This window comes from Synechococcus sp. N32, assembly GCF_900473895.1.
In the GTDB taxonomy this organism is placed as follows: domain Bacteria; phylum Cyanobacteriota; class Cyanobacteriia; order PCC-6307; family Cyanobiaceae; genus Parasynechococcus.
This window is the reverse complement of the sequence record NZ_UCND01000015.1, coordinates 542,071-588,965: the sequence shown is the minus strand read 5'-3', so window position 1 is coordinate 588,965 and position 46,895 is coordinate 542,071. Positions and strand designations below refer to the sequence as shown.

The window sequence follows — 46,895 nt, the reverse complement described above, 5'->3', positions numbered from 1 at the left end:
CCGCTCCGAGGAAGCCGCTGAGAATGGTGACGGGGACGTTGGCGGTGGCTGGTGCAGTGGTCATTGGGTCAGAAAAATAGAGGTGATCTTTGGGATCAATGGTTGTGAAACGACGTTCTTGTGATCAGGCGAGCAACTCACTCAGCAGTTGTTGCGACAGAACATCTCGAGACGTGGCAGTCAGCCAAAGCCCCGCCCTGAAGCGTTGGAAGGTTCCCCCGCAATTCGAAATTCGATGTGATCTGTGGCGGGGTCGTAGAGGGTGTAATGCCTCCCTCCGCCAATGCCGATCACGCTTCGTTTGGGCACAGCCTGTTCGCTCTGTTGTTCACCGGCATGGTCTTTGACGTGGGATTGGATGGATCCACCGGAAAGCTCCAGTCGGAACTGACGCCGACATCGCGCCGTGAACAGTCGGTTCACATCCAGCCGAGTCAGCCGATCCAGCAGCACCAAGGCTGAAGTGTCTTCCGTCAGCCGGTCGCCGACGTCAGCGGAGCTGCCATGAATCAACGCGCAGTCGAGTTCGATGAAGCCGAACTGCAGCGATGCCAGCCAGTCGAGATGGTCGGCGTCTACCGCAGCGAGAAGTTCTCCGACCGCCGCTTCGCCTTGCTCTGCTCTGAGCCCTTCAGCCTTGCGTTCGCCGCGGTAGCCACACTCCGCCAAAAGCTGCTCTTCCCACCAGCCATAAATGCAGTCGGGCTGAAGATCAGCGCGCTTCGGCTTCCTCAGACGCTCGAGCAGTGTATTGCACTGGCGTTGTGATCCGATCAGATCACCGAGAACGAAGAGATTGGCAACACCCCGCTGTTGCTTCAGATCCTTCTGAATCTGCTCGTACAGATCCAGGTCTCCTTGGAGACCACTCACCAGGGCCCAGCGTTCCATCAGCGCTCACACACGTGGCTTGCGTCTTCAGCTCGCTCTGCGTATTCGAAGCCATGGCTGAGCCTCCAGGCAAACACCTCCGGTAAGCCCGCATCAACGATCTCTCGACAGGTTTTGGCGACGTCGTAGTCGACTTCTCGAATCGTCACCTCTCCGGTGTTGTCGTTATGGATCACGTAGGTGGCCTTGGTGCTGCCATGACGCGGTTCCCCAACGGAACCAGCGTTAACGATCCGCCGCATCGGCAGTTCCAGCTCTTGTTCTGTTGGTGCGCCTTGATCGCGTTGTTGCACCTTCACCCGAATGGACCCCTGCCGTAGTTCGCGCACATAGGGCTGGTGGGTGTGGCCGCAGAACAAGGTTTCCGCTCCTGCTGTTTCCACCCGTTCAAGGGCCGCAAAAGCGTTCATGTCAGGCAACAGATATTCGTGCTGACTGTTCGGACTGCCATGTACAAACAGCAGTTTGTCGCGCCGCAGTGTCATCGGAAGTTCAGCCAGAAAGGCCTTGTTCTCCTCCGTCAGCAGATCGGCTGTCCAGTGATGGGCGCGATGGCCTCGTCGTTCCGCCAGCTGGGAGGGATAGCTGCATTCACAGGCATTCAGACCGTCAATGATGTCCTCGTCCCAGCACCCCTGGCAGGTGGGAATCTTGCGCTGACGCACCAGTTCCACCACTTCGTTGGGCTGGGGTCCGTAGCCCACAAGGTCGCCAAGGCAGGTGATGGTTTGGATGCCCTGCGAGTCGATGTCGTCGAGCACCGCCTCCACGGCGGCAAGGTTGGCGTGCAAACAGGAGATGACGGCATGGTTCATGTCAATCAGCCTTGCGATGTGGGTTGTTGTTGCTGGGGCTGTTGTTGCTGCATGGCGAGCACGTCATCCGCGAGCAGACAGTCGTTGATGGTGGATTGAATGCCTCCAGGGTTAAGAGCCTTGCCCTGAACAACGAGCTCTGAGGTTCGACGTGGGCGACCCTGCGGCGGTGCCGTGGCGTCCAGGGGCAGGAACTGGGATGACTCCTGACTCACCATCCAATTGCAGAAAAATGCCCGCCCGTCAGGAAGATTCATCAGGCCTTTGGCGCGGTATACATCGCCGTAGGCACCGTTGACGAGTTCAAACCAAAAGCTGCTCAGGCTGTTGGGATCCCAAACACAACCCGAAAGAGAGGTGTGCCAGGCCTCGAGCTTGCTGAACTCCAGGGTGTCCTTTGCAGGCAATTCAGGGTCTCGCCCGAAGTGCAGGAGTTGGTCGGGGTGCAGCTGCAAGGCCTCCAGCTTGGAGCGAACGTCGTCTCCGAGCCCTTCAACTCCTTCCTTGCTGGGGGGATGGAACTGCTGCACTTCGATCAGGGTCAGCCCATCGTTGTCTTGCTTCAGATCCGTTGCGTTGGCTGTTGCCGGTTCCTCAAGCCTGGGCACCTGGTCCTTGAGCCAGGTCAGGTCGATTCCGCTGTCTTCCCCTTGTTCAAGCCCCGCTGCCTTCTCTCCCTCCAGCCGCAGGTAGGCGCAGGGGCCTTGATGCTGCTGAAGCCTTTGGAGCGCCCAGGTTGTTTTCCCGCACCCCGGAGGGCCTGAAATCAGGCACACCTGGCCCATCGCAACCTCCTCGAGATTCGAGAATCATTCTCATTATGAGCCGCCACCGCCGCCCTGTCCCGTTCTCTTCATGCCTTTGGTTGCTTGGTATCGCTTGCTATGGCGCTCTCTGCTTCTGTCGCTAGGGTCGTCAGAACCCGGTTTTGATCTATGCAGGCCTTGGAGTTCCTCGCCCTCGTGCTGGTGAACTTGGCTCTGATGGTTTATCTGGTTGAAAAGGCAACCAAGTTCTGGAAGGAGCAGCGCCGCCTCAAGCGCCTCGTCAATCAGCATCCTGAAATGAAGGGCGTGCATCCCGATGAGGATGGGCTGTTTGTGTTTGAGAGCGATGATTCGCTCAAGGTGCTCGTGCTGGAGAACGATCAGCCCGGTTCTGACGAACCCTTCTATGTCACAGAAGAGGATCTCGAAGAGGACTGAATCAATTGGTGCAGGAATGGAACGATGAGTTCATCACCCATGCTCAACATGAGCTCAAGGGGATAGTGGCTGATTGGAAATATGACTACGGCGTGAGTGATCGCGATTGCTCGGCCATGTTGCTGTGGATGCTGATCAAGCTCAATCCCAACGCCGAGATCGACGCTGGTCTGCTTGATCGCTGATGCGACTTTTCGCTAGGTGCAATCACCGATGCTGATTGGTTCGTTGGGATACAGAATGACCTGGTAACCCCCAGCTCAGAACAGGGGGAAACTGCGTCGAACAGGGGAGGGATTAGGGAACCCTCCCTTTTTTGTGACCACCCATGCAAAGTGTTGCCTGTTGCCCTTGGCGCTACATCTGGGGTTTTGCCACAAAAAAGCCCGCCGAGGAGGCGGGCCGGGTGATGGGGCCTCTCAATATAACGAGCTAGGCCACCATATGCAGCGTTGATGTGTGATCAAGGGGCTTTGCATAAGTAATCGTGCTCCCCCTAGATCTGGGGCTGGATGAGTATTATCGAGCCAACGCATCAAGATCTGGTGCTATGAGCCGGGTGATGGGGATTGCTCCGGCTTGATGATTCGCTCCATGGATGGGGCGATTTTTTTTGTCATCGATGTGAGTGGATGTTGTGTTCCACTTCAGGCACGTTGCGACTCAGATAAAGGGCGTTGCTGAGCCCCATCACAACGGTGCATCCGGCTGGTCCGCAGACCCGATACAGGTGATTGCCGATCGATTCCACGGTTCCATTCCCTTGAACGGAGTAGGGCAGATGCAGGGTTTCGGCCATTGGATCACGCTTGAAACTGCAGCCGTCCTACGGATTCGTGTTTAGACCGAACTGCGACAACCGATACGGATTTGGTTTTCTTTGCGTCTCTCAGCATTCCTTAAGGATTGAGCCCTTTGGTTCTTGATGGTTCAGGTGCCTGGGAAATGGCTGGCCTTGAGCCGATCGAGGTGATCGCGCACTTCCAGATCGGGCATGCGCATCACCCGTTGCATCAGGTTCTGCCGATGGGCATAAAGCCCTTTGCATCCTTTCAGCGGTTCGATCAGCAGATCGAGCAATTGAGCTTTCGAGGTTGTGTTGGTCATGGTTTTCGGTGCTCCTCGACTCGTGTTCCAACAGCATCGGCAAAACCTGAGATCCACACATCACCCACTTGAGGGGTTGTGGAGTGGTGATCCAAAACGATGTCTCCCTCATCTGAGGGGACGTCGTCTGATGACTCCCCTTAACGTGGCTTGTCTTCTGGGGGTCCGATGAAGGTTCTGCAATCCGTTCTGGCGTTGTTGCTGGTGCTGGTGCCCGTGTGTGCAACAACCTCAACGGTGTCTGCGGCAACGATTGAGGAGGCGGCCAGTGGTGATCTGATTGCCACGCTGGAAAAGGCGCGGGATGTTCGCGAGCAGGCCGACATCAAGATCCGGGAAAACCTCAAATTGATGGCGTCGAGTTGTCTGTATATGAGTGATTCGTTGAAGGACTTGATGGCTCTTGAGAATCAGTTTGAAGACCGCCAGATCGAAGACTTCACCGTGGGAATGGCAGACGCGGTTGAGCTGGAGTTGCTCGATGAGGAGTCACGCAAGATCAAAGCGCTCTACCGCAGATCCCACTGTGATGATCCGATCATCCTTCGTGAGCAACTGCGGCAGGCCGATCAAAAGCGCAAGGCCTGAATCAGTAGCAGACCCCCGGTCCCTGTGACGGAGGGGCCGGGGGTCTGTGTCTGAACGGTGCTGTTCAGGGTTGGTGTGGCCGTCCCGTTCCGGTGAACAGGCGGCCTAACTCGCTCGTTTGTGCATGACGCAATCCATCAGATGTGGCTGAAGGAAGGTCGAAGCGTCTGGCTTATGGCGCCTGGGGCCATGTTCCAAGGGGTCGGGTGATGGGAGCTCCTTAGGGCACCTGGCACGGTGCAGATGGAGTGCCGATCGGCCTGGCCTTTCGCACAAGGCCTGTCGAAGGGCGCACCCAACAAGAGGTGTGAAAACTGTTGGAGCAGGGGCCTGAAAGTCAGCTTGCTTCTGACGTCTGCTCGGTTGGACCGTCGTCTCGCATGGACGCCTCCGATCTCGATGCACACAGTCTTGGGGCTGGGCCAGGCCCTGGCAATCAGCACGAACACGCATTGCCTTTCAGGCCAGAACCGGCTGAAAGTGGGGCTGGCGTGGCTGCGATCTGATTAGCCTGAACCACCGCGCGTGGTTGATGACCATTCCCTTCGGCACGCCTGAGCCTTCGGACGGTCTGCTGAATAAGTCGGTGTCGTCCACCCGACTGCGCGCCTGGCTGAACACCCGCCTCCGCAAGCTCGCTGTGGGGCAGCGGATTCAGGATGCGCGGGCTTTGCGCAGCGAATTCCTGGTGGAGTGATCGTTCAGCGATCAACCCAGCTCGAGGCAGGCCAGGCCGTAAATGTTGCGGTCGTGCCCCCTGGGGATCACGCCCTTGTACATCCGCACCGTTGACGTCATCGGTTTGAAGCCCCTGGCGCTGAGGATGGTTTTGGCGCTCGGGTTGTGGCCGGGGGTGTCGATCAGGACGACACCGTTGTGGTGGTCCAGGGCGTTGTTCAGCAACAGCGAGGCCATGCCGGGGTCTTCGGCGAGCCAGGGGCCCACCCGCCAGCCCTCGCCGATCGGCAGCAGGCAAGGCCGAATGCGCACGTAGCCATGGCATTCGCCCTCGGCATCCCTCGCCGCGAACACATCTCCAGCTCTGTGGCGGAGCCACAGCTCAAGGAAGTGGGGCCTTGGGCTGATCTCATGGCGTTCGTCGTAGCGCTGAATCGCCTCCAGCGACACCTCGTGCAAGGGCACGACGGCAACGTCGCTGCGATGGCTGGGGCTTGGGTCCAGTGATGCCTCGCTGCGGAACAGCATCTGCCGGCGGGTGGTGATGCAGTCCTTCTGAAATCCAGCGCGTTCGTAGAAGCCCACCATCTGCACAGCGGCCTCCAGGCCGATGCACTGCACGCTGCTCAGGGTTTTCAAAGCGTGCTGCCAGAGCCGACGGCCGATCCCGTGGCCCCGATGCTCCGGCTTCACCACGAACAGCCCGATGAAGGCGTAGTCGGGGTTGTAGGTGACCGCCGCGATGCAGCCCACCGGTGTGTTGTCCTGCCAAGCGAGCCAGACCCCCTGGCGATCGGTGTTGGCGTAGATCTCGATGTCGCCGATTCCTGGAGCGAAATCCTGCTCACGGGCCAGGGCCGTGACCACGTCGAGTTCGGCGGGGGTGAAGGGTCTGATCTCCAGCATTGAGCTCGGCCCATCCCGACCCTGCTGAACTCCGTCTTACCGCCTTTGACGGCTGATCTCCATCCCTGAATCAGCCCATCCTCTGCTGGCGCAAGACTGTTCTTGCTGAACAGTTGCTCTCTAGGGTGCTCGTCACGACTCCTCTGCCTGCGGGCTATTGATCCCCATGACTGCTTCGAAGCTGTTCGATTTCCTTGGCCGGGTGCTGATGGCGGCCGTGTTTGTGAATGCCCTGCCGGCCAAGTTCACCAACTTTGCTGAAACCGCAGGCTTCATCGCCTCCAAGGGCATCCCCGAACCCCTCGCTTCTGTGTTGTTGGTGGCGGCGATTGTGGTGCTGATCGCCGGATCGATCCTGCTGGTGTTCGGCAGCAACACGGTGCTGGGGGCCTCGTTGCTGCTGCTGTTCCTGGTGCCAACCACGCTGATCTTCCACACCTTCCCGGCGGACAGCGGCTTTGCGATGAACCTGGCTCTGATCGGGGCGTTGATCCTGGCCATCACCCGTGCCTGGGGCAGTGGCGTTCCCAGCTTCACGCACCTGCGCTCTAAGGGTTGATCGCCGGTTGGCTGAATCAGGGCAGGGCCAAGGCCGTTCCTTCGCGGCGCGGATCAGCGGCCCCCTGCCAGCCAGCACCAATTTTTTGAATCAGAGCGGTGCCGCTGCCGATGCTCTGACGCCGGGAGTTTGCTTCGCTTTTGAGCTGCTGCAGCGGAAACGGCCAAGGCAGCGGCGGATCGCTTTCCAGCACCAGCGTTGTGCCCCGGCGCGAAAGATGGGGAAGGCCTACCGCCCGCGCCGGCGGTTCGTTCCAGATCAGGGATGCCAGGAGCACCCGGCTGAGCAGATGGGGAATGCTGCGGCCGCCGGGGCTGCCAAGGGCCAGCACCGGCTCACCGTTGCGGAACACCAGCGTCGGCGCCATCGACGACATCGGCCGCCGTCCGGGCAGCCGGCGGTTGGCGACCGGTTTGCCGCCAAGGCTGGGCTTGAAGGCGAAATCGGTGAGCTGATTGTTCATCACCATGCCTCCCACAAGGTGCCGACTCCCGAAGATCGTCTCCACCGAAGAGGTGTAGGAGGCAATGTTCCCGCTGGCATCCACGATGGTGATCTGGCTGGTGCCCTGTTCGATGCCCCGATCCGGCCGTCCGTAGGGATAACGATCAATGCCTGGCGGCAAGCCCGGCGTTGGCCTTGAGCCGTTGGCGCCCTGCATGGCTGTCGCCCGGCTAACGATGTAGGCCGGATCCAGCAGGGCTGCGCTGGGCACTGCTCCATCGATGGGGTCGTGCACCCAGTAGAGCCGGTCGGCATCGGCCCAGGCCTGGGCGCGGGCCAGCTGCCGCCAAAGCTGCGGCTCACCTGTGCTGGAGCTATTCAGGTTGGTGGTCTGGTTCAGCAGCGCCAGGGTTTGCAGCAACGCCAAGCCACCGCTGCTGGGGGGCGGGACCGTGCAAATCCGGTGCTGCAGCTGCTGGCTGCAGAGGGGGGTGCGCCGGACCACGGCATAGCTGCTCAGATCGGCAGAGCTCCAGCCGCGGAAGTTTGGCTCGCTGGCCTGCAGGGCGTTGACCCTGCCCAGGATCTGCTGCGCCAGAGGCCCTTGATAAAAGGCCGGGCCCCCTTCCCTGGCCAGCAGCCTCAGGCTGCGTGCCAGGGAAGGGTTGCGGAAGGGATGATCCGCTGCTGGTGGCCGGCCGCCGGGCAGGTAGAGCGCTTGAAACTCAGGGCTGTGGGCCACGCCGAAACGCTGGGCCAGGCGGATGGAGCGCAACAGCCGCGGGCTTGGCAGAAAGCCATCGCTGGCCAGGCGGATCGCCGGTTGTAGGGCTTGTGCCCAGGGCAAACGGCCGTGGTTTTGATGGGCCTCCCAGAGCAGGGCCACGGTGCCGGGAATGCCGATGGCGTTGGCTTGGCTGGTGGCCTGTCGCCAGGGGAGGGGATCCCCCGCGCCGTCGAGCAGGTCGCCCGGGCGGCTGCGTTCGGGGGCAATTTCACGGCCATCCAGCACTTCAAGCTGGCGTTGCTTGGCATCCCAGTGGAGCAGAAAACCACCACCCGCCAGGCCGGAGCTCTGGGGTTCCACCACCGCCAGCACCGCCTGGGCTGTGACCAGAGCATCGATGGCGCTGCCGCCGTTCTTCAACGCAGCCAGCGCTGCCGTGCTGGCGAGGGGATTGGCAGTGACCACAACGGCGGACCCGCGGGCGGTGGAGATGCCTCTGCTGCTGGTGTCGCTGGATTCCGGATCGTCGCGGCTGATCGGGGCTGCCGATGCTGGGAGGGTGCTCCAAAGGCTCAGCGCCAGCAGCAACGCTTTGAGCTGGGGGAGCACAGCTTTGGATCAGCTGGTTTCAGTCTTGTGGCTGGTGAGGCGGACTGCTGGCCTTCTGATCCAAAAAAAAGAGCCGGCCCCTCAGCCCGCTCTTGCTTGACGCATTGAAGGCACCACAGCCTCCACTTCAAGAGTGGATCAGCAGAGGGCCGTTCGAGGTGCGATCGGAGCGTTTCTCAGGGAATTCTCAGGAGGTGGAATAGGCATTACTGCTGAATAAGAATCTTTCCCGCATGGCCGAAGATCGTGCCGGCGTGAGCACCACTGCAAACGCTGCTGGAGGGAATAAAGCAGGTTCCCTCGCATGCTCTTCTCATCTCGGCTGTTAGCGAGAAGCGGCCATCGAATAGGAGGAGATGTATCCGCAGGCCCACCTACGGGATACATCACTCACCTAAGCAGAACTTACACAAAAAAAGGTTCCCGAAGAGCCCACTCCTCGGGAACGACTCGTGCATGCTAGGAGAACTTAATGCTGCGCAATCTCCCTTAACAATGAGCAATTGTGCTCAGTGCGAGATGGCTGGGTCTCGCCCCAATTGTCTTGGCGCCTGCGCTACTTGGTGCGTTTCAGTTGGCCAATAAGAAGCCCCTGCCTGCAGCAGGGGCTCACCAGCGCTTTGCTCTGGCTGATGGGCTTAGAGGCCTAGGAATTTGGCGGGAATTCCGTCGAGGCTGTTGTTGCCCAACATCTGGAAGATGACGTTGATCAGCATTCCTCCGATGTGGAAGGCTCCCACCAGAGCCAGGCCTCTCCAGAGTTTTTCGGCTGCTGCTGGGGGCTGATTGTTGGCCCAGGTGCCGGATCCGTTGGTCATCGATTGATCGCAACTTCGATCACGTTGGCGAAAGAGGTGTCAGGGGTCCAGCAGTCGTCACTGAGGTTCATCAGCGCACGGGAGGTGAACAGCGCCGCCAGCCTGTTTTGAGCATCGTGTTCCAGGCTTCGATGGCGTTGTGCCGCAGTATCCGTCGCCGGGTCTGGGGCACCGGTGGATTGGGTGGAATCCAGCTGTAGCTGCGTACCACCACCCACTGAGCATGGGCGGTGGATGCATCTGGCTTGAACTGCACCACCTTCTACTGCTCGGCGCTCACCAGCCAGCCCTCTCCGCTTGGCTGTTCCGGCGGTTCGTGGGTGGCGCGGTAACGGGACAAAGGGTGGGGCGACGGCAAACAGAAGACAGCTCTGCAAAGCATCTGCTGCCGAGGCGATGCCCCGGCTTCACGATGGCGAATTCGCTTATTGAACGGTGAGGCACATCGAGCAGGACGCTGGCCAGGCCTAAACGATGCTCACGAGTCCGACGGAATATCGATGGATGAGTTGTTGTCCTCGAGGAAAGGAAGCTCGTCTCAGTCAAAAAGAGGCTTGAGAGAAGCTTCTGGTGGCCTTGGCTTGCGACCACAGTCCAACCAAGGCAAGACACCTTTGCATCGGTCGATGCATCGATCGAGGTCTTGGGAAAGGATTTTGAGCAATTTTTTGTTTCTCCAAGAAAAAACATGAAGTTTCTTTGCTGATCGATAAGCAAGAATGCGAAATTCAACTTATTAGTTCAAAAAGTTATTAGGGCTTCATTCTTTTCTCGCATACATTTCGGCAAATCCAAAGAACGATGCCCTGCCGTCAGGTTGAAGATTTTTCCCAGAAAATTGCCTCAGACTTTGCCGCAGCCTGCAGGACTGATGAGGAGAGTGACGATTGTTTTGGGACGGCTTACAACTACGGTCGCGACCATGTGACCCGTCTAACGCACGAGATCATTCGACTTCAGCGGGAGAGTGGTTTGTCGCGAAAGGAGATTATTGAATCGATCAAAGATATGGCCAGTCACATGAATGCACTCTCCTATGTGTTTCTTGTGGCGGCCGATGTTGCCGAGAAAGCCTTGGATCATGATTGATCCTGAGGACGGGCCCGCACATAACGAGTCAGCTGAAGATGCTCCTTGTTATGCCCCGCGGGGTGATTTTCTGATCGGTCTTGCTCAGGAAGCGCTTTCCTTCACCAAGAGACGGAAGCTTGAGAAGGAGATCGCAGTGATCAAATCAGCGCTGAAGGGCCATGACGACAAACCCACAACCCGTCGCGCCGAGCAACTCAAAACCCGTCTCGACAAGCTCAAGGAGGAACTGAACAGCCCCTCTTAGGCGTGATTGCCACAACTCGAGGGATGTTTCCCGCCAGGTTGTTCAGACCCTGCTGTATCCGAGCTTGGTTTCGAAGATCTTGAGTGGAAGCCCAAACGACTCCATCAGCTGCCGGCAGTCATCGCCGACCGTGCCGTAGACCTCAACGCTGAAACCATCGCCAAGCTCCGCATGCTTTTGCAGATACTCCTGAACGGGAGGGTTGGACACATGGGCGCTGAACGCCTCGTCGTTGGCGTAGACCTCTGACCACACGAATGCGTGGGGATCGTCCGGGTCCTGATCAAAGGTGTGGTGAATCATGCCTGGCTCAGATGCCTGAACGGCTTCGTCGGTGATGCGAGCCAGCTCCAGGTACTGGTCAACACAACCGGGCTTGACGTGGATTCGCGCCAGCAACATGAACGGTGTGGAGTTGTCGAAGTTGGCCATGGGCTCTCAGGCGGTGCCCAAGTGTTCCATGGATTCAGGTTGTAAAACCCTGGAGGTGCACTCTCCAGGGGAACCCGTGCTTGTCTTCAAGTCTCGTTCCAATGGAGACGATCAAGCGGTTAAAGGCTGTTGCTTCAGTGATAAGCGACCACCAGCCATCGAGTTGTGAACCAGGTCTTCGGCGTAGCGGCGGCCTGCTTGTTGCGCTTCTCGAACGCTCTTGAAATTGCCGACAAAGTCGTAGTCCTTTCCGTCAACCGTTGCCGCAACCGCATAGAGCCTGTCAGCAACTTTGCTCACAGACCAGCGCAAAAAGCAGGCCGGGGAGTTCTTCTGACTGTGCATACTGTCCTCCTTGAAATAACGGAACGACTTAAGCGCTTGCTTGTTTGTTTGATTTCAAAGCTTTAAATATCGCAAATAGGTAATTATTTTTCTTTCATAATCCGCTCATTAAGGTCTCATGAAATCGAATGATGTGAGCGATGTGATCCGAGTTTTGAGCAGCTCCCTCTGCCGCGATGGCTGACCTGCAACCAAGCTGCGACTTAACGATGTGGAGCCACGGAACCGCGAGGAGAAGCGAGTCCTCCCCGAGCGATGCAGTATCCGCATAAACACGTTCGCTGCGTCACACTGATTTGTGCCTGATGCACTGAATTTCTACAGCTTTAAGACACAGAGAAGTTTCCCCGTTGATCGCTCTCAACGGGGAAACTCGTCTGCCAGCCCCAGGGTCGCTCTCCCCGTGCTGCTCAGCACCACATCTGGTGTGCGGGCGACTGAGGGCTCAATGATGAGGCCATTCAGCAGGCTTGTCTGGAAATTATTGAAGATGTGCTGATCCGCCAAAAATTCCGGTAGATCCAGGCAATGGTCGCGACTGATACGGACGACTTAAATGCTCGATAGGCCTCGGGAGAACGGCTGGATTCGCTAGACAAACGGACCCAGCAGTTGCCGCTGACATGGGTCCGCGTCCCGGGCTAGGTGCATGAGACCAGGACGCGATACACATAAGCCATTAGAGCCAGTGGATTCAGCGAAATCCGCTACTCAAATGGCTCCACATGTCAGGCGCGTGCTTTGCGGAAATTGGTTGAATAGGGAAACCGGTAGCCAAGCTCCATTTCCTCCAGCTGCTCCTCGGCGAGGTAGAGGCTGCGCGTGAAGAAGCACACATTCTCGCTGTCGCACACCAGAAATTTGCTGGTCTCGATTTTTTGGATGGATGAACCGCGTGGGGTCTGCACGATCAAATCTGCTTGAGCCATGGAGCGTGCTGGCAAATTTCCCCTGTCATGGCTTTCATCGTTGTCGTTTGGTCGTAACAACGCTCACACTTCGACAATGTCATTCCCTCAAGTTTCTTGGTAACAACAGATGCTCGGGTTAAGCGATAAAAAGAATCTTTCCCCCCAGTCCAAAAATGGGCTATTCACTGTCTCGTTTGAAAATGATGCGATGAAGTGGCTGCTCTCGAAACTCGGTTTACTCAAGCTGCACAAAAATACCCAGGATCTCCAGGACGACCTCTCGTTTTTTAAGACCTCGCTTCAGGTCAATGCCATTGCATGTCAATGGCTTCTGAGAAAGCAAACTCAGCTCTTTCTGAGGCAGAGCAAGGGGTCAGCATTAATGATCAGAATTAGGGATGCATCCGGTGATGGCACGGTTGCGAGCAAGTTGGTGGAGCTCAGCCTCAAGGCAACGCAAGCACAGATTGAAGCCCCATCGGCAAGCGGCCAGATGCTTCTTGAGCTTGGTTATCGCACGGTTGGTGGTGACTTCATCACGCTTGAGTATTCTTTCATTGACCTTGGCCCCAAAAAAATTGATCAGCCAGAGTTGACCAATTGGTTCAGTAATGAATCGGACAATATTCATCAAGACATGTATTACTTGGCGACTAAAGGAAGATCGCTTGGTGGATCTGAAGTCATGCCCCTCGGCCGGTGATCCTGGTTGCAGCAGCGTGGTGTTGACCCAAGCCAATGGATGACGAGTAGGCCGAGATAGCGCTGCTCTAACCCTTTGATCAGCGCCACAACATTGTGGTAAGTCATTTGTGCAGCCTCAACGTGTCATTGGCGCTACCTGGTCTTTTTCACCTAAGCCATGGTGGAACTGGAAGGCGCAGACGAAGGCTCCTTCTTTCCAATGGTTGTTCCGTTAACCATTGGGCGCTGGTCACTGCACTGACTCCCTTCTGGCGATGCAGGGAGTCAGACCAGCGTTTTCTTTTGGGTTATTCCTTCTGATCTGTTGCAGTGCAGTAGGTCTTAGGGGTGGTCATGGTTCTTCTTGTTGGGCCGTGAAAGGCAGTTAGAACAAAAGTAAGAACAAAATCCGCCCTCACTGCACTGGTTGCCGACAGCGCACCTATCAAGCTTCCACCCAACGAGAGAGAGGCAGCGTTGCAACCTCGTTGCTGCTCATTTGGTCACAGTCATTGCGTCATTCGAATGGGTCTGCACCCCCACCCGGGGTGAGGGTGTCTTTGGAAGTTCTGCCGTTAGGGCTTTCCGCCCAATGGTTTCTCCAATGACCATTGGGCGCTGATAGCACCACTGACTCCTCTGTCTCGAGCGCGATGCGAGGAGTCAGATCAGCGTTTCCAATTACCGAAACCTCTAAGTGACTCATTTGGTCGCCGCTGTTGCCTCATGGGAACTGCACTGAACGCCTGGTAGAGACGATGATGTCTCGGGAAGTTCAGTCGCATGGGCCTTCCCTCCAATGGTTTTTCGTTTTAACCATTGGGCGCTGTCCAGAAAAGCTGACTCCCTTTCTTGGCGGACGGGGAGTCAGTTCAGCGTGACCTGACGGGTGGTGAGCAACGACGTCATCCTGTTTTCAGCATCGTGGTCCTGGCTTCGACCGCATTGTGCCGGAGCATCCGCCGCTCGGTCATCGGCGTTGGCGGCTCCTGTGATTAGAGAGCAGTAGGCAAGCCTCTAAACATCGGCTAAACCCAGGTGGCGACGTTCTCCTCTTCTGATCGCGATGAAGGCTCTTCTCGCTAGCTGCCTGCTGCTTGCCTCCACATCTGTTCCTGCTTTGGCTCAGAAGGAGATCCCCAAGGCCGAAGGCCATGACCAGTGCCCTCTGGGTTACGTGAACACCCTTGGGACGACGTGCGTATCTCCGATCTATTACGAAGTAGCCCCAACCAACGGCAAAGCATGCCTATCTGGCTGGGTGAACATCGGTGCTGGGTACTGCAAGAAGAAGAAAGGTCCTCTGGGAATCCTCTGAACACCACAAGGCCAATAGGCATAAAAAAGCCGGGTCATCCACCCGGCCACATGCGCAGATGAACCTGTCTATCGACTGAGACCAGGAGCGCAAGAAGGCAGCAATACCCATCCCTCACCGCCCGGCTTCACCGGCGGGGGGTTGGTTGCGCGGTCCTTATTCGGCATGGGCTGGAGTCTTTATTGATCCCACCAAATGGGTTCGTAAACCCAGCCTTTTGCTTGAGCAGCCAGTTGCACTGAAAACGCACGTTTTGCAGCGGGGGATTGGTGGAGTGATACCTGGGCATAGCCGAAGTCTGGCGAGCGCGGAACCCTTAATGCGTTCGGCACCGTACCCAGCTCGTTGAATGAGCCTTCAGATTTTGTTGCTGGCCCGTTGAACAACTTCTATGCTAGTACAGCTGTACTGATACGTGGGTTATGGCGGTTGATCATGCGAGCGGCATCTCGGCATCCAAGCCGGATCCGGTCTTCCTGCGCGTCAAATCGGGAATGACCGTGATCGTCACTGATACGGATGGGGCCTGGCGCATGGCAGATGTGATTTGGGTCGATGGTGGTGCCAGGAATCCCAAGACTCCGACGTTGTTTCAGGTGGCTGATGTCGATACCGGAGTCATCAACTGGGTCAACGCCAATTTCGTCACCCACATCGTTCCAAGGGGCTGAAGCCCCTGTTGGTACGGGACGGGGAAGATCAGGTCTCGGAATGCAGACAGCAGCTCTGCCAGAGAAAAACCATCTGACAATCAACCCCAGCTTCTAATGAACGTGGCGCGATTTCTGCTCAGGGACGGGAACAAGGTTGGTGCTGAAGTCTCACCAGATGGTCTTGAGGTCTTCACCTACGAAGACCAGAAGGGGCAATTGATCCATGCGTTGGCCACGGTTAAGGCTGAAAGGGAGTTCCTCAGGCAGGTCCCCTCGAAGCTGCTTCCCTTGTATGTCCGTATGGAGCAGGCACTTGCCAGGGCCGTTGGGCGGAACTGAGGCGAGCCGCAGATCTTCTTCAGGCGAAACCATCGGTCAGGTGACCGCTCGAAGTTGGTTCCGCCGCCCCTGAGTGGTTCGGGCCGTCCCGGGGCACTCCAGTCGTAGCCCTGTCGAACCAGGCTGAGACGTGCCATCTGCTACACGCTGGTCGTGTAAGCCGTACGCATAAATACTTAGTCGCTCTGTTAGGACTGGAGTACGTCATGAGAGACGGAGGTCCCGGCATCGAACACCGGGACTTTTTCTTGGGCATCACTCACGGTTCGTCCGAAAAGCCTTGAACATGGATCAGGGCGTAGGGATACCGCCCCACCGTCTTCTGCCCCACCGTCGTCTGCCCCAACGCCTTCTGATGAGCGATCAGGCAGAGGGACAAGCCACAGGCTGTCCATAGGTTGCTTCCCCATTTCCCATCCTCTAGACACGATGAAGTTGTGAGGGAAACACCTCATGGGATGGAAACAAGGTCGCATCCCTGAGATTGTTTTGAGGCCTCTGCCTTTGGCGGAGGTCTTTTTTATTGCTGTCCAGTTGTGAGGAGAGCGGTTTGCTTGTTGTGGAGCTTCAGGTATCAGCAACTACTGCAGCCAGTGTCAGCCCTGCCATCGTTGATTAACTGCACAAAGTAAGTGACGCTTGAAGAGCAATACATTACTCTAATGGATGCGGCTGGAAGGGTTACGGATGAATGGTGTCGGGAAAAATTTATCCAGGAAGCAGACAATGTTTTACTGCACATTAATGCTCAAGTTCTGAAGAACAGGCAAGAGCTGAACGCCATGTCTGCATAAGGCGGTTGTCGTTCAAGCAGTGAGTTGTCCCCGTCGCAAGAGGGGTTGTTGACTTGTGACGATGAACTTGTCTATTGACTCGCCAGTGCTTGGAAGATCAGAGCCGCAAAAAGCGACCAAAGCACGGTGCTTGCGAAGCGGTTCTCCCAGGCCAACCGACGGGACATGCTCCTCATCAGTAGGTCCCGCGGAAAACCGTTGCGATCACTGAAGCAAGCGAGCAGGTAAACAACGCAAGCAGTGCGAACTCCATGAAGGTTGTGGTGTGGCCTGCTTCTGTCATGCCTCGGGTTGAAGCAGAGCTGTCGTAGCGGTCGGCACCAGAAAGCACCGGCAAGTGCTTCTACCCGTAGCGGCTAGGTAACCATGTCTTTTTCTTGAGTTGCTGACCACACCCATTGTTTTGTCGTGATGGCGACGACCAGTCGCTGAACCTCACGTCATCATTTGGGCGCTTCTTCGGTGAAGGGGCGATGCGTCGAACGCGGGGGTGCTTAGGGAACACCCCCCCCCTTTTTTTTTTGGCAGTTCGTAAACGATGCCCACGGCACCGCCGACTGATTGAAGAGGGTGGTGTGGCTGGGACGCCAGCACCTTCGACGGATTCGTCCCCTTGTTGATGGGCGGCATTCCCTGCCGCCTTTTTTTGCCTGTTGCCGACCAAACCATGGTCGGTGTCCACGACCTGTTTCGACGGTTCTCCCACTCCCTTGCACCAGGCATCTGGACGAAAGTGAATTGGTCGTCAAACGAGGGACACCGGCCCTTGGAGGTGAGATCTTCAGGGGCCTTTTTGTGTTCCCCTCAGCTCTGGGTGGGCAATATTCTTCCCGAGGCCCAGCCCAATCAATAGGGGCTAATTCAGTCGGGTATGTTCAATTTGTTGCACGAACTATTGGCTATGCAGCGATGTCTTGATCGATATAGTCCAGAAAATGAATCACTCTTCTTTCTTTCTTCTCTTGCAAAGCTTCCTTGGCAAGAGTCAGCAGCTGATTCTCTCGGGCTTTGATGGCGGTTCTCCACCGTTTGGGTTTGGGATTGGTCACACGGAAGGGCCCTGAGAGTGGAGAAGTCTTGAGAGGCACAAGTCTTTTCATGCCGCACGACGCTAGGGTTCACAAACGAAAACCGCCAAGATGCTTGATGGTTGTTGATGAGGGTTCGTTCAGATACCGTTTATTTGTATCAAGCTGAACTCGCAGTTTGGCTGCATCAATAAGAGAAATCGCTTCAAGCCTGAAACCATTTCTCGAAACCCCAGTGGGGAACCGCATGGGAACAGTGCTTACTGCAAAGCACTGCAGTGATTTGGTGCCCAGTTGAAACCGTAAGCGGTTTGAGCCACAACAGGTTTGTCGCAGCAACTCAGATGGGTTTCAGCACTGAGCAACCCAAAGCGGAAACCACGAGCTCCACTCGCATTGCAGCTGGACTCATCCTCGGGATGGCTTGTTTCGCTGCGGTGCTCACCGGAGGAATCTTTGTCGGACAGACCATCGGTGACGCGTTTAGCACGCTCCAGACCTTCGCCCCAGTGCAGATGGACCCGCTTCGCTGAGGTTTTGGAGCCGATCAGGCTTCAACGTCAGCCTTGTCTTCGGCGTTGTGGTGAGCCTCGACTGAGGTGGCTTCAGCTGATTTGCTGCGGGGGCAGTCACCAGCGTTGGCGGCGCCAATAAAAACAACTACTGCCATGATCGCAACGATCACGGAGCCGCCTACAAAAGCAAGGTTCGGACCTTTCACGTCAGGTGTATGCCAGTGATCAGGCGAACCTAGTGCTGGATTCAGATCTGCGGGGCGATCTGGGTGGCACGGTCAGTGTTCACCCACGTGGTCGCCTCTATTGATCCTTGTTTTCTTTGTATCTGGGCAGGTCGGTCGGCTGAGCCAGCACGTAAAAGACGGCAGCAGAGATCACCACGGTGACCACGATGAGAGCGGTGATGGCTGCTGAGTAGTCGTTCACGGAAGTCTCTCCAAAGCTAAGGTTAGGGCTGACGCTTTGCTGGCTGCGTCAATTGCCTGGAATGGCCTGGCTGTGGATCGTGGTCATCGTGTTGTGCAGTTCACCCACATCCCGAAGCCCTTCGGCACTGAACCAGGGTGCGTTCTCCCAGCTGAAGCCTTCACCAAAAGTGTTGTCGGGTGCCGTGACGTACCAGTGACAGTTCACATCCGGCGTATCAACGGAGCACTGAGACCAGTCCGGCTGCCACTGCGGCACCTGAACCCACATCACTGCTGCAAACACCAGGGAGAACAAAGCTCTGAGCATCGACCTGGGGCTGCTTATTGAAACTTTACACGAATTGGTCTCAGAATTGGAATCGTCGACGGCATCGACGATCACGCCCAGAAGGCTCAAGCGAGAAAGCGCTTCTGTAGTCGGTGACTCGATTTCAATCGGTTGAGCGGGGATACAACCGAAGTGCCGTGCTGTGCGTTCGAGGGCACACCGGTGGCGGAATCGCATCCCTCATCGCTCGACGCGATGTGATTCCGTCGTGTGCATCCAACGTTTGCACCCAACTTGTGCATTCAAATCTGATCGACGTTCAAGGCCAAAGAACAACTTTGGAGAGTGTTGGCACCAGGCTTCGCGTCATCAACTGAAGACGTGATCCCGAAGCTGGCCTGTCGATCGAGGGCAAGCGGCCGCAGTCTCATCAAGCTGCGTGTCCTCCATGCTCCAAACGATGTACTGCGTTGAGCGAAGCGATGGGCCCGACCAATGGGTTCAAGAACAGTGCTTCAAAACTGAGTTCAAGGCGTTCGTGAATGCACGCGCCAAATCGCTTGCTTTCACAAACGTCTATCGCGTCATCTATCAAAGCCCTGGGCTCTCAGGCGAAGTGGTAAGGGTTGCGAAAGGAAAGGCGCTTTTGAATTCCGATGACCGGCTGGTTGGTTGAGCCGGTCAGTCCTGCTCAGCGCAGCCAGGGCGATTGCGTCACCTCCAAGGTGTAATCCCCCGTGCGGGTGAAACGCAGCGGGATGGAGTTGATGCGGATGTAGGTCTCCCCTTGCTCGGCAGCCAGAAAGCTGAACTCATGCTCAGCACTGTTCACCATCACGTTGCCGCCGCGCTGCATGAAGTCGCAGCGGAAGGTTTCCACGCTGGTGGTGGTGCCGTCGTAGCTGAGCAGCCGGCAGGTTGAGCCAATGATCTCAGCGCTTGCCGGAATGGCGGTGGCGACGGCGAGGCCTGCCGCGGCGAGGCTGGTTCGAATCCACATCATCGGAGCACCCCGCAGTGCATTGCATTCGGTTCGTTCTCTCACTCTGCTGCCTCAATCCTTCCCAGGCCGGCGATGTTGGGCGACTCGCCAGATTCTCTTAAGCATTGCGGGGCGCGCCTGCAACTGATCTGCGCGATAGTTAACCCACGCGAAAGGGCCGCGAGACCACGACGCGAGATCTGAATAAGAGGAAACTTCAATGAGCAGGAGAGGTATCCATCCCCTCTTGATGGGTATGGACAAACCCGAGCGCAAACCCGTTGAGCCTTCAAAGGTTAACGATTTGTCCGGCAACGAATCCGCTCAACGCAAGCGGTTCATCCGATCGGAAGAAGAAGATTCAGGCAACCAGCAGGCTGCTTGATCAATTCATTAACAAGTGATCAGAGCGCGGATGAGACCGTTCATCTGCGCGATCTTTCAACCGCTATTCCTCAGGTAAGAGCGGTTTTTTGTTTGTGTAAAGGAATGGGTTAAGTACCTATTGATTCTGGAGGGGAGAGGAGTAGAGATAAGTCAGCGACAAGGAGAGAGATGGTCACGATCTGTTCAGGTTTTTTCGATCTCTGCATTCCCCTCAATGCATTTGACAAGACGCAGCAAGTGCAGGCTGACGAACCCAAGCAAGCGATGAAATCTCAGCACGATCTGTACTGGGAGGAGCGTTGCGACACCTCGCCGACTGCGCCTGGCTGCAAGATCTACGATGACTGAGCCCAGTACGTCGTCGTAGACGTCATCAAGGCAACGCAATCGATCCTCTTTGGTTCAAGCAACTACACCTGGCTGATCTGCCTGTTTTTGTTGTTGCAATCTGCTTTCTCCCTGTGTCTTAACTGCGGGGAGAAGGGGCTCTGCTGTGGTGATTTTTTAGGTCACGACCTTGATGAGTTTTTAACACCAATTGATCCATCAATGGTGAGGTTCAATGAAAGGCAAAATTGTCGTTCTCGACACGAATGTGCTGCTCCACGATCCTGAGGCGCCGCACCGCTTTGGTGATCTCAGGGTTGTGATCCCCATGCAAGTGGTTGAAGAAATCGATCGCTTTAAAAAGGATCACTCTGAAAAAGGCCGCAACGCTCGGCGGATTTCAAGGCTCCTGGATTCCTACCGAGCGCGCGGAAGCCTTGCCGATGGCGTTCCGATTGAGGGAACCAACCACGGCATGCTGCAGGTGGTGTTCTGTCAGGCTCAAGCCCTGAGCGCTTTGCCGGCAGAACTGCAGGGGGGAGGCGGCGATAACAACATCCTTGCAGTGGCCCTCGAGCAGATGCGATGCAGCGGGCTGAAACAGGCGCCCGAGGTCGTTCTGATCAGCAAAGACATCAACCTGCGGATCAAGGCGGATGCGGTGGGCCTGCAGGCCGAGGACTACGTCAACGACAACGTCTCGATCGACGATCTCTATGCAGGGTTCCGTGAACTCAGCACCAATGCGGAGACGATCAAGACCCTGCATGACGAGGAGCAGCTGCCGCTGGAGGCTGTCATTAACTCTGAGGGGCAGCATCTCCAGGCCAATGAAGGCGTGGTGCTGGTGGATCAGCGCAACGACAGCCACACCCTGCTGGCCCGGCATCAAGGCAACAGCAACACCATCAAGCCGCTGCACTGGCTGCATCGCGCCCACTTGGGGCGGATCAAAGCCAGAAACCGCGAGCAAAGCTTCGCCCTGGATCTACTGCTCGATCCTTCCGTTGCTCTGGTGACTCTGGTGGGCAAGGCCGGCACAGGCAAAACGCTGCTGGCCATCGCCGCGGGTTTGCACCAGGTGGCCGACACCCATCACTACGCCCGCCTGTTGGTGACGCGCCCACCGATCTCCCTCGGCAAAGACATTGGCTACCTGCCGGGCACGCTTGAGGAGAAACTCGGCCCTTGGATGAAGCCGATCATCGACAACATCGACTTCATCACCGGTTCAAACCCTGGCGAGAATACTGAGCAGACGAAGAAACAGCGGCACCGCGAACCACGCAACGCCTGGGCCGATTTGCAGGGCATGGGGTTGTTGGAGGTTGAGGCGATCAACACCATCCGCGGCCGATCGATCCCCAATCAGTTCCTGGTGGTGGATGAGGCGCAGAACCTCACGCCCCTGGAAGTGAAAACGATCGTGACGCGGGTTGGTGAAGGAACCAAGGTTGTCTTCACCGGTGACCCTTATCAAATCGACAATCCCTATGTGGATGCCGAAAGCAATGGGCTCACCTGGTTGGTGGAAAAGCTCAAAGGTCAGCCCCTGGTGGGACACATGACCCTCACCAAAGGGGAGCGGAGTGAACTGGCTGAACTGGCCGCCAACATTCTCTGAATCAAGACGACCTCGCCGATACCGCCGACATCACTACCACCCATGACTGTTGAACACATGACCCAATTACCTAGTACCGCTTCACCTGAGCAAGCCAACCTGGATGCAATTCTGAAGTCCCTCACCTACAGAATTGCCTATGAAGATCCCGACTTGCTGAACAGCAATGCCATGCGTGGTGTGCGCATGCTGCTTGAAATCACCAAGCCGGATCTGCATCTGGAAACAGCCGGGATCGAATCGACGATCATTGTTTTTGGTGGCGCCAGGATCGTCGACAAAGACACTGCTGTCGCCAAGCTGACGCAAGCCGAGCAAAGGCTCAGTGCAGCCCCGGGCTCACCGGTGTTGAAGCGACAAGTCGTCCATGCACAACAGCTCGTGGAGTTGTCTCGTTTTTACGACGCAGCTAGAGAGTTCGCCTCATTGGCCTCCCGGCATGGTCAGTGCAACAGGGAACAACCCAACGATTGCTCATCCCATGTGATCGTGACCGGCGGTGGTCCGGGAATCATGGAAGCCGCCAACCGGGGTGCCTTTGAGGCCGGCTGCCGCTCGATTGGGCTGAACATCACCCTGCCGTTTGAGCAACATCCCAATCCCTACATCACCCCGGATCTTTGCTTCAAGTTCAACTATTTTTCACTGCGCAAATTCCATTTTGTGATGCGCTCGATTGGCGCCATCCTTTTCCCGGGTGGTTTTGGCACGCTTGATGAACTGTTTGAGCTGCTCACCCTGCGGCAAGTGGGCACCAAAGGCAGCATGCCCATTGTTCTGTTTGGTTCAGAGTTTTGGAGGAGGCTGGTGGATTTCGACTACCTCGCCGAGACGGGCTTGATTTCAGATGACGACCTCGATCTGATTCATTTCTCAGATTCAGCGGAAGAGGCCTGGGATTTCATCTGCAACCGAACGCAGGCCGACCCCCAGTTGAGCTGAGCAGGCCCAGCTACCCGATCAAGCAGATGGCTGGTTGTGCTGGCGCAGTTTCTTGAGTTGATCTTCGATCTGAAAGCGCAGCTGCCTCAGGTTTTCAACATTGATCTGGTGTTCGCCCGAGCTCCAGTGCTGCGGGTTGGCGACACGGATCTCCAGCTCGCGAAGGCGGGAGAGATCAGATTGCATGGCGAACTCCACGGCCGGGTTAAGTCTGTTGTCGCAGCTTCTGCCTTCACATGAGTTTTTCTACTGGGTAAGGGAAAACGACCGATTTGCTTCCAAAGTGGGCTCAGATGGAGCCCGATTCGAGCAGGTGGTCCATCAAGGCCGCATAAAGCTGGGTCTTCATGTTCAACAGGCAGGCCTGTTCGTTGGCGTCACCGCCGGGCCAGTTGTCGTGAGCTTCAGCTACGACACGGTGCAGAAGACGCAAAACATCTCTCTCCAACGTAATGGTGGTGATCATTGGGTTGTCTTCCATTGGCGCTAAGAGGGAAAGGAGCTGATTTCAGAGGCCCTGGGACTGCTGGCGCACGATCCAGGCTGATGCGGCTTCCTGTTGCTTCCATGCCAACAACAGATCTTTGGCAATGCTGCGTAGGGATGCAAGGTCATCCGAGTTGTCGATCTCGCGTGAGAATTTTTCGACTTCAAATTTCTGGCCCAGAGTCAACGCGATCGGTTCCATTGGCTTGTGGCTTGGTGAGCGGAACGTACCCGAGAACTTTTGCTGCTGCAAATCAAAAACGTAGTACTTGCAACCGATTTGAGGAAAGAATGCTCATCTCAATGCATTGCTGTCATTACAGAACATTTCTGAATGCCACTGATCACTCGGATCGCAAAGGCTTATGGCCTTAGAAAGCATGTATAGGCCTAGAGCTGATGCATTTCTCCTGGGAAAAACATCTGGAATTGTCCAGGAATGTAGCTGTTGCGTCAGACAAAAATAAGGGTATTGCCCTCGCCCTGATGGGTGTTGCCCTCACCATGCTGGCCACGGATCTTCTGGCCCATGAGTTGAAGGCCTCAGCCTTGCCGTCCTCCAGGGCTTAATTCAGAGAAAGTCCATTCCAACCTTTTAGATCACCCGGATCGTCAAGGCTTAATGCCTTTAAAACATGCATCAGCTCCTAGCCGATGCATTTCTTCTGGGATCAACATCTGGAATTAACCAGCAATACAGTTTTTGCCTTGCCAAATCAGGCTATGTCACTTGTGCTGATGAATATCGCTCTCATCATGCTGGCTGTTGATCTTCTGGCCCATGAGTTGAAGACCCCATCCTTGCCTCTGTTCTGGGCTTGATTCAGAGAAAGTCCATCTCGTCTTCATTGTTGTCGTCTTCCCGGGATTGAATCCACAAGGCTGAGAGCGGAAAAATGAAGCAGCTTGCAACGAGGAATTCCATTGGCTTTGGAATTTGATGAAGCAATAATCCAGCGAATTTCAGAGACAAGCTGTATCAACCGCTGTCATTTTTTTTTTTGAATTTGGTTGCCGATCGATCCGTTTAATCGTGTTGAGTACTTGTGCTTAATCAGCCCAGGCTGATCAAGGTGACACCGGCCACAAACAGCAAAACAGACAACACCAGCAAGCCACTGTTCATCGGTTGCTGGCGCGTTTGATGGATTCCATCCCCAGGCGGGCAGCCCGGCGCCCCAGCCCCACCGCTGCCTGAGCGGTGCTTTTGATCACATCCTTGGCGGTGCTGCGAACCCGGCGGGGACTGCGTTGCATGGCATCGGGCCAGGATCCCTCCGGCCACCGCTGAACCCGGCGACCAACACGGTCACCGAGTTGAAGCAGGGATCGACGCAGCCGGCTGGCCACAGCTTTGAAGCAACAGCATCAATGTGCTGGCTCCTTACCAATGCTGTTGTGCCAAATGACACGAAGGGGGTCTGGCGCCTACTTCGTTGCTTAAATCCCTCAATTCAGGGATATGGCTACATAGATGGCTCCCTCAACTGAGGGATGTTCAATTCATTGATGTGTTGCTGAATAAGGAAGCGCGCCGCCGGTTTGCATGTCTCCTCTGTATGATTTGAATCTTCAGCGCAAGGGGTAGCTGCAGACCGAAACCGTGCAGGTGGTCGATGCCGCCCAGGCCTGGCGCTTGGGGAGTGAGCGCTTTCCCCATTGCATCCGCGGTGTTGTCCGTCGCGATGCTGGGCGTGATGGCTCTGCAGCTGAGTCATCCAATCGCCGCTAAAAGAAGGGCATCCGAACAGCCTGGGATGGAGCTGCGGCTCTAGTCGCGCGCGTTGAACGAAGCTGTGGAAGCAACGGCGCAGTTTTTCAAGACCCAGCGGGTGGTGGCTTGCTGCGGTGATCGCCTCACCCTGGCTTGCCTTTGCCTGGCGGAGCCGATCCGCCGTGCCGTGGTGGGTGCCGCCACCACTGAAGACGAAGGCTTTGAGTTGGTGCTGCGGCACAAGCCGAGCCTGCTGATCTGCAGCTCGGATCTGGAAACCGGCTACGGCATGAACCTGCTGCGGCGGGTGAAGGCGGAGCTGCCAACCTGTCAGCTGTTGATCGTGCTGGTGCGCGAAACCCAGGCCGTAGTGCAGGAGGCGATGCAGGCCTACGCCGATGCAGTGATCTTCAAATCAAGCCTCGGCACCGGCAAGGGAGATTTCGTGCAAGCCCTCCAGACCCTCTCTGAAGGCGGTGTGTATCTCCCCGAAGAGATTCGCCAGCTCGGTGCTGCCCAGGCGCCGAATCCGAACCTGCCGCGGTTGATTGAAGAGCTCACCGAGCGGGAGCTGGAGGTGGTGGCCGGCGTGGCCCGCGGCCTCACCAATCAGGGCATCGGCAGCAGCCTCGGCATCTCGGTGGAAACGGTGAAGACCCACGTGGTCAACGCCAAAGACAAGTTGGGTGCCGCTGATCGCACCCAATTGGCGGTGATGGCGTTGCTTTACGGCCTGATCGATCCCCTCGGCTGAGTCCTGGATGGGCTGTTCGGTGATCACGGTCGTGATCTCGCTTCGGTGGCCAACGCTTGATCCATAGGGTCTCGGCGTTGCTTTGTAGTGATGTCCGAGGAAACCACCAACCAGCAGTCCTGCGGCGGCAAGAAGCGGGCGATGCTCGCCTATGGCCTGGTTCAGATCTCCGCCACCGTGGTGTCGGCTGTGTCGTTGGCGGCCATTGCGGTGGGTCTCTGTGCCGTGAAGCAGGAGAGCCGCCTGTTCAACGGCTGCGTGGAAACCGTTGTGGCCGAGGGTCGCTCCCAGGCGGAAGCTGTTCGCTACTGCAACGGCGGCTGAGATTCAAGACCAACCCTTCCCGAGGGTTGTGGCCAACACCCTTGGATGAGCCTGCGTTCTGGCCGGGATCAGGCTTTCGTTTTGGCCTGAAGCAATGAATGCCTATTGCTGCTGTAACGCAGCTTTTAACTATTACTAAGTTCATCTCCATAGATGAAGCGATCGCCATATCTTTGATCTGATTTCACTGTTTTCTCGGATGCCAGCCCTGAAGTACAAGCGGGATTTCACCCACGAACAGCGGGTGTCGTTCGCCTTTGCGAACTCCGTGGATGCAGCCAAAAGTGCCAGCTCCAACAAGGGCAAGGCGGCATCTACACCTGCTGAGTACAAGCAAAACCAGTGCGCCGCCATGGGCATTGGTATGGGCCCCCGGATCCATGAGGAGTGCCCCTACTCGGCGATCAACCACTCCTATGCCTCCACGGGCAGCCAGGCTCTGGAAGCTGCCATCACCGCTGGCTACAAGCAGGTGTTCGGCAACATCGGCATCTCCGACAACCAGCGTCTTGTCTCACTTGAAGCCTTCCTCTGTGACGGCCGCATCAACGTGCAGGGCTTCATGGCAGGCCTGGTGAAATCTGAGCTGTACAAGAACAAGTTTTTCCACGCCGTGTCTCCCATGCGCGGCATCGAGCTCACCACAAAGCACCTGCTGGGGCGCCCTCCGATCAATCAGAAGGAAGTGAGTGCTGGCATTCAGCTGATCGCTGAAGAGGGTTTCGACGCTTTCGTTGACAGCCTCGTTCGTTCGGAGGAGTACCTCGAGACCTTCGGAACCGACACGGTTCCCTATCTGCGTGGTTTCAAGTCGGAAGCACGGGCTTCCTGCTCCACCTTTGTTGGCATGGCCGAAATCACTCCGGCCAATGCCAGCTCTGAAAACGCCATGTACACCGGCCCTTCCCTGGTGAAGCGTTTCAGCATGGATCTCAATTCCTTCGCTGCTGCTGCTGTCTATTCAGACGACAGCGATCGTGGTGGTTTCTCCTACACGAACGCCGTCAGCAACCCTCGCAACGCTGCTTACCGCCGCATGTATGGCGGCAAGTTCAACTACGGCCGCTTCTGATTCATTGCTGCCTGCAGCGATGAAGCGATGAGTTGAGTAATTAGGGCAGGAGGGGCAACCCTCCTGCTTTTTTCGTGGGTATTACTACTCATTGAGAATCATCCTCGTTTACGTAAAGTCCCCGAGTTCTTTGGCTTGTGGATGTATTACTTCGGGCTATTGGTGCACGAAAGCGGCCAGGTGACGCCTCTCTTTGGCACTGAAGTTCTCGAAGTGGCTGTCTCCAAATTCTTTGAGTGCTGTCTGAGAACGGGATATAAGCCGATTGATGTTCACTTGCGGCTGATCAAATCAGCGTCGCCACAGTTTCCAGCTGAGATCTGTCTGGATAAAAATCTGCTGGTATCGGCTTACAACCTTCAGGTGGAAAATTATCAATAACCTGCTGATTGCTTCAGCTGCGGCTGGCTTTCGGGGATGACATCTTGGGGATTGCCCCCGCCAAATGCCTCGTGGCCAGCCCCGCCGATGCCGACGCCAACCTCAAGCGGGCCCTTGAGCAGCTCAACGAGAACGAGGCGGCTGTTGCTGAGGCGATCAATGAGGCCCGCGCTGAGCACGCCCGAAGTGAACCGCCCCTCACCGGACAGGCCCTGCTGGAGCGGATCGATCAGCTGGCCAGCCAGAGCTCTCTCGACAGTCAGGATGCGGCGATCCTCTGCCACTGGCCCGATGCTGCTTCCATCGGCCAGGCCTGGTTCAAGCTCAAGCACCCGGGCAAGAGCGTCCCCAGTCCGATGTTGGTGCTTGATGCCTACCTCGTTGGCGCCCCACCCTTTCTGAGCAAGGCCCAGCGGGATGTGGTGGGTGATTGGTACCGCAGCAAGGTGAGTGCCAATCCCGAGTACGCAGATGCCGTCACCGGGGCGGCCAAGGCCTTCGTTCTGATCGGTGATCTCAACGCCAGTGCCGCCGGCATGGCCTGGCAGACGATCATTCCCGATCTGCTCGAGCAGGGGCACGACCTTGAGTTCAACGTCACCAAGGAACAGGTGACGGCGGCGGCAGCCCGCTGGATTGTTGCGGTGGCCGACACCTTCACGCCACCATCGCTTGATTGACGCGAGCGATCGATGGGTCTGCAGCTGGTTTCCGCCGATTACCTCCACGAGGACGGCATCACCTACCGGATCCGCCGCGACAGCCTCGAGCAGGACTTCACGATTGAGGAGAAGCGCGATGGCGCCTGGGTGGATTGCGGCCTGGATCAGGCGGTGAAGGATGTGAACTTCGCTGAGTTCAAGCGCCTCGGCCTGCTGATCAAGAAGGTGATGGATGCTGATCAATGGCTGGCCTGACGGGCCACGAATCGCAGCTGCCGGCCGGCCGCGCCAGGATGTAACGAATTCGTTACACGTTTCTCATGACCGTCGGAGAAATCTTCCTGGAGAGCCTCTCCACCGGGGTGATCACCGAGCACGAGGTGAACTGGCTTGCCTCCCATCAGACCAGCTTTGATCGGCCGGAGGAAGCCGCCGCCATACGGCTCGGACGCCTGATGGACCAAGGCCAGATCAACCTCGGCTGCCGCCTGCCGGAGCCGATGCCGCGTCACCAGGAGGTGCTGGTGGACTGGATCGAGCCCCTCGGCCGTCGCCGTCACCGTCACAGTCAGCGCGCAGTGGCCTGAACAAGCAGGCCGTCCTTGGGATTGGGGCTGGGGATCAGCTGCAGCGCCAGGTCTTGATCCGGCTGCAGCTGCAGCTCCACCGTCTGCAGCAGCCCCATCGCCATCAGGCGGATTTCCAACTCCGCCAGGGCCTTACCCAGGCAGACCCGTTCGCCGCCACCGAAGGGCAGCAGCGTCTGCTTGAACGAGCCATCCAGGTGCCGTTGCGGCCGGAATGCCGCCAGATCCTCGTCATCACCGGCCGACGTCGGGCTCAGCACCACCTGAATCACGCTGCCTTCGGGAACGGCCACCCCCGCCAGTTCGATCGGCGCCAGGCTGCGCCGGAAGAACCCTCCCACCGGCGGCGTCAGCCGCATCACCTCCAGCACTGTTGCGTCCAACCGTGCTGACGCCGCCTCATTCGCCAACCCATCGCGCAACCAGCGCTCCACCTCGGGGTTGAGCAGCAGCGCCCGGAACAGGCAGCTCAGCGATGAGGCCGTTGTCTCATAGCCGGCGAAGAGCAACAGAAGTAGCTGTTCGGCCAGGTCGTCATCGTCCAGGGGAATGCCGGCTTCATCCAATCCGCCGCTCAGCAGATCAAGCCCGCCTTGGTTGGTCCCCGCCTGGAGCACGCCCTTGATCCGCTTCAGCAGCCGTTGGCGTGCCGCCATCGCCTTGGCAAAGGGGGTGCCGGGAATGGCCAGCGGAATCGAGAACAGGGCCCGGGTCCAGATCTCGAAGTCGGCGAACAGGGCATCACGGCTGGCGCCATCCAGCCCCAGCACCGTGGTGGCGATCACGGCAAAGGCGAAGCGCCGCATCCGTGCCGCCAGCGGCAGCGCTGTGTTGGTGGTGATCAGCTCCTGGCAGAGCTCCGCCACCATCTGCTCGATCGACGGGGTGTAGCGCACCAGTGCTGCGCTGGAGAACAGTTGCCCCACCACCCGGCGCCGGGCTTTGTGCCCCGGCCCACTGCGGTTGGCCAGCGATTGGCTCCCCAGCAGTTGCCGCACGCTTTCGGGCCACCAGCCCTGCAAGGCATCCCCTTGCCCCAGCAGGTCGCCGATGGCCTGTTCGCCGCGGATGAACACCATCCGCTGGGCCAGCAGCTTGGTTTCGAACACATCGCCGTGGGTCTCAAAGCGCCGCTGGGCGAAATCCGCCTGGGTGAAGAAGGCCAGGGTTTCCCCCAGTCCGCTCACGGCGCCGGTGCTGGGGAGGGGGGTGGTGGCCATCGCAGCTCGGCGTGAGCTGCCGTTCTAGGGCTGACAGTGCTGCAGGCGCTGGCTATTTCAACTGGTGTGCTGCGCGTTCTCCGTGGAACTCAAGTCTTTGCTGTTTGTGCTGATCGCTCATCTGATCAGCGCCGGCCTCTCGAAAACCGTTGCCGCCCAGAAGGCCCGCAACAGCAACCGCTGGGCTGTTGCGGGTTTTCTGTTCGGGCCTTTGGGTCTGATTTCTGCGGTGGGCATGCCGGACCGTCATGAGATTGTTTATCTGCGCTATCTGGCTGAGCAGCAGGGCTACCAACCCCGCCACGCCTGTGGTGGTCAGAAGGGTGAGACCGACGCCTGAGTCTTTTCTTGAAACCCTTCAGCGGCAGCGCTGAAAACGAACAATGCTGCGGGTGAGCCCTTTCTCGGGCCAGTTGGGCATCACACGCCAGGGGGTGTGCACCGTGAGCACGTCGCCCTCGATCGCAAAAAAGCGAGTCTGTTCGGTGCCCACCCATTCCGGATTCCAGGCCACATCCACCTGGGTGATCCAACGGTCATCCTCGAGCCGGTAGGTGCCGGTGTAGGCGATCATGCTGCTCAGCAGGGCTGATCGCTCCTCGGCATTGCTGCCCGGTTGGCGACCTTCCCCTGAGAGCATGAAGGAGAGACGACCCTCCGCCGTGAAGATCACATAGCCGCTGGGGTTGTCCCCCATCGGTGCGAAGGTGTTTCCGTTGGCTTGTTCTTCAACGTCGTAGCTCAACAATTGCCAGGCGCCATGCACGCTGGTGGAACTGATCGCTTGGGCGGGCTGAACCGAACTGACGCTCACAACTGAATCTGTTCCTGCGCGGCAACCTATCGATCGTGATCTGGCTTTGACAGCCTGAAGCGAGACATTGCTGCGCAATTGATGCCATTGATTGCCGAACCAGTAGCGACGACAACGAAAGTGATCAGCGTGCTGGAGCGCGGCAGGGCCGCCAGCCCCGTTTCACCATCACGTTCCAGGTGTCGATCGCGTTCTGATCAAGAACGCGGCGATGGCTGAGGGGTTGCGGTGGTTTGGGTGGGTCGTAGTGATACGTCCTGATTGAGACCCAGGGCGTTGTCTCTGAATTCAGTTCCGGCTTGAAATGCACCAGCCGCTGTTGGGTTGTGTTGACCAACCATCCACGTCCACCCTGGTCAGGGTGTGATTGGGATTTTGATTGCTGCTGGGTGTTGGCCATTTGAGCGCATTCTCGAGGCCAACTGTTTGACGCCGAGGGCTTTGTCAAACCACCAACACAAGCTGCTTACACATGCTGATTTTTTGCTTTTCCAGCCAATGAACTGAATTCAATCCTTTTTTCCCCTTGTGAGCAGCACAATATTTGTTCTAATAGAGAAGTAACGACCTCACAGACCCATGCTTACCGGAGCTGAATTGCTCAACCGCGTCAAGGAACTTGGCGATTGCGCCAAAACAGATCTGGCCAGAGGTTGTGGCTATGTCGTCAAAAAGAAAGACGGCTCTGAGCAGGTGAAATTCACCGCGTTCTACGAGGCTCTGCTGGAAGCCAAGGGCCTTTCCTTCTCCACCGGTGGATCCGGTGTGGGCAAAGGTGGTCGCAAGCTGTCTTACAAAGCTGTGGTTCAGGGCAACGGCAATCTGTTGATTGGCAAGGCCTACACCGCCCTTCTGGAATTGCAGCCCGGCGATGAATATGAGATCAAGCTTGGACGCAAGCAGATCCGCTTGATTCCCGTTGGCGGTTCCGAAGAAGAGGATTGATCTCCGGTTCAGCAGCAACACCATTGTCCCCGTGGTTCCCTTAGGTTCCACGGGGATTTTTTTTGGCTCCGATGCCCTATCAACCCACCAAGGAGCATCTGGACCATCAGATTCCAGACGCGTTCAAGAGCATCAACAGCTTGATGCGTCAGTTGAAGCAGGACATCGGCATGGATGACCGCTACATCGCCCTGATGCTTGATGCTCTTTCGCGGGAGTATTCCGCCAAGCAGCCGAGCCGTGAAGGCTTCAGGTTCCGCTAAACACCAAGCTATTGCTATCAACCGGTGGAATGGCGTCTTTCTCCACCCATGAAACGACTCCTGCTCGTTCACAACCTGGTGCACGGTCAGAGCGTCGTGCATGAATTGGATGACAAGGATTTCGCCGTGGAGCTGGTGGAGGGCGATCCGGAGACCGACGATCAGGGCGAGATGGACGTGGAGAGTCGCTTTTTCATCCGCGTCGACAACGGATGAAGGTGAGTTGATTTCAATGCCGAATCACCTCCGGTGCGCAGCTCAGCACAGAGCTGATCGCTGGGGTTGGATCAGCGCTATCGGGAAGGAATCCGTGGGTGGAAGTTGATGGCAACGCGCTACGTGCTTCGGACGGGGGAGGTCATCCACTCCAACCGCAACCCCGAAGAGCTCGACGTCTACTGCTACCGAAGCGGCGCCAACGACCACACCTGTCTGCTGCTCTCCGATCAATCCGAAGCGGATTTCCTGCTTCGCTACGGATCTGACGAGTTGAACGTGGCCTATTGACGCCGCTCGGATCGTGGCCTGAATGGGTGGGCATCTAGGCAACGCCATGGACGACGTCAGGCTGCAACAGCTGCTTCAGGAGGCTGAAGAGCATCTCCGTGCCCGCAGCTGCCGCCAGCGCTATGAGCGCGCCGTGGTCCGTCTGCCCGACAGCCGCCGGGGCATCTGGTTCGGCGATGACAAGCGTGCTGCCTAAGGCGCGCCGTTGACGAGAAGAGCTGGCTCCAGGGGAGCGTGCAGCAACTCAAAAACCGAATCGATGCGCTCGGCCTCCACCTGCGAGATCGAGAGCATCAGAGCCAGCAGATCGAGCCGCCGCCGCTCTTCGGCGGAATAGGGCCCATCCGAGCGCATCAGTTCTGAAGCCATGGCGTAGGCCGTGAGCGCTTGATCGGCCGTGAGCGCCTTGGCTGCTTCCAGCATCAGCGCCTTGGTGCCCTTCTCCAGGCGCATGGCCAGCACTGCATCCATCAGCAGCACCACGTCGTTTTCACTCATCCGGCAGTAGGGCTCGCGGTAGTCGAGGGCATGCCGGAATGCCCTGGCCCCAGCCCGGCTGAGGGTGTCGTCCCACGACACCGCGGTCAGGCCAACGGCCGCAAAAGCAGTGACGACATTCATCGGGAATGGCGCAAGCGATTGCCAACTGTCGACGAATTGCCTGGATCCCTGTTGTTAAAAGCGCAACAGCTCTTTGCAGATGAGTCGTTGCACCTAGTCGGCCTCTCGCATCATTCCGGCAGGCGTTCCACGGCCACATGCATGAACCGCTTCACCATGGCAATCGGCCAGCCTTCCCGTTGCAGGTCTTCAGCGATCTGATCGATCTGAAAGCCGATCTCTTCGGCCACCAGCTCTTCCAGCAGCTGGTTCGAATGTTGCGTGGTGGTCATGGGCCGGTGCTCAAGCTCAGCAGCACTGCATCGGGCCTAACCCACCTCGGCTGTGTTTCGCCACCTTGATTTGGTCGCGTTCGGTTGCAGGCTTGCGGCGCCGTTGCCAGCTTGAAGGCATGAAACAGGCTTCCCTGCTCCGGCGCATCGGCACCTACCTGCTTGGCTTGGTGGATGAGTACTGGGCCATGCGTCGTCCCTGGCAGTACGGCGCCAAGCAGCCCCAATGCGGGCTGCAGTGCGATGGCGATCACTGCGAACCCGTCGACTGAGTCAGCCCTGCGCACAATCCGCGTTTACACGGGTTGCCGCTCCTCCATGTCCCCACAACAGTGAGGTCAGCACTGGAGATGAGATGGAGTTCAAAAGCCGCATTTTTGCCACCTCGCGAGGGTCCACCATCGACGCCATCGGCGACGGCAAGTACCTGGTGTGCAATCCGGCCTATTGCTTCATGGTGCATGGCCTGCGCCAGGCCCATGAGGCCGTGCAACGTCAGGAAAAGCCCGCCCTCTGAGCCATGGCTGAATACCGGATTCACTGCAAGCACTGCGGCTATGAGGGGCAGGCCAACTCCCGTTGGATCCCCTTCGTGCAGGTGGAGAAGCGGGGGCAGGATTGCCCCCATTGCGGTCGCCCCACCCTGCTGGAGCCCTGGTGCAGGCTGCGGGCTGAGGCGTCCATGCCTGATTACTGAAAGGTCTGCCAGCTGCTGGTGAGCCACTGGGGAGCCACGCTCCACCAGATGGCTGTGGCCACAAAAATGGCGGTCAGCCCGATCAGGCTGGTGATCAGCTCCTCCTGCCGGTTGTCGGAGCGAAGTTTCCTGGCTTTGCCCACGGTTGTCCTTGGATGCTTCCCTCGGTGTAAGGCCTCGGCTCGGCATTGGCCATCGGTCAAAACACCCGGCCGCAGCTCTGGCGATGATGGGTTCAGCGTCAGGGTCCGATGAGCACCGCCACGTTTGCTGAGTTCGCCGAACGGGCCGACTACTCCCTGCTGGAAGCCCTCACGCCTGACCCGGAGTCCACAGCGGATGGGGAGGACCACCGTCCCCGCCAGGTGCTCTCGGGCCACTACGTGCCGGTGACGCCCACCCCGATCCCCGAGCCCCAATACCTGGCGCACAGCCGCAGCCTGTTCAGCGAGCTGGGTCTCAGCGACGACCTGGCCCAGGACGATCAGTTCCGCCGCATGTTTTCCGGTGATCTCGGTGTGGCCACCGGTCCGATGCGGCCCTGGGGCTGGGCCACCGGCTACGCCCTCTCGATCTACGGCACCGAATACACCCAGCAGTGCCCCTTCGGCAATGGCAACGGCTACGGCGATGGCCGAGCCATGTCGGTGTTCGAGGGCTTGTTTGAAGGGCGCCGCTGGGAGATGCAGCTCAAAGGTGGTGGTCCCACCCCCTACTGCCGTGGTGCTGATGGTCGCGCCGTGCTCCGCTCCAGCGTCCGTGAATTTCTGGCGCAGGACTTCATGCATGCCCTCGGTGTGCCCACCTCCCGGTCGTTGACGCTCTACGTCTCCCATGCCGAGACGGTGCGTCGCCCCTGGTATTCCGAGAACTCACGCTCGATGGATCCGGACGTGATGGTCGATAACCCGGCGGCCATCAGCACTCGGGTGGCGCCATCGTTTCTGCGGGTGGGTCAGCTGGAGTTGTTCGCCCGCCGTGCCCGCAGTGAGGCCCATCCCCGGGCGCATCAGGAATTGCACCAGATCGTGGTGCACTTGATCGAACGCAATTACCGCCAGGAGATCGATCCCGGCCTGCCCTTCAGCGACCAGGTTGTGCTGTTGGCGCGCTTGTTCCGTGATCGCCTCACGACCCTTGTGGCCAACTGGATCCGTGTGGGCTATTGCCAGGGCAACTTCAACAGCGACAACTGCGCCGCCGGTGGCTTCACCCTCGACTACGGCCCGTTTGGCTTCTGCGAGCTGTTCGATCCGCGCTTTCAGCCCTGGACCGGTGGCGGCGCCCACTTCTGCTTCTTCAACCAGCCGGTGGCTGCGGAGGCCAACTACCGCATGTTCTGGAAATCCCTGCGCACGCTGATGGAGGGCCAGGCGGAGGTCCAGGCCCAACTGGATCAGTTGCTGGAGGAGTTCCCCGCTGCCATGCAGGAGGCCATGCAACGGATGTGGAGCAGCAAACTCGGTCTGCCCAGTGCCGACGACGCCCTGGTGCAAGAGCTGCTGAAGCTCATGGTGGAGTCCAGCGCCGATTATTCGATGCTGTTCCGCCGCTTGTCGGATCTGCCCGAGCAGATCGATCCGCTGCGGGACTGCTTCTATCTGCCCCTTTCGGAAGCCCTCCAATCCCAGTGGAACGACTGGTTGCTGCGTTGGCGTGCCCAGTGGCCCAGTGGCGTTGATCCGGCTCTGATCTCCGCTGGCATGCGGCGGGTCAATCCGGCCATCACCTGGCGCGAATGGTTGATCGCTCCGGCCTACCAGCAGGCCGCCGAAGGCGACACCTCCTTGATGGCTGAACTGCAGCAGCTGTTTAGCACCCCCTACGACACCCCTTCCGCCGACATGGCGGCCCGCTATGACCGCTTGAAACCGCGGGAGTTTTTCAGCGCCGGTGGGGTGTCCCACTACAGCTGTTCGTCTTGAGCGCCGACGACGTTCTGGTGTTCTGGTTTCAGCAGTGCCGTCCCTGGCAGTGGTTTCGTCGACGCGACAGCTTCGATGCCCTGGTGCGAGACCGATTCGGGGAGACCGTTGAGCGCGCCCTTGCTGGAGAGCTGGACCACTGGAACTGTGGGCCCAGCAGCGGTCTGGCCCTGGTGCTGCTGCTGGATCAGTTCACCCGTCAGATCTGGCGTGGTGAGGCCAGGGCCTTTTCAGGAGATCAACAGGCGTTGGCTGTTGCCCTGATGGGCCTCCAACAGGGATGGGTTGCGGTTGAACCGCAGCGACCACGACGTCAGTTCTGGCTGATGCCTCTGCTGCACAGCGAGGAGGAAGGGGTGGTAGCGAAGGCCATTCCCTTGCTGGAGCAATGGGTGGATGCTGCCACAGCCGATGTGGCCTGCCGCAATTTGATCCAGCTGAAGCGCTTCAATCGTTATCCCCAGCGCAATGCTGCCCTCGGACGCAGCAGTTCACGGGAGGAAGTGTTGTTTCTTCAGGAGGCTTTCCATTGATGCCGGGTTGAACATCTCATCGTCATCGTTCAGGCTTTCATTCGATGGTTTGACCAGGCAAGTTCATCGCCATCTGAGCATCGATCGCCATCGCGTCGTGTTTGATCTGTCTTGGCCGATGGGATGCTGCTGAGACTTAGAGGTGAGTACAACTTTTACGGTTTGCTCTGTATGAACCTGCATCAATTACTATGTAAAAAATGAGTTAAGAGCGTGTTAAATTAAGCATAGTCTTGCTCTGGTGACTTGCTTCTTGAGATTGATCCGTCAGTCGTCACCCATTTTTTGCGCGTTCAATCCCGCAGGTTTAAAGGTGCGCCAAAGGCCATGACGGCCCGCACCTTTGATAACAAGCGTTATTTCGGCATGGTGATTGCAGATGAGGCCCTGAGGGCCGGCAAGTCGCTTGATCAATGCGTGCACGTCCGGGCAATGCGGCAGCATTTTGTGGATGGTTTGGATTGGAGCGACACCGAATACTCCAGGCTGTACCAGAAAAAGTACAGAAAGATGGAGCGCCACGGTGGAATGAATGGCGACTTCAGTATTTTTGCGAGAAAAAAGTTGCATAAATATGATTTGATTTTTGACGATATCAAATTGAATGGTTATAAGCAGTCGGCTTCAATTGAGGAGAATATTGAGGTCGCTCTCGATTCGAGCGGTAAAATTTTATTGATTGATGGCCGTCATCGCTTGGTTTTGGCGCAGCTCATTGGTCTAAAAAAAATTCCTGTGGTTGTTAATTTGATTGCTGAAAGCGTCGCGAGAGCTTTTGTTGAGAATATTGAAAATCTGAAGAGTCAATTGCAAAGTCAAACAGTTGACGAGCGGTTAAACGACTTGGTTACAGTTCCCGGTGGGCGTAAAGATAAAGGGGTTCTGATTAATGCATTTCAACACAGTCATTTCCCCGGCTAATCACGTCGAGGCGGTCGACGCTCGCGGTTGACTCTTGCGTTGTTCAGCAGGATTCGCCTTCGTCTTTCATCAGGCGCAGCGCTGCATTCATCACGGCAGCTTTCACCGCCCGGCGCTCCAGCCCCTGGCGTTCAAAGTGCCGAACGATGCGCGACAGGTCCCACCAGACGGCCACTTCTACTTCATCCATCTCATTGGCGACGTGGAGAGTCATGGTTGCGCTGGGTCTTAATTCAGCTGTAGCCCCGTGCCAGCACCGCCTGAGGCGTCTGCGGAATGACTGCTGAATTCAGTTGCAATTCAGCCTGAACGGTCGTTCGTGGCTAGGCAGCAAGTGGATGCCTCTCTTCACCGTGCAGCACTACTTGATCGTTTGGACGTTCCCGACCGTTGAGGGGGCGTGGGAGTCATGCCCTGGCTTTGCTGACTACATCAACTCGGGAGCACCGGGAGATGCCTTCGACGGCTTTGCTCTCAAATACCGCGTCTGCGAACCGATCAGCGGTAGTGGTGTCGCCATTGCCGTTGCCAGTGACATCGGCAAGGTTTGGGCGCATCTCGGCCCCTGGATCAAGGACTTCGGCATTCAGTTCGAGGTCACTGCTGTGGTGTCCGATGCTGAATTTGCTGCGATGTGGCCGATGGTGGAAGCTGCAGCATCCGTCAGCTAAGACGGCTGCCCATCACACCATGGCCCGGCCTTGACGCTTGCCCTGCTTGAGCCCCTGCTGTTTCTTGCTGCGGCTGGTTCAGCTGCAGCTGGATTGCTGATCCTTCAGTTGGGGCTGCAACGGGTGTTTTCAGTGGCACCGCGCTTGAAGCCGAACCAGGACGTTGCTGTTCCGGACACGTCGCTGACCGTGGTGATCCCTGCCTTCAACGAGGCCCACAACATCGGGTCCTGTATCGCCAGCGTTCTGGCCAATCAGCCGCCCTGCCGGGACTGGTCGGTGCTGGTGGTGGATGACGAGTCCAGCGATGCAACGGAGGACAACGCCCTCCGGGCTGGCTCTGCAGCGCCCCACTTCCGGCTGATCAAGGCCGGCCCCAGGCCCGTCAACGAACGCTGGGTGGGCAAGAACTGGGCCTGTAGCAGGGCCGTTGACCAGGTCTCCAGCGAGTGGCTGTTGTTCATCGATGCCGATGTTCGGCTCAAGCCCGATGCCCTGAAACGGGCCCTGGCTCAGGCCCTTGATGAGCAGGCCGATCTACTGAGCCTGGCGCCGCGGTTGAGTTGCGGATGCCTGGCGGAATGGATGGTGCAGCCGATCATGGCCAGCCTTCTGGGCCTCGGCTTTCCCATTCTCGAAACCAACGACCCGGCATCGCCGGTGGCATTTGCGGCGGGGCCTTTCATGTTGTTCAAGGCCTCCACCTATGCCCAGATCGGTGGTCACCGAGCCCTGGCTGGCGAGGTAGTGGAAGATCTGGCCCTCGCTCGCGCCATCAAGGGAGGAGGCCATCGGCTGCGTTATCTCCTGGGGCTTGATGCGGTTGATCTGCGGATGTACCGCGACCTCGCGGCGCTCTGGGAGGGCTGGACCAAGAACTGGTTTCTGGGCCTGGACAAGGATCCCGTCAAAGCCCTTGGCGCCGCTTTGGTGGTGGTGCTGATGTTCACCGTGCCCTGGCTGTTGCTGCCGGCATCGCTGCTGCTGCTCTGGCTCCAACCCCTGCTGGCTTCGGCTTGGTGGTGGGTGTTGGCGCTGGCGAGCTTGGCCATCCTTCAACAGCTGCTGCTGCGGCTGTGGACGCGCAGCAACTTTGATGTACCCCTCAGCTACTGGTGGCTGATGGGAGCCGGTGGGTTGCTGGTGGGTGCGATTGGCCCCGTCTCGATCTGGCGCACCCGCACGGGACGCGGGTGGACCTGGAAAGGCAGGGCTTTGAATTAGGCGTGGTGTCCCTTTTTGCGGGCATCTTCAGCCCGTCGCCGGATTGCCGCATGCCGGAATGCTTTTTCCAGCTTGGTCAATTTGGGTTGTTTGTCTTGCAGGGCAGCTTCGCCGCGGGCTTTGGCTGCGTTGATGAAATCGTCCGATTTGGTACCGCTGAGTCCACCCATTTCCATTCCTCAACTGAATCAAGCCTGGTTCCGTTGCGGCTTCATTGGGCTCGAAGCAAAGGCTTTCTATCGAATTCAGGTTTGAACGGAATTGTTTGGTAGTCCTTGATCCCAATTATGAGCCATCCCTTCAGAAGGCTCGGCGTCAGGCCGCTGTGTGCGAAGGTAAGCAGTCTTGATCAATTCTTTTTTTGACGATCTTTATCGGAAATCTCTCCTGGGACGCTGAGCGGGAGGATCTCATTCATCTGTTCGGTCAGTACGGCGAAGTGAGCAAGTGCTCCTTGCCCCTCGACCGGGAGACGGGCCGCAAGCGTGGTTTCGCTTTTGTTGACCTCAGCAGCGAAGCCGATGAGCAGTCGGCAATCGACGACCTGCAGAACGTTGAGTGGATGGGTCGCGCCATCTCCGTTCGCAAGGCCGAACCCCGCCGCTGAGCTTCAAAACAGCTTCGCTTCACCTCACTGTCCAAAACCACGGTCGGTTGTGGATGGTGAGGTTTTGTCCTGCGTTGCGTTGGACTGTGGCTGTTGAGAGGCCTGGTTGAACCGACTGTCGATCCAACGCGAAACGATGTAGATCCCAATGAACATCGGGATGTAGATCTGATAGGCACTCTGTTGTTCAATCTCGAGCTGATTGACGACGGTGACAGCAGCGGTGCTGAGCACGAGGTAGATCCCGACGCGCCGAAACAGGGGTGATTTGAACAACGTTGTGAGAGCTCAAGCGTTTGATCATGTTCTCCTGCCGTTGAACTCCCTCAACTGGGGGATGTGCCGGAAGTGCTTTACCTGCTGAATGGGGAGGCAATGCAACGCTCCGATGCCACCCGCCTATGACCTGATCATTGAGCGTGGAGGCTCGATCGTGGTGGAAACCATCGAGGCCTGTGACGAAGATGCTGCCTGGCGCGCTGGCCTGATGTTGCACATCGAGGCGCTGATGGCCGTGGTCTGCAGGGACGAACACGACCCCGAATCGACGCGGGCTTAGTGTTTTCTTAAGAGTTGGAGCGATGTTGTGATCGGTTTGATCGCCTCAGGTTTGTTCCTGGTGTTTCCCTCAATTCCCGGAGCGGATCTATCCCTGTTCCAACAGCTGAACAGGGAGCTCGGTGCCCTCTGTCAGGAGCCACCCGCTCAGGCCATCAGGGTCTGTCGCCTCCATGCCCGCCTGGTGAACGGCTGAGTCAGCGCTCGTCCGGCACCACGCCACAGGCAACCCGTGCTCCACCTCCACCGAGGGGGGGCTCGTCCCTGTAGGTGTCGCCGCCTGCGTGAACAATCAGGGCTTTGCCCTTCAGGTCAGCGGTGCTGAGCCGAGGCGCCACCACGCTGGTGTTGGTCTTGCCGTCGCCATCCACCACCAGCCTGCTGAGATCGCCCCGGTGACCGTTTCCGAAGGGGCCGAGGTGTTGACCCGTTTCATCAGGGTCCCAGTGACCTCCGGCAGCCAAGCCGGCAACAGATGTGCCTTCGGCGGTTACGCCCACGTCACAGCTTCCTGTGCTGTGGAGATGGAAGCCATGTTCTCCAGGGCTCAGCCCCGCCAGATCGGGATAAATCACCAGGCCCTGGTCGGTGTCTTGCGCGGTGACGCTGCCGATCGATTCGCCAATGCCGTTGGCATCAATGCGTTGCAGGCTCACCTCCAGGGCTCCGCACCAGCCCGGTGTGAGCGTGAGCAGGCCGATGAGCAGAACGAGCTGGGCGAGCAGGCGACGCATCTCAGAACAGCGTGTTCTTGAATTCTCGCCCCCGGATGGTGCCGTCTGCGGTGAAGATGGTGCGTCGTTCAGCTGATGTTTGGTGATGCGTTGGGAGTACACCCAGTTGCGCTTCGTGCCCCGGGGGAAGTCGTGGACCGGGGAAATCGAGGAGCTCTGGCTGGATGATCGCCAGCTGATCTCCAGAAGTCATCCGCAGCGTGACGTCACCCTGGTGGGCTTGATGAATGAATTGGGAGAGCAGGGTTGGGAATTGGTGACCTACGCCCAACCCTTCACTGGTTACCACGGTGGTTGCTACACCTTCAAACGCAAGAAGTGAGCACGTGCTTCAGAGCGGGCTGGTGCTGATGTGCTGGGCCATGCCCATAAAACCGATCACGAGAAGAGCAACAGCAACGGTTGAGGCAATGGATGCCAAGCCCATTTGTGCTTGATGGCTCAGGCTTTTCATGCATCAACCTCGTTTTTCAGATGCACGAGAATGCATTGCTCATAACAACTGCCATCATCAAGATTGCAAAGGGTCAGGCATTCGAAATAGGCATTCACTTGTGATTCAGTGACACAAGCTTGGGAAGCGTTTGGTGACTCCAGGTTTGTATTCAGCACGTCTTTCTCAATTCGCAGAGCGACACTATGCCGATTTTCTTTTTTGGGCAATGAAATTATTGCGGCGGGTAAATACCTAGATAAAATTACCTATATCGGATCGATTGTGATGGTTAGTCTTTGTTTTTGGATTGATCCTTTGCTTCTTATGGTGAGCCGATGAGCAAGGGCAACCCCGCTGAATGGCTCGAGGGCGAGCTCGATCGTGCCAAGGCTCGTGGCCGTTGGCTCAGTGACGATGAGCAGGCTGCGCTTGATCGTGAAGCTGATGCCGAAGCCCTTCTGGTGGAGGCCAAGCAACAGCGTGATCGCAAGTTGATGATCCTCGCCGGGGTCTGCCTGTTGATTCCGCCGTTGTGGCCTGTGGCCCTGGGGCTGACCCTGTTTCTTCTCTATCCAGACACCATGGCCAGGATCGGGCTGGCCGCCGCCATCACCTTTCTGGTGGGGGGATTGCTGTTGGCCGGCGTGCTCGGTTTGGCGATGGTCTGGCTGATTCAGTGGCTGTTCTGATCAGGTGTTGTTCTGATCAGCTCTGCTGAGATCAGTTGCGAGATTTCACCACCGTCATGCCGACGGGAGCCAGGGCAATCAAAGCCAGCTTGATGTGCTGAATGCCGAAGGGAATGCCGATGATCGTGACAAAGCAGGCCAGGGCACTGCTGAGGTGACCCAGGGCCAGCCACCAGCCGGCCACAAGGAACCAGATCACATTGCCGAGCGCTCCCAGGGGGCCCGTCCCCAGATCACCTCGTCCCCTTAGCTGACGACGGTTCACTGCTTCGGAGCCGAAGGGCCAGAGCGAGAAACAACCGACCACCCAGCACGACCGTGCCCATGGCAGGCCAACGATGGTGATGGCGCAGATCAACGCGGCCAGCCACCAGGCCAGAGCCATGGGAAGTCCGCCGAGAACAACCCAGAGCAGGTTGAGGATCATCGAGATCATGTCTCCATTGTCACGGCAGGCCTAAAGCTCGTTCGTTAAATTATGTAAAAGGTGTTTGACCGGACATGGCGGGAAGTTTCGGGATTGTGGGTTGTGGATACGTCGGATCCGCTGTCGCCACTCATCTCAGGCGCCAGGGCCATGAGGTTGTCGGTACCACCACCAGCCCTGGACGGTTGGCTGAGCTCTGCGATCTGGTCGACCACCCCCGCCTTTACAACGCCGGCGATCCGATGGCGGATGCCAGTTTCCTGGATCGGCTCGATGGGGTCCTGATTGCGATGGCGCCCACCACCGCCACCTTTGAAGAAGATCAGTACGAGAAGGTTTACGGCCAAGCGGTGCCGGCCCTTGTTGAGGCGCTGCGTCAGCGCCAAGGGCGTCGACCGCTTCATGTGGCCTACCTGAGCAGTGCAGGGGTGTATGGCGATCAGGCCGGCGCGATCTGCAATGAGCTGACGCCTCCGGATTGTTCCAACAATGCCAACGCTCTTCTGGCCAGCGCCGAGGCCTCTGTTCTTTCCTTGAACGACGCTTCAACCCAGGCCTGTGTGTTGCGGCTGGGTGGTATTTACGGTCCTGGCAAGGACATCCCGTCGTACATCCGCAGTGCTGCTGGGCAGCCGGTTCGCAAGAACGGCAATCACATCAATGCCTGGGTTCATCTTCACGACATCATTCGCGGTGTTGATTTCGCCTTCGGCCGGCGGCTCCAAGGCATCTACAACCTTGTGGATGATCTCCAGTTCACCCGGCGTCAGCTTTCCAACGCCTTGTGTGATGACTTCGGATTGCCCCCTGTGATCTGGGACAACCACGATCGCCCCGGTGCACGCATCTTCAATGCCCGTGTCAGCAACGCCCGGCTGCGTGAAATCGGATTCCAGCCCAGTGTCAGCTCCATGCTGGAACCTGTTGCGGCCTAAGGGGCCAGCCCCGTTTAGCGAAGCTGTTCAACGTTTGCGGCTGATTTGATTTTTCGATACAGATTGCGCATCGATTTCTCATTTTTCGTTGATGTTGTAAAGCAGGATTGCGGAATCCACGTTCAACTTGCTGCGTTGATTAGACCCTGCACATTCAACGCGGCGGCGCTGTGAAAGACGAATCGTTCTGCATCGAATTTGCGTCCTCCTTGGCCTTGATGTTGCTGGAGCTCAACGCAGAACTTCTTGAGCTTGCAGACGAAGCCTCCAACGTCACAGCCGAGCTTTCTGTTGTTGAGCTTGAGCGTGCCTGCTGATGCTGGATCGCATTCGTGCCGTCTTTGCTGAAGCCCAAGCCGAGGGCATGGATCAGTTGTACGACGTCATCAATGCGGCGCGTGATCTTGCACCGGATTCAGATTTTCAGGCTTGCTACGACCTTGTGATGGCATCCGGCGGCCCTGAAGTGGAAACCTGGATCAACTTCACGGTGACCACAGCCACCCGCTTCGATCTTGACGATCAACCGGAGCCGGAACAGTTTCTTTCCGTTCTCGAGGAGTGTTGTGATGCCCGTCGGGAAGAGCAGCGGGCTCAGCCTTCGGAATAACGAAGGGCCTTGAGGCCCATCACCAGATGGGTGCGAAAACTTCCCAGCGCCATCACCTGCTTGGGCAATCGCGTGTCGCTCACTGCATCGCCCTGTCCTTCAATCCAGCGCAGCAACTCCTGGGTTTGGTCGGCCCATGCACTCAGTGCTGCGCGGAGCAGTTCGTCATCGCTGAGTCGCCCTTCAGGAACGGCGGATGTGTCCATCGCCGCTTTCAGTAAGGCGTTGAGTTGCTGATGGCTCAGCGCGTCAGGAACAAAGGGATCAGGATCGATGCTTAAGAGAATCTTTAGGCTTGCTTCGACCGTAGTTCAGGGGTATCGGTTGCGACCACCCGTGTTTTGGCTCATTGCGTCAGCGTGATCGAGCTTGATCCGGGTCAACGCTCAGCCCGCGGGTGGCGAGAGCCAGGCGCCGGGCAGCCAACAGGGCTGGATAAGCCAGTGCTGAACGTTGGTTGTCACTGAACAGCTTGGCCAGCAGTCCCAGCAGGGGATCGCTGGGGTTCATGCGCCGGCTGAGTTCCGCAATGGCTTCGCTGCCATGCCACGTCTGCTCTCCTTCGATCAGCACGGCGCCATTGCGCAGAGGCAGGCCGAGGGCATTGAGCTCGCGACGGATCGTGTGATCGGCGCGCCCGTCAACAATGCGCAGGTTGGGAACACCAGCCTGGAGCTCACTGCGGAGGGCGAACTCTCGACAGAATGGGCATCCGCCGTCGTAGATGAGGGTCAACAGCATTGCTGAATTCTGTCGCGAAGGGCCTGGGCCTGGCGTTGTTGATGCTCTGTCTGCTCTTCGCTCCCCAGCCGTCATGGGCCGATTGGATCTGCGACGGGGATCGGCTCAGTGTTGACATCACGCGGGGACCAGTTGATCTCACCGGCCTGGCGGAAGGCATTCCCAACACGTTGGAGGGAACCTTGCCGGGAGACGGAGTGCTGCTGCGCTGGCGTGATGTGGAGTTGCAACTACCGCGCACCAACAATGCAGGTGCTCCCAGTTACACCGATGGCCGTTGGTGGTGGCGGGTCGTTGATCAATCAGCGCCGGAATTTTGGGAACGCCGCGGCACGGTGATTCGCCACCAATGTGAACTGATCTGAGCCTTACTCCAGCTAACGCCGTTTTCGCTTGCGGCGGTTGGCCTTGCGGGTTCCTCCATAGCGATAACCAGCTTGTTCGCGAAAGTTCGGCCAGCAGGTTTCGCACACCAGGATCCAGTCGGCGAGTCGGGCGGTGATCACCCGGAAATGCACGTCCCCCGGCTGTCTGCAGTGATCACAACAGAATCTTTTGTTTTTCCACAGTTTTTCAACCGACTCCTCTGGCGTGTCGGTGCCCTGAAGCTTTTCCTGAGGGTTGCTTGCTTCGTTCACAGCAGGAAGCGCTTCGTTGCTACTTGAGGCGTGTTCGAAATCACTGATGCATTTGTGGCTTGAAAACAATGGCCAGCACAGCATTCTTCGCATTGAGCTGCTGGATGTGCCGGGGACTGCTGAGCATCTGAGGCTTGTTTTCCACGCCGATGGCCAAAACCACTGTGATCGCCAGGATCAGCTGTTTTGGTCCTGTGGAAAAGCTGTGTATAACTCTACGAATCGCTTGGAACTTGCGCGTTGATGGAGGCTTTTAGGGCGGCCATCTCGTGGGCGGTGAGGTGAGCTTCGACGGCCTCAGGGGTGTTGTTCAGATAGTGGATCCATGCCTCGTAGCACTGTTCCTGTGTTGCTGATGGGTTCTGACCTTCGCCAACTCCTGCGTTGAGCAGAAGCTCTTCAATCCTGGCAAGCCGAGCTTCGATCCGGCTCAAGCGGCTGCCGATGGCGTCGTCCTGTTGCGTCACCTGCGGATGGGCGGTGGTTCCCGTGATTGTTGCGGAGAGCCCCTGGGTTGACGCTGTAGTACATGCGCACTAAAACAGATGTACTGCTCCGAAACCCATGGCTGCGAGTTCTCCTTACGCCACCTTCCGCGCTGACGAGTGGATGCGTCATTCCTTGATCCGACCCCGCAAGGCGTTTCCGGCGGCAGCCTCGGCGGTGGCGAAGCCTCGTGCCAGGCCCACCGCTGCTGTTCGAGCCTGTGATGCCGTGCAGGGCGAGCTTTTTCTCTTTCCCGTCGTGATCTGCTGAACCTTGGTCTCTGCGACAAACATTTGCAGGAGTCGCTGTTTGCCCCCTGTTCTGCCAGGGTGATCAGTGGTTTTTATTGCCAGACCATGCTGTTGTTCGCCTCCCAGACAGCTCCAGGCGGTCCGACTGTCATTCTTCCGGCCCTTTTGATCACCGGACTTCTCGTTGCAGCATCCCAGGCGTTCGTTCCCAAGGGCGGCGACAAGAACTGAGCCCTGCCGTTCGCTTTATCGAAGGGCTGAGAGAACATCAGCCCCGAAAGCATTGGCATCAAATCCCGGCTTTTTGGGTGTCTGTCCCAGTCGCACGATCACCGCGCGCTGTGATGGAGCCACCAGAACAAGTTGTCCCTGATAGCCCTCAGCTGAATAGCTGTCATTGGGCAGATCCGGCCTTGATTTGCGGCGGCTGAGCCACCAATGCGCGCCATAGGCCTGTTTTGATCCCCGCGACGCCGTCTGTGCCTGCCGAACCCAGGTTGCGGGCAGAAGTTGCTTGCCATCCCAGC

84 protein-coding genes (1 of these 84 running past the window's edge) are annotated in these 46,895 nt (G+C 57.7%); 47 read left to right on the top strand and 37 right to left on the bottom strand.

The window, feature by feature from the left end; genetic code table 11:
- Window positions 1-180: 180 nt before the first annotated feature.
- Genes DXY35_RS11880 through DXY35_RS11870 form a run of 3 tightly spaced genes read right to left on the bottom strand, consistent with a single transcriptional unit; the run spans window position 181 to window position 2,491 of the window.
- Window positions 181-891 carry a phosphoesterase gene (locus DXY35_RS11880; protein ID WP_115082448.1) on the bottom strand — a complete coding sequence of 237 codons (711 nt, stop codon included), beginning with the start codon at window positions 889-891 and terminating at the stop codon, window positions 181-183.
- Complete coding sequence (locus DXY35_RS11875) at window positions 891-1,706, bottom strand: metallophosphoesterase (RefSeq protein ID WP_115082447.1); 816 nt, start codon at window positions 1,704-1,706, stop codon at window positions 891-893. The genes DXY35_RS11880 and DXY35_RS11875 overlap by 1 nt, the downstream gene beginning before the upstream one ends.
- 5 nt (window positions 1,707-1,711) lie before the next feature.
- Window positions 1,712-2,491 (bottom strand): GTP-binding protein, encoded by a 780-nt coding sequence (locus DXY35_RS11870; protein ID WP_115082446.1) that lies wholly within the window; start codon window positions 2,489-2,491, stop codon window positions 1,712-1,714.
- Between the two features lie 150 nt (window positions 2,492-2,641).
- Here DXY35_RS11870 and DXY35_RS11865 point away from each other — a divergent pair, with 150 nt between their 5' ends.
- Window positions 2,642-2,911, top strand: coding sequence for a hypothetical protein (locus DXY35_RS11865; protein ID WP_115082445.1), 270 nt, complete (start codon window positions 2,642-2,644; stop codon window positions 2,909-2,911).
- Between the two features lie 8 nt (window positions 2,912-2,919).
- A complete protein-coding gene (locus tag DXY35_RS11860; protein WP_244273147.1) occupies window positions 2,920-3,096 on the top strand; it encodes a hypothetical protein in 177 nt (58 codons plus the stop codon).
- 431 nt (window positions 3,097-3,527) lie between these two features.
- Here DXY35_RS11860 and DXY35_RS11855 read toward each other — a convergent pair whose 3' ends face one another.
- Window positions 3,528-3,710, bottom strand: coding sequence for a hypothetical protein (locus DXY35_RS11855; protein WP_115082443.1), 183 nt, complete (start codon window positions 3,708-3,710; stop codon window positions 3,528-3,530).
- 131 nt (window positions 3,711-3,841) lie between these two features.
- Window positions 3,842-4,018 (bottom strand): hypothetical protein, encoded by a 177-nt coding sequence (locus tag DXY35_RS12950; RefSeq protein ID WP_170950628.1) that lies wholly within the window; start codon window positions 4,016-4,018, stop codon window positions 3,842-3,844.
- 168 nt (window positions 4,019-4,186) lie between these two features.
- On the opposite strand from DXY35_RS12950, the gene DXY35_RS11850 reads away from it, so the two are divergent.
- Together DXY35_RS11850 and DXY35_RS12945 are read left to right on the top strand one after the other, a co-directional pair.
- Window positions 4,187-4,606 carry a hypothetical protein gene (locus DXY35_RS11850; RefSeq protein WP_115082442.1) on the top strand — a complete coding sequence of 140 codons (420 nt, stop codon included), beginning with the start codon at window positions 4,187-4,189 and terminating at the stop codon, window positions 4,604-4,606.
- Window positions 4,607-5,138: 532 nt separating this feature from the next.
- Complete coding sequence (locus DXY35_RS12945; RefSeq protein WP_170950627.1) at window positions 5,139-5,303, top strand: hypothetical protein; 165 nt, start codon at window positions 5,139-5,141, stop codon at window positions 5,301-5,303.
- An 11-nt stretch (window positions 5,304-5,314) separates the two neighbouring features.
- Here DXY35_RS12945 and DXY35_RS11845 read toward each other — a convergent pair whose 3' ends face one another.
- Window positions 5,315-6,190: a GNAT family N-acetyltransferase gene (locus DXY35_RS11845; protein WP_115082441.1), complete on the bottom strand. Its 876-nt coding sequence runs from the start codon at window positions 6,188-6,190 to the stop codon at window positions 5,315-5,317.
- A 166-nt stretch (window positions 6,191-6,356) separates the two neighbouring features.
- On the opposite strand from DXY35_RS11845, the gene DXY35_RS11840 reads away from it, so the two are divergent.
- Complete coding sequence (locus DXY35_RS11840) at window positions 6,357-6,749, top strand: DoxX family protein (RefSeq protein WP_115082440.1); 393 nt, start codon at window positions 6,357-6,359, stop codon at window positions 6,747-6,749.
- Between the two features lie 16 nt (window positions 6,750-6,765).
- Here the strand turns inward: DXY35_RS11840 and DXY35_RS11835 are convergent, their stop codons facing one another.
- The 3 genes from DXY35_RS11835 to DXY35_RS13310 all read right to left on the bottom strand — a co-directional run bounded on the left by DXY35_RS11835 (window position 6,766) and on the right by DXY35_RS13310 (window position 9,603).
- Window positions 6,766-8,529, bottom strand: a complete 1,764-nt coding sequence (locus tag DXY35_RS11835) for a gamma-glutamyltransferase family protein (protein ID WP_115082439.1) — start codon at window positions 8,527-8,529, stop codon at window positions 6,766-6,768.
- A 638-nt stretch (window positions 8,530-9,167) separates the two neighbouring features.
- The gene (locus DXY35_RS11830; RefSeq protein WP_041434861.1) at window positions 9,168-9,347 is read right to left on the bottom strand and encodes a hypothetical protein; all 180 of its coding nucleotides are present in this window, start codon (window positions 9,345-9,347) and stop codon (window positions 9,168-9,170) included.
- A gap of 70 nt (window positions 9,348-9,417) precedes the next feature.
- A complete protein-coding gene (locus DXY35_RS13310; RefSeq protein WP_371681783.1) occupies window positions 9,418-9,603 on the bottom strand; it encodes a DUF1651 domain-containing protein in 186 nt (61 codons plus the stop codon).
- Between the two features lie 545 nt (window positions 9,604-10,148).
- On the opposite strand from DXY35_RS13310, the gene DXY35_RS11820 reads away from it, so the two are divergent.
- Together DXY35_RS11820 and DXY35_RS11815 are read left to right on the top strand one after the other, a co-directional pair.
- On the top strand, window positions 10,149-10,436 hold the full coding sequence (locus DXY35_RS11820) for a hypothetical protein (RefSeq protein ID WP_115082438.1): 288 nt from the start codon (window positions 10,149-10,151) through the stop codon (window positions 10,434-10,436).
- Window positions 10,429-10,683: a hypothetical protein gene (locus tag DXY35_RS11815; protein WP_115082437.1), complete on the top strand. Its 255-nt coding sequence runs from the start codon at window positions 10,429-10,431 to the stop codon at window positions 10,681-10,683. The genes DXY35_RS11820 and DXY35_RS11815 overlap by 8 nt, the downstream gene beginning before the upstream one ends.
- A gap of 42 nt (window positions 10,684-10,725) precedes the next feature.
- On the opposite strand, the gene DXY35_RS11810 is transcribed toward DXY35_RS11815, so the two are convergent.
- The 3 genes from DXY35_RS11810 to DXY35_RS11800 form a co-directional block, all read right to left on the bottom strand.
- Window positions 10,726-11,115, bottom strand: coding sequence for a putative quinol monooxygenase (locus DXY35_RS11810; RefSeq protein ID WP_115082436.1), 390 nt, complete (start codon window positions 11,113-11,115; stop codon window positions 10,726-10,728).
- A 111-nt stretch (window positions 11,116-11,226) separates the two neighbouring features.
- Complete coding sequence (locus DXY35_RS11805; RefSeq protein WP_115082514.1) at window positions 11,227-11,415, bottom strand: hypothetical protein; 189 nt, start codon at window positions 11,413-11,415, stop codon at window positions 11,227-11,229.
- Window positions 11,416-12,188: 773 nt separating this feature from the next.
- The gene (locus tag DXY35_RS11800; RefSeq protein WP_115082435.1) at window positions 12,189-12,389 is read right to left on the bottom strand and encodes a hypothetical protein; all 201 of its coding nucleotides are present in this window, start codon (window positions 12,387-12,389) and stop codon (window positions 12,189-12,191) included.
- 109 nt (window positions 12,390-12,498) lie between these two features.
- Here DXY35_RS11800 and DXY35_RS11795 point away from each other — a divergent pair, with 109 nt between their 5' ends.
- The 4 genes from DXY35_RS11795 to DXY35_RS11775 all read left to right on the top strand — a co-directional run bounded on the left by DXY35_RS11795 (window position 12,499) and on the right by DXY35_RS11775 (window position 17,720).
- Window positions 12,499-13,074, top strand: a complete 576-nt coding sequence (locus DXY35_RS11795) for a hypothetical protein (protein ID WP_115082434.1) — start codon at window positions 12,499-12,501, stop codon at window positions 13,072-13,074.
- Window positions 13,075-14,121: 1,047 nt separating this feature from the next.
- Window positions 14,122-14,373: a hypothetical protein gene (locus DXY35_RS11790; RefSeq protein WP_115082433.1), complete on the top strand. Its 252-nt coding sequence runs from the start codon at window positions 14,122-14,124 to the stop codon at window positions 14,371-14,373.
- 422 nt (window positions 14,374-14,795) lie between these two features.
- Window positions 14,796-15,044, top strand: a complete 249-nt coding sequence (locus DXY35_RS11785; protein WP_115082432.1) for a DUF3104 domain-containing protein — start codon at window positions 14,796-14,798, stop codon at window positions 15,042-15,044.
- 2,487 nt (window positions 15,045-17,531) lie between these two features.
- Window positions 17,532-17,720 carry a hypothetical protein gene (locus DXY35_RS11775; RefSeq protein WP_115082430.1) on the top strand — a complete coding sequence of 63 codons (189 nt, stop codon included), beginning with the start codon at window positions 17,532-17,534 and terminating at the stop codon, window positions 17,718-17,720.
- A 14-nt stretch (window positions 17,721-17,734) separates the two neighbouring features.
- Here DXY35_RS11775 and DXY35_RS12940 read toward each other — a convergent pair whose 3' ends face one another.
- From DXY35_RS12940 to DXY35_RS11760, 4 genes are all read right to left on the bottom strand, one after another.
- Window positions 17,735-17,908 (bottom strand): hypothetical protein, encoded by a 174-nt coding sequence (locus tag DXY35_RS12940; RefSeq protein ID WP_170950568.1) that lies wholly within the window; start codon window positions 17,906-17,908, stop codon window positions 17,735-17,737.
- A gap of 97 nt (window positions 17,909-18,005) precedes the next feature.
- Window positions 18,006-18,131, bottom strand: a complete 126-nt coding sequence (locus DXY35_RS13245) for a hypothetical protein (protein ID WP_256359527.1) — start codon at window positions 18,129-18,131, stop codon at window positions 18,006-18,008.
- 48 nt (window positions 18,132-18,179) lie between these two features.
- Window positions 18,180-18,440 carry a hypothetical protein gene (locus tag DXY35_RS11770; protein ID WP_115082429.1) on the bottom strand — a complete coding sequence of 87 codons (261 nt, stop codon included), beginning with the start codon at window positions 18,438-18,440 and terminating at the stop codon, window positions 18,180-18,182.
- 652 nt (window positions 18,441-19,092) lie between these two features.
- Window positions 19,093-19,401, bottom strand: a complete 309-nt coding sequence (locus tag DXY35_RS11760) for a hypothetical protein (protein ID WP_244273146.1) — start codon at window positions 19,399-19,401, stop codon at window positions 19,093-19,095.
- A gap of 238 nt (window positions 19,402-19,639) precedes the next feature.
- Here DXY35_RS11760 and DXY35_RS13240 point away from each other — a divergent pair, with 238 nt between their 5' ends.
- The 4 genes from DXY35_RS13240 to DXY35_RS11745 all read left to right on the top strand — a co-directional run bounded on the left by DXY35_RS13240 (window position 19,640) and on the right by DXY35_RS11745 (window position 22,663).
- On the top strand, window positions 19,640-19,768 hold the full coding sequence (locus tag DXY35_RS13240; RefSeq protein WP_256359526.1) for a hypothetical protein: 129 nt from the start codon (window positions 19,640-19,642) through the stop codon (window positions 19,766-19,768).
- Between the two features lie 170 nt (window positions 19,769-19,938).
- Entirely contained in the window at window positions 19,939-20,118 is a 180-nt protein-coding gene (locus tag DXY35_RS11755; RefSeq protein WP_115082426.1) for a hypothetical protein, read from the top strand.
- A 214-nt stretch (window positions 20,119-20,332) separates the two neighbouring features.
- Window positions 20,333-21,721, top strand: coding sequence for a PhoH family protein (locus DXY35_RS11750; protein WP_115082425.1), 1,389 nt, complete (start codon window positions 20,333-20,335; stop codon window positions 21,719-21,721).
- A 57-nt stretch (window positions 21,722-21,778) separates the two neighbouring features.
- Window positions 21,779-22,663, top strand: a complete 885-nt coding sequence (locus DXY35_RS11745) for an LOG family protein (protein WP_244273145.1) — start codon at window positions 21,779-21,781, stop codon at window positions 22,661-22,663.
- A gap of 18 nt (window positions 22,664-22,681) precedes the next feature.
- Here the strand turns inward: DXY35_RS11745 and DXY35_RS12935 are convergent, their stop codons facing one another.
- The 3 genes from DXY35_RS12935 to DXY35_RS11730 form a co-directional block, all read right to left on the bottom strand.
- Window positions 22,682-22,849, bottom strand: coding sequence for a hypothetical protein (locus tag DXY35_RS12935; protein WP_170950626.1), 168 nt, complete (start codon window positions 22,847-22,849; stop codon window positions 22,682-22,684).
- A 103-nt stretch (window positions 22,850-22,952) separates the two neighbouring features.
- Window positions 22,953-23,144, bottom strand: coding sequence for a hypothetical protein (locus DXY35_RS12930; protein WP_115082422.1), 192 nt, complete (start codon window positions 23,142-23,144; stop codon window positions 22,953-22,955).
- 27 nt (window positions 23,145-23,171) lie between these two features.
- On the bottom strand, window positions 23,172-23,402 hold the full coding sequence (locus DXY35_RS11730; RefSeq protein ID WP_244273144.1) for a hypothetical protein: 231 nt from the start codon (window positions 23,400-23,402) through the stop codon (window positions 23,172-23,174).
- A gap of 146 nt (window positions 23,403-23,548) precedes the next feature.
- Between DXY35_RS11730 and DXY35_RS12925 the strand changes: the two genes are divergently transcribed.
- Complete coding sequence (locus tag DXY35_RS12925) at window positions 23,549-23,719, top strand: hypothetical protein (protein ID WP_170950625.1); 171 nt, start codon at window positions 23,549-23,551, stop codon at window positions 23,717-23,719.
- Between the two features lie 84 nt (window positions 23,720-23,803).
- Window positions 23,804-23,971, top strand: a complete 168-nt coding sequence (locus DXY35_RS12920) for a hypothetical protein (RefSeq protein WP_170950624.1) — start codon at window positions 23,804-23,806, stop codon at window positions 23,969-23,971.
- Window positions 23,972-24,271: 300 nt separating this feature from the next.
- Here the strand turns inward: DXY35_RS12920 and DXY35_RS11725 are convergent, their stop codons facing one another.
- A complete protein-coding gene (locus DXY35_RS11725; protein ID WP_115082420.1) occupies window positions 24,272-24,499 on the bottom strand; it encodes a hypothetical protein in 228 nt (75 codons plus the stop codon).
- A gap of 253 nt (window positions 24,500-24,752) precedes the next feature.
- On the opposite strand from DXY35_RS11725, the gene DXY35_RS13235 reads away from it, so the two are divergent.
- The 7 genes from DXY35_RS13235 (at window position 24,753) to DXY35_RS11685 (ending at window position 28,643) form a co-directional block, all read left to right on the top strand.
- Entirely contained in the window at window positions 24,753-24,881 is a 129-nt protein-coding gene (locus tag DXY35_RS13235) for a hypothetical protein (RefSeq protein WP_256359525.1), read from the top strand.
- Window positions 24,882-24,933: 52 nt separating this feature from the next.
- A complete protein-coding gene (locus tag DXY35_RS11715; RefSeq protein ID WP_244273142.1) occupies window positions 24,934-25,617 on the top strand; it encodes a response regulator transcription factor in 684 nt (227 codons plus the stop codon).
- A 90-nt stretch (window positions 25,618-25,707) separates the two neighbouring features.
- Window positions 25,708-25,941, top strand: coding sequence for a hypothetical protein (locus DXY35_RS11710; RefSeq protein WP_115082419.1), 234 nt, complete (start codon window positions 25,708-25,710; stop codon window positions 25,939-25,941).
- Window positions 25,942-26,140: 199 nt separating this feature from the next.
- On the top strand, window positions 26,141-27,013 hold the full coding sequence (locus tag DXY35_RS11705; RefSeq protein ID WP_115082418.1) for a phycobilisome rod-core linker polypeptide: 873 nt from the start codon (window positions 26,141-26,143) through the stop codon (window positions 27,011-27,013).
- A gap of 389 nt (window positions 27,014-27,402) precedes the next feature.
- A complete protein-coding gene (locus DXY35_RS11695) occupies window positions 27,403-28,074 on the top strand; it encodes a hypothetical protein (protein ID WP_244273140.1) in 672 nt (223 codons plus the stop codon).
- Window positions 28,075-28,086: 12 nt separating this feature from the next.
- The gene (locus DXY35_RS11690) at window positions 28,087-28,311 is read left to right on the top strand and encodes a hypothetical protein (RefSeq protein WP_011364493.1); all 225 of its coding nucleotides are present in this window, start codon (window positions 28,087-28,089) and stop codon (window positions 28,309-28,311) included.
- Between the two features lie 65 nt (window positions 28,312-28,376).
- Window positions 28,377-28,643, top strand: coding sequence for a hypothetical protein (locus tag DXY35_RS11685; protein ID WP_115082416.1), 267 nt, complete (start codon window positions 28,377-28,379; stop codon window positions 28,641-28,643).
- Here the strand turns inward: DXY35_RS11685 and DXY35_RS11680 are convergent.
- The gene (locus DXY35_RS11680; RefSeq protein ID WP_115082415.1) at window positions 28,625-29,863 is read right to left on the bottom strand and encodes a cytochrome P450; all 1,239 of its coding nucleotides are present in this window, start codon (window positions 29,861-29,863) and stop codon (window positions 28,625-28,627) included. The two genes, DXY35_RS11685 and DXY35_RS11680, sit on opposite strands and share 19 nt — an antisense overlap.
- A gap of 82 nt (window positions 29,864-29,945) precedes the next feature.
- Here DXY35_RS11680 and DXY35_RS11675 point away from each other — a divergent pair, with 82 nt between their 5' ends.
- On the top strand, window positions 29,946-30,203 hold the full coding sequence (locus tag DXY35_RS11675) for a hypothetical protein (protein ID WP_244273138.1): 258 nt from the start codon (window positions 29,946-29,948) through the stop codon (window positions 30,201-30,203).
- A gap of 18 nt (window positions 30,204-30,221) precedes the next feature.
- Here DXY35_RS11675 and DXY35_RS11670 read toward each other — a convergent pair whose 3' ends face one another.
- Window positions 30,222-30,677 carry a lipocalin-like domain-containing protein gene (locus DXY35_RS11670; protein WP_115082413.1) on the bottom strand — a complete coding sequence of 152 codons (456 nt, stop codon included), beginning with the start codon at window positions 30,675-30,677 and terminating at the stop codon, window positions 30,222-30,224.
- Window positions 30,678-30,801: 124 nt separating this feature from the next.
- Window positions 30,802-31,014, bottom strand: a complete 213-nt coding sequence (locus DXY35_RS11665) for a DUF1651 domain-containing protein (protein ID WP_244273136.1) — start codon at window positions 31,012-31,014, stop codon at window positions 30,802-30,804.
- Window positions 31,015-31,256: 242 nt separating this feature from the next.
- Here DXY35_RS11665 and DXY35_RS11660 point away from each other — a divergent pair, with 242 nt between their 5' ends.
- From DXY35_RS11660 to DXY35_RS12910, 5 genes are all read left to right on the top strand, one after another.
- On the top strand, window positions 31,257-31,622 hold the full coding sequence (locus DXY35_RS11660) for an AbrB family transcriptional regulator (RefSeq protein ID WP_006850785.1): 366 nt from the start codon (window positions 31,257-31,259) through the stop codon (window positions 31,620-31,622).
- A gap of 71 nt (window positions 31,623-31,693) precedes the next feature.
- A complete protein-coding gene (locus tag DXY35_RS11655; RefSeq protein WP_115082411.1) occupies window positions 31,694-31,885 on the top strand; it encodes a hypothetical protein in 192 nt (63 codons plus the stop codon).
- 48 nt (window positions 31,886-31,933) lie between these two features.
- Window positions 31,934-32,101, top strand: coding sequence for a hypothetical protein (locus DXY35_RS12915; protein WP_170950623.1), 168 nt, complete (start codon window positions 31,934-31,936; stop codon window positions 32,099-32,101).
- Window positions 32,102-32,209: 108 nt separating this feature from the next.
- Window positions 32,210-32,392 carry a hypothetical protein gene (locus DXY35_RS11650; RefSeq protein WP_170950622.1) on the top strand — a complete coding sequence of 61 codons (183 nt, stop codon included), beginning with the start codon at window positions 32,210-32,212 and terminating at the stop codon, window positions 32,390-32,392.
- Between the two features lie 46 nt (window positions 32,393-32,438).
- Window positions 32,439-32,588: a hypothetical protein gene (locus tag DXY35_RS12910; RefSeq protein ID WP_170950621.1), complete on the top strand. Its 150-nt coding sequence runs from the start codon at window positions 32,439-32,441 to the stop codon at window positions 32,586-32,588.
- On the opposite strand, the gene DXY35_RS11645 is transcribed toward DXY35_RS12910, so the two are convergent.
- Both DXY35_RS11645 and DXY35_RS12905 read right to left on the bottom strand, forming a co-directional pair.
- Complete coding sequence (locus tag DXY35_RS11645) at window positions 32,585-33,013, bottom strand: tellurite resistance TerB family protein (RefSeq protein ID WP_115082409.1); 429 nt, start codon at window positions 33,011-33,013, stop codon at window positions 32,585-32,587. The genes DXY35_RS12910 and DXY35_RS11645 overlap by 4 nt on opposite strands.
- Before the next feature lie 110 nt (window positions 33,014-33,123).
- On the bottom strand, window positions 33,124-33,285 hold the full coding sequence (locus DXY35_RS12905) for a hypothetical protein (protein WP_170950620.1): 162 nt from the start codon (window positions 33,283-33,285) through the stop codon (window positions 33,124-33,126).
- Window positions 33,286-33,404: 119 nt separating this feature from the next.
- Between DXY35_RS12905 and DXY35_RS12900 the strand changes: the two genes are divergently transcribed.
- The 3 genes from DXY35_RS12900 to DXY35_RS12890 all read left to right on the top strand — a co-directional run bounded on the left by DXY35_RS12900 (window position 33,405) and on the right by DXY35_RS12890 (window position 33,982).
- Window positions 33,405-33,557: a hypothetical protein gene (locus DXY35_RS12900; RefSeq protein ID WP_244272254.1), complete on the top strand. Its 153-nt coding sequence runs from the start codon at window positions 33,405-33,407 to the stop codon at window positions 33,555-33,557.
- An 83-nt stretch (window positions 33,558-33,640) separates the two neighbouring features.
- Entirely contained in the window at window positions 33,641-33,802 is a 162-nt protein-coding gene (locus DXY35_RS12895) for a hypothetical protein (protein ID WP_170950619.1), read from the top strand.
- Between the two features lie 3 nt (window positions 33,803-33,805).
- Complete coding sequence (locus DXY35_RS12890) at window positions 33,806-33,982, top strand: hypothetical protein (RefSeq protein ID WP_156783051.1); 177 nt, start codon at window positions 33,806-33,808, stop codon at window positions 33,980-33,982.
- On the opposite strand, the gene DXY35_RS12885 is transcribed toward DXY35_RS12890, so the two are convergent.
- The gene (locus tag DXY35_RS12885) at window positions 33,976-34,125 is read right to left on the bottom strand and encodes a hypothetical protein (RefSeq protein WP_170950618.1); all 150 of its coding nucleotides are present in this window, start codon (window positions 34,123-34,125) and stop codon (window positions 33,976-33,978) included. The two genes, DXY35_RS12890 and DXY35_RS12885, sit on opposite strands and share 7 nt — an antisense overlap.
- Before the next feature lie 108 nt (window positions 34,126-34,233).
- Between DXY35_RS12885 and DXY35_RS11635 the strand changes: the two genes are divergently transcribed.
- From DXY35_RS11635 to DXY35_RS11625, 3 genes are all read left to right on the top strand, one after another.
- Window positions 34,234-35,907, top strand: a complete 1,674-nt coding sequence (locus DXY35_RS11635; RefSeq protein ID WP_115082407.1) for a protein adenylyltransferase SelO family protein — start codon at window positions 34,234-34,236, stop codon at window positions 35,905-35,907.
- Entirely contained in the window at window positions 35,904-36,440 is a 537-nt protein-coding gene (locus DXY35_RS11630; protein WP_115082406.1) for a DUF924 family protein, read from the top strand. The genes DXY35_RS11635 and DXY35_RS11630 overlap by 4 nt, the downstream gene beginning before the upstream one ends.
- Before the next feature lie 246 nt (window positions 36,441-36,686).
- A complete protein-coding gene (locus tag DXY35_RS11625; protein ID WP_137006747.1) occupies window positions 36,687-37,361 on the top strand; it encodes a ParB/RepB/Spo0J family partition protein in 675 nt (224 codons plus the stop codon).
- Between the two features lie 43 nt (window positions 37,362-37,404).
- On the opposite strand, the gene DXY35_RS12880 is transcribed toward DXY35_RS11625, so the two are convergent.
- Window positions 37,405-37,575: a hypothetical protein gene (locus tag DXY35_RS12880; RefSeq protein ID WP_170950617.1), complete on the bottom strand. Its 171-nt coding sequence runs from the start codon at window positions 37,573-37,575 to the stop codon at window positions 37,405-37,407.
- Window positions 37,576-37,714: 139 nt separating this feature from the next.
- Between DXY35_RS12880 and DXY35_RS11620 the strand changes: the two genes are divergently transcribed.
- Entirely contained in the window at window positions 37,715-38,032 is a 318-nt protein-coding gene (locus tag DXY35_RS11620; protein ID WP_025362236.1) for a DUF3303 domain-containing protein, read from the top strand.
- A 30-nt stretch (window positions 38,033-38,062) separates the two neighbouring features.
- Entirely contained in the window at window positions 38,063-39,256 is a 1,194-nt protein-coding gene (locus tag DXY35_RS11615; RefSeq protein ID WP_115082404.1) for a glycosyltransferase family 2 protein, read from the top strand.
- Here the strand turns inward: DXY35_RS11615 and DXY35_RS13035 are convergent.
- Entirely contained in the window at window positions 39,253-39,426 is a 174-nt protein-coding gene (locus DXY35_RS13035; protein WP_011364474.1) for a hypothetical protein, read from the bottom strand. The two genes, DXY35_RS11615 and DXY35_RS13035, sit on opposite strands and share 4 nt — an antisense overlap.
- A gap of 191 nt (window positions 39,427-39,617) precedes the next feature.
- On the opposite strand from DXY35_RS13035, the gene DXY35_RS11605 reads away from it, so the two are divergent.
- Window positions 39,618-39,863: an RNA-binding protein gene (locus DXY35_RS11605; protein WP_006850138.1), complete on the top strand. Its 246-nt coding sequence runs from the start codon at window positions 39,618-39,620 to the stop codon at window positions 39,861-39,863.
- A gap of 24 nt (window positions 39,864-39,887) precedes the next feature.
- On the opposite strand, the gene DXY35_RS11600 is transcribed toward DXY35_RS11605, so the two are convergent.
- Window positions 39,888-40,139 (bottom strand): hypothetical protein, encoded by a 252-nt coding sequence (locus DXY35_RS11600; protein WP_115082402.1) that lies wholly within the window; start codon window positions 40,137-40,139, stop codon window positions 39,888-39,890.
- A 112-nt stretch (window positions 40,140-40,251) separates the two neighbouring features.
- On the opposite strand from DXY35_RS11600, the gene DXY35_RS12870 reads away from it, so the two are divergent.
- Together DXY35_RS12870 and DXY35_RS12865 are read left to right on the top strand one after the other, a co-directional pair.
- Window positions 40,252-40,422 carry a hypothetical protein gene (locus DXY35_RS12870; RefSeq protein ID WP_170950615.1) on the top strand — a complete coding sequence of 57 codons (171 nt, stop codon included), beginning with the start codon at window positions 40,252-40,254 and terminating at the stop codon, window positions 40,420-40,422.
- A 27-nt stretch (window positions 40,423-40,449) separates the two neighbouring features.
- A complete protein-coding gene (locus DXY35_RS12865) occupies window positions 40,450-40,617 on the top strand; it encodes a hypothetical protein (protein ID WP_170950567.1) in 168 nt (55 codons plus the stop codon).
- A 1-nt stretch (window position 40,618) separates the two neighbouring features.
- On the opposite strand, the gene sodC is transcribed toward DXY35_RS12865, so the two are convergent.
- Entirely contained in the window at window positions 40,619-41,155 is a 537-nt protein-coding gene (sodC, locus tag DXY35_RS11595) for a superoxide dismutase family protein (RefSeq protein WP_115082401.1), read from the bottom strand.
- Between the two features lie 85 nt (window positions 41,156-41,240).
- Here sodC and DXY35_RS11590 point away from each other — a divergent pair, with 85 nt between their 5' ends.
- A complete protein-coding gene (locus DXY35_RS11590) occupies window positions 41,241-41,477 on the top strand; it encodes a hypothetical protein (RefSeq protein WP_115082512.1) in 237 nt (78 codons plus the stop codon).
- 9 nt (window positions 41,478-41,486) lie between these two features.
- Here the strand turns inward: DXY35_RS11590 and DXY35_RS13230 are convergent, their stop codons facing one another.
- On the bottom strand, window positions 41,487-41,609 hold the full coding sequence (locus DXY35_RS13230; protein WP_256359524.1) for a hypothetical protein: 123 nt from the start codon (window positions 41,607-41,609) through the stop codon (window positions 41,487-41,489).
- Between the two features lie 317 nt (window positions 41,610-41,926).
- Here DXY35_RS13230 and DXY35_RS11585 point away from each other — a divergent pair, with 317 nt between their 5' ends.
- Entirely contained in the window at window positions 41,927-42,280 is a 354-nt protein-coding gene (locus DXY35_RS11585) for a hypothetical protein (RefSeq protein WP_115082400.1), read from the top strand.
- Window positions 42,281-42,311: 31 nt separating this feature from the next.
- Here DXY35_RS11585 and DXY35_RS11580 read toward each other — a convergent pair whose 3' ends face one another.
- Window positions 42,312-42,716 (bottom strand): YccF domain-containing protein, encoded by a 405-nt coding sequence (locus tag DXY35_RS11580; protein ID WP_115082399.1) that lies wholly within the window; start codon window positions 42,714-42,716, stop codon window positions 42,312-42,314.
- Between the two features lie 65 nt (window positions 42,717-42,781).
- Between DXY35_RS11580 and DXY35_RS11575 the strand changes: the two genes are divergently transcribed.
- A complete protein-coding gene (locus DXY35_RS11575) occupies window positions 42,782-43,642 on the top strand; it encodes an SDR family oxidoreductase (RefSeq protein ID WP_115082398.1) in 861 nt (286 codons plus the stop codon).
- A 316-nt stretch (window positions 43,643-43,958) separates the two neighbouring features.
- A complete protein-coding gene (locus DXY35_RS11570; protein WP_114989309.1) occupies window positions 43,959-44,252 on the top strand; it encodes a hypothetical protein in 294 nt (97 codons plus the stop codon).
- Here the strand turns inward: DXY35_RS11570 and DXY35_RS11565 are convergent.
- Both DXY35_RS11565 and DXY35_RS11560 read right to left on the bottom strand, forming a co-directional pair.
- Window positions 44,237-44,458, bottom strand: coding sequence for a hypothetical protein (locus DXY35_RS11565; RefSeq protein WP_115082397.1), 222 nt, complete (start codon window positions 44,456-44,458; stop codon window positions 44,237-44,239). The genes DXY35_RS11570 and DXY35_RS11565 overlap by 16 nt on opposite strands.
- A gap of 148 nt (window positions 44,459-44,606) precedes the next feature.
- On the bottom strand, window positions 44,607-44,993 hold the full coding sequence (locus DXY35_RS11560; protein WP_115009163.1) for a DCC1-like thiol-disulfide oxidoreductase family protein: 387 nt from the start codon (window positions 44,991-44,993) through the stop codon (window positions 44,607-44,609).
- Between DXY35_RS11560 and DXY35_RS11555 the strand changes: the two genes are divergently transcribed.
- Window positions 44,993-45,358: a hypothetical protein gene (locus tag DXY35_RS11555; RefSeq protein WP_115082396.1), complete on the top strand. Its 366-nt coding sequence runs from the start codon at window positions 44,993-44,995 to the stop codon at window positions 45,356-45,358. The genes DXY35_RS11560 and DXY35_RS11555 overlap by 1 nt on opposite strands.
- Before the next feature lie 12 nt (window positions 45,359-45,370).
- Here the strand turns inward: DXY35_RS11555 and DXY35_RS11550 are convergent, their stop codons facing one another.
- The gene (locus DXY35_RS11550) at window positions 45,371-45,631 is read right to left on the bottom strand and encodes a hypothetical protein (protein ID WP_115082395.1); all 261 of its coding nucleotides are present in this window, start codon (window positions 45,629-45,631) and stop codon (window positions 45,371-45,373) included.
- 215 nt (window positions 45,632-45,846) lie between these two features.
- On the bottom strand, window positions 45,847-46,098 hold the full coding sequence (locus DXY35_RS11545) for a hypothetical protein (protein ID WP_115082394.1): 252 nt from the start codon (window positions 46,096-46,098) through the stop codon (window positions 45,847-45,849).
- 97 nt (window positions 46,099-46,195) lie between these two features.
- On the opposite strand from DXY35_RS11545, the gene DXY35_RS11540 reads away from it, so the two are divergent.
- Complete coding sequence (locus tag DXY35_RS11540) at window positions 46,196-46,387, top strand: hypothetical protein (protein WP_115082393.1); 192 nt, start codon at window positions 46,196-46,198, stop codon at window positions 46,385-46,387.
- Between the two features lie 227 nt (window positions 46,388-46,614).
- Here the strand turns inward: DXY35_RS11540 and DXY35_RS11530 are convergent, their stop codons facing one another.
- Window positions 46,615-46,895: the 3' end of a serine hydrolase gene (locus tag DXY35_RS11530; RefSeq protein ID WP_115082392.1), read on the bottom strand. The gene runs 1,132 nt beyond the window's last position; only the last 281 of its 1,413 coding nucleotides appear in the window; the start codon falls outside the window, past its right edge; its stop codon occupies window positions 46,615-46,617.

Coding starts and splice junctions, on each gene's coding strand:
- DXY35_RS11880 (WP_115082448.1), bottom strand. CDS start 891: ATGGAACGCTGGGCCCTGGTGAGTGGTCTCCAAGGAGACCTGGATCTG.
- DXY35_RS11875 (WP_115082447.1), bottom strand. CDS start 1,706: ATGAACCATGCCGTCATCTCCTGTTTGCACGCCAACCTTGCCGCCGTG.
- DXY35_RS11870 (WP_115082446.1), bottom strand. CDS start 2,491: ATGGGCCAGGTGTGCCTGATTTCAGGCCCTCCGGGGTGCGGGAAAACA.
- DXY35_RS11865 (WP_115082445.1), top strand. CDS start 2,642: ATGCAGGCCTTGGAGTTCCTCGCCCTCGTGCTGGTGAACTTGGCTCTG.
- DXY35_RS11855 (WP_115082443.1), bottom strand. CDS start 3,710: ATGGCCGAAACCCTGCATCTGCCCTACTCCGTTCAAGGGAATGGAACC.
- DXY35_RS12950 (WP_170950628.1), bottom strand. CDS start 4,018: ATGACCAACACAACCTCGAAAGCTCAATTGCTCGATCTGCTGATCGAA.
- DXY35_RS11850 (WP_115082442.1), top strand. CDS start 4,187: ATGAAGGTTCTGCAATCCGTTCTGGCGTTGTTGCTGGTGCTGGTGCCC.
- DXY35_RS12945 (WP_170950627.1), top strand. CDS start 5,139: ATGACCATTCCCTTCGGCACGCCTGAGCCTTCGGACGGTCTGCTGAAT.
- DXY35_RS11845 (WP_115082441.1), bottom strand. CDS start 6,190: ATGCTGGAGATCAGACCCTTCACCCCCGCCGAACTCGACGTGGTCACG.
- DXY35_RS11840 (WP_115082440.1), top strand. CDS start 6,357: ATGACTGCTTCGAAGCTGTTCGATTTCCTTGGCCGGGTGCTGATGGCG.
- DXY35_RS11830 (WP_041434861.1), bottom strand. CDS start 9,347: ATGACCAACGGATCCGGCACCTGGGCCAACAATCAGCCCCCAGCAGCA.
- DXY35_RS11820 (WP_115082438.1), top strand. CDS start 10,149: ATGCCCTGCCGTCAGGTTGAAGATTTTTCCCAGAAAATTGCCTCAGAC.
- DXY35_RS11815 (WP_115082437.1), top strand. CDS start 10,429: ATGATTGATCCTGAGGACGGGCCCGCACATAACGAGTCAGCTGAAGAT.
- DXY35_RS11810 (WP_115082436.1), bottom strand. CDS start 11,115: ATGGCCAACTTCGACAACTCCACACCGTTCATGTTGCTGGCGCGAATC.
- DXY35_RS11800 (WP_115082435.1), bottom strand. CDS start 12,389: ATGGCTCAAGCAGATTTGATCGTGCAGACCCCACGCGGTTCATCCATC.
- DXY35_RS11795 (WP_115082434.1), top strand. CDS start 12,499: ATGCTCGGGTTAAGCGATAAAAAGAATCTTTCCCCCCAGTCCAAAAAT.
- DXY35_RS11790 (WP_115082433.1), top strand. CDS start 14,122: ATGAAGGCTCTTCTCGCTAGCTGCCTGCTGCTTGCCTCCACATCTGTT.
- DXY35_RS11785 (WP_115082432.1), top strand. CDS start 14,796: ATGGCGGTTGATCATGCGAGCGGCATCTCGGCATCCAAGCCGGATCCG.
- DXY35_RS11775 (WP_115082430.1), top strand. CDS start 17,532: ATGGGTTTCAGCACTGAGCAACCCAAAGCGGAAACCACGAGCTCCACT.
- DXY35_RS11770 (WP_115082429.1), bottom strand. CDS start 18,440: ATGCTCAGAGCTTTGTTCTCCCTGGTGTTTGCAGCAGTGATGTGGGTT.
- DXY35_RS11760 (WP_244273146.1), bottom strand. CDS start 19,401: ATGTGGATTCGAACCAGCCTCGCCGCGGCAGGCCTCGCCGTCGCCACC.
- DXY35_RS13240 (WP_256359526.1), top strand. CDS start 19,640: ATGGACAAACCCGAGCGCAAACCCGTTGAGCCTTCAAAGGTTAACGAT.
- DXY35_RS11755 (WP_115082426.1), top strand. CDS start 19,939: ATGGTCACGATCTGTTCAGGTTTTTTCGATCTCTGCATTCCCCTCAAT.
- DXY35_RS11750 (WP_115082425.1), top strand. CDS start 20,333: ATGAAAGGCAAAATTGTCGTTCTCGACACGAATGTGCTGCTCCACGAT.
- DXY35_RS11745 (WP_244273145.1), top strand. CDS start 21,779: ATGACCCAATTACCTAGTACCGCTTCACCTGAGCAAGCCAACCTGGAT.
- DXY35_RS12935 (WP_170950626.1), bottom strand. CDS start 22,849: ATGCAATCTGATCTCTCCCGCCTTCGCGAGCTGGAGATCCGTGTCGCC.
- DXY35_RS12930 (WP_115082422.1), bottom strand. CDS start 23,144: ATGGAAGACAACCCAATGATCACCACCATTACGTTGGAGAGAGATGTT.
- DXY35_RS12925 (WP_170950625.1), top strand. CDS start 23,549: ATGCATTTCTCCTGGGAAAAACATCTGGAATTGTCCAGGAATGTAGCT.
- DXY35_RS12920 (WP_170950624.1), top strand. CDS start 23,804: ATGCATTTCTTCTGGGATCAACATCTGGAATTAACCAGCAATACAGTT.
- DXY35_RS11710 (WP_115082419.1), top strand. CDS start 25,708: ATGTCCGAGGAAACCACCAACCAGCAGTCCTGCGGCGGCAAGAAGCGG.
- DXY35_RS11705 (WP_115082418.1), top strand. CDS start 26,141: ATGCCAGCCCTGAAGTACAAGCGGGATTTCACCCACGAACAGCGGGTG.
- DXY35_RS11690 (WP_011364493.1), top strand. CDS start 28,087: ATGGGTCTGCAGCTGGTTTCCGCCGATTACCTCCACGAGGACGGCATC.
- DXY35_RS11685 (WP_115082416.1), top strand. CDS start 28,377: ATGACCGTCGGAGAAATCTTCCTGGAGAGCCTCTCCACCGGGGTGATC.
- DXY35_RS11680 (WP_115082415.1), bottom strand. CDS start 29,863: ATGGCCACCACCCCCCTCCCCAGCACCGGCGCCGTGAGCGGACTGGGG.
- DXY35_RS11660 (WP_006850785.1), top strand. CDS start 31,257: ATGCTTACCGGAGCTGAATTGCTCAACCGCGTCAAGGAACTTGGCGAT.
- DXY35_RS11655 (WP_115082411.1), top strand. CDS start 31,694: ATGCCCTATCAACCCACCAAGGAGCATCTGGACCATCAGATTCCAGAC.
- DXY35_RS12915 (WP_170950623.1), top strand. CDS start 31,934: ATGAAACGACTCCTGCTCGTTCACAACCTGGTGCACGGTCAGAGCGTC.
- DXY35_RS11650 (WP_170950622.1), top strand. CDS start 32,210: ATGGCAACGCGCTACGTGCTTCGGACGGGGGAGGTCATCCACTCCAAC.
- DXY35_RS12910 (WP_170950621.1), top strand. CDS start 32,439: ATGGACGACGTCAGGCTGCAACAGCTGCTTCAGGAGGCTGAAGAGCAT.
- DXY35_RS11645 (WP_115082409.1), bottom strand. CDS start 33,013: ATGAATGTCGTCACTGCTTTTGCGGCCGTTGGCCTGACCGCGGTGTCG.
- DXY35_RS12905 (WP_170950620.1), bottom strand. CDS start 33,285: ATGACCACCACGCAACATTCGAACCAGCTGCTGGAAGAGCTGGTGGCC.
- DXY35_RS12900 (WP_244272254.1), top strand. CDS start 33,405: ATGAAACAGGCTTCCCTGCTCCGGCGCATCGGCACCTACCTGCTTGGC.
- DXY35_RS12895 (WP_170950619.1), top strand. CDS start 33,641: ATGGAGTTCAAAAGCCGCATTTTTGCCACCTCGCGAGGGTCCACCATC.
- DXY35_RS12890 (WP_156783051.1), top strand. CDS start 33,806: ATGGCTGAATACCGGATTCACTGCAAGCACTGCGGCTATGAGGGGCAG.
- DXY35_RS11635 (WP_115082407.1), top strand. CDS start 34,234: ATGAGCACCGCCACGTTTGCTGAGTTCGCCGAACGGGCCGACTACTCC.
- DXY35_RS12880 (WP_170950617.1), bottom strand. CDS start 37,575: ATGACTCTCCACGTCGCCAATGAGATGGATGAAGTAGAAGTGGCCGTC.
- DXY35_RS13035 (WP_011364474.1), bottom strand. CDS start 39,426: ATGGGTGGACTCAGCGGTACCAAATCGGACGATTTCATCAACGCAGCC.
- DXY35_RS12870 (WP_170950615.1), top strand. CDS start 40,252: ATGCCACCCGCCTATGACCTGATCATTGAGCGTGGAGGCTCGATCGTG.
- sodC (WP_115082401.1), bottom strand. CDS start 41,155: ATGCGTCGCCTGCTCGCCCAGCTCGTTCTGCTCATCGGCCTGCTCACG.
- DXY35_RS11590 (WP_115082512.1), top strand. CDS start 41,241: ATGCGTTGGGAGTACACCCAGTTGCGCTTCGTGCCCCGGGGGAAGTCG.
- DXY35_RS13230 (WP_256359524.1), bottom strand. CDS start 41,609: ATGAAAAGCCTGAGCCATCAAGCACAAATGGGCTTGGCATCCATTGCC.
- DXY35_RS11585 (WP_115082400.1), top strand. CDS start 41,927: ATGAGCAAGGGCAACCCCGCTGAATGGCTCGAGGGCGAGCTCGATCGT.
- DXY35_RS11580 (WP_115082399.1), bottom strand. CDS start 42,716: ATGATCTCGATGATCCTCAACCTGCTCTGGGTTGTTCTCGGCGGACTT.
- DXY35_RS11575 (WP_115082398.1), top strand. CDS start 42,782: ATGGCGGGAAGTTTCGGGATTGTGGGTTGTGGATACGTCGGATCCGCT.
- DXY35_RS11570 (WP_114989309.1), top strand. CDS start 43,959: ATGCTGGATCGCATTCGTGCCGTCTTTGCTGAAGCCCAAGCCGAGGGC.
- DXY35_RS11565 (WP_115082397.1), bottom strand. CDS start 44,458: ATGGACACATCCGCCGTTCCTGAAGGGCGACTCAGCGATGACGAACTG.
- DXY35_RS11560 (WP_115009163.1), bottom strand. CDS start 44,993: ATGCTGTTGACCCTCATCTACGACGGCGGATGCCCATTCTGTCGAGAG.
- DXY35_RS11540 (WP_115082393.1), top strand. CDS start 46,196: ATGGCTGCGAGTTCTCCTTACGCCACCTTCCGCGCTGACGAGTGGATG.